The following is a 54,755-nucleotide window of genomic DNA, read 5'->3' as shown; positions in this document are numbered from 1 at the left end:
GCCGAAACCGAACGCGCCGTCCGCACCGCGATCCAGTCGGCGCAGAAACATGCCGGTCAGCGCGTCGATCACGTCATCGCCTGCTTTTCCGGCGCGCGCCCGGCCAGCTATGGCATTGCGGGCGACATCGATCTTCCGGGCGGCAAGGTGCGCGAGGCCGACGTGGGCCGGGTGCTGGCCGCCTGCGATCTGCCCGACATCGGACCGGGGCGCGAGGTTCTGCACGCCCAACCGGTGAACTTTGCGCTGGACAACCGCACCGGCCTGTCGGACCCGCGCGACCACGCCGGCAACCGGCTGGCGGTCGATATGCACCTGTTGACGGTGGATGCGGCGGTGATCGGCAACCTGATCTATTGCATCAAGCGCTGCGATCTTGAACTCGCGGGGCTGGCGTCCTCGGCCTATGTCTCGGGGATTGCGGCCTTGGTCGAGGATTACCGCAAGATGGGGGCCGCCTGTATCGACATGGGCGGTGGCACCACCGGCGTGTCGGTGTTCATCAAGAACCACATGATCTTTGCCGATGCGGTGCGTCTGGGCGGCGATCACGTCACCGCCGATGTGGCCGCCGGCCTGCGGCTGCCGCTGCCGGTCGCCGAGCGCATCAAGACGCTGAACGGCGGCGTTCTGGCCACCGGCAAGGACGACCGCGAGATGATCGAACTGGTGCCCGAAGGCGCGTCCGAGACCGACGATTGGGCCTATGACCGCCGCCGCGTCAGTCGCGCCGATCTGATCGGCATCATGCGCCCCCGGATCGAGGAAATCCTTGAGGAGGTGCGCGCCATCCTGGATGCGGCGGGCTTTGACGACATGCCCACCCAGCAGGTCGTGCTGACCGGTGGCGGCTGCCAGGTGCCGGGGCTGGACGGGCTGGCGGCGCGCATCCTGGGCCACAACGTCACGATGGGGCGCCCGCTGCGCATCCAGGGCCTGCCCTATGCGATGACCGGTCCCAGCTTTTCCGCCGCCGTCGGGCTGGCCTTGTTCGCCGCCCATCCGCAGGATGAATGCTGGGATTTCGAATTGCCCGCCGAACGCTATCCGGCCCGGTCGCTGCGCCGCGCGCTGCGGTGGTTCAAACAGAACTGGTAAGTCTGCCGCCGATTTCCCCCATATCCTGATCCTTGCGCAAAATGCCGCCGATAGCGGGCCGTTCCCATCCAGATTTTGTGGACATGGGGCGTTTTTCGCGTGACGGGCGAGTGGGAATCGGGCTAATTTGGGCCGGAAAAGGGGCAGGCGGCGGGCAGTCTTGGCTGGCGGCGTCTGGAAAAACAACAGGCGGACAGCATGACCTTGAACCTGACGATGAACGACACTGACGAGCTGAAGCCGCGGATCACCGTCTTCGGCGTCGGCGGTGCGGGCGGCAATGCCGTCAACAACATGATCGAGAAGAAGCTGGACGGGGTCGAGTTCGTCGTCGCCAATACCGACGCGCAGGCCCTGCAACAGTCGCGGTCGCGCGAGCGGGTTCAGATGGGTCTGAAAGTGACCGAGGGTCTGGGCGCGGGTGCCAAGCCCTCGATCGGGGCCAAGGCCGCTGAGGAATCGATCGAGGAAATCGTCGATCATCTGATGGGCGCGCATATGTGCTTCATCACCGCAGGCATGGGCGGCGGCACCGGCACCGGTGCCGCGCCGATCATCGCGCAGGCCGCGCGCGAGCTGGGCGTGCTGACCGTCGGCGTTGTGACCAAACCCTTCATGTTCGAGGGTGCCAAGCGGATGCGGCAGGCCGAGGAGGGTATCGAGGCCCTGCAAAAGGTCGTCGACACGCTGATCATCATTCCGAACCAGAACCTGTTCCGTCTGGCCAACGAAAAGACCACCTTCACCGAGGCGTTCTCGATGGCCGATGACGTGCTGTATCAGGGCGTCAAGGGCGTGACCGACCTGATGGTGCGCCCCGGCATCATCAACCTCGACTTCGCGGACGTCCGTTCGGTGATGGACGAGATGGGCAAGGCGATGATGGGCACCGGCGAGGCCCAGGGCGAGGATCGCGCCATCCAGGCCGCCGAAAAGGCGATCGCCAACCCGCTCTTGGACGAAATCAGCCTGCGCGGCGCCAAGGGCGTGCTGATCAACATCACCGGCGGCTTCGACCTGACCCTGTTCGAGCTGGACGAGGCTGCGAACCGCATCCGTGATGAGGTCGACCCGGACGCCAATATCATCGTCGGCTCGACCCTGGACCCCGAGATGGAGGGGGTGATGCGAGTGTCCGTCGTCGCCACCGGCATTGACGCGGTGGTCGAGGCTGCCGCCGTGCCGCCGCAGCGCCGCCCGATGTCGCAGCCGCTGCCGCATCAGCCGGCGATGCGCGAACCCGAGCCCGCGCCGCAGCCCGAACCCTCGCGCGCAGAACGTCAGGCCGCCGCCGCCGTCGCCGCCGTGCGCGCCGGTCGCGCCGAAGAACCGGCGCCGCAACCTGCGCCGCGCGTGGCCGAACGTCCGGTGGAGCGCCATGTCGACCGCCATGTCGACCGCGCGCCCGAGCGCCCGGTTGATCGCCACGATCGTCACGCCGCGCCCGATGAGGGCCTGTTCGCCAGCCGCCGCGCCGTCGACATCGACGATCTGGAGGGCGACGACATGCCGCCGCCCGCCTATAGCCCGCGCCACAGCGCCCCGGCGGCGCGCCCGGCGATGCGCGATCTGGATACCAACGGCGATCCGGGTGTCTTTACCGCGCCCAAGCGTCCGGCATCGTCGGGCGGGATGGCGGGCCGCGCTCTGCATGACGAACCGGCACCGCGCCGCAGTACCGCAGCCGCCGATCTGGCGCAATCCGCCGCCGACCGTGCCCGCAGCGGCCTGGGCGCGCTGCTGAGCAAGATGACGGGCCATGTCGAAGGTCAGGCGCCTGCCAGCCACCCCGCGCCGCAGCGTGATTCCCGCGCCGCGACCGCCGTGCGCCAGCAGCCGGTCTATGACGACGAGGATCTGATCGACCCCGAACAGGAACGGGTCGAGATCCCGGCCTTCCTGCGTCGCCAGGCCAACTGACGGTCACAACCCCGTCATCCAGCATTCTGAAAAAGACCGGGCCTTCCCGGTCTTTTTTGCTTTGAAACAACGGGTTGCAATGCCTCTTTCGCGGGTCGCGCAAAAACCCCCACGGACCGGCGGCGGATGTTTCAGCCGGTAACAACAAGTGAGTTGTCCGGGGCGGGGCCGGACCATAGCTGTCAGTCAGGGCAGAGGCCCAATGTGAACTTTGAACGACAGGACGATGGCTGTGCAGACGACGATTGCATCGCGGGTGACTTTCAGCGGCGTGGGGCTTCATTCCGGCGCCGCCGTGCGCATGACCATTGCCCCGGCGCCCGCCGGCCATGGCATCGTCTTTCACCGCACCGATCTGCCCGCCGGTCCTGCCGCCGAGATCCCGGCGCTTTGGGATCACGTCACCCCCTCGCGCCTGTGCACGGTGGTCGACAATGGTCAGGGGGCCAGCGTCTCGACCATCGAACATGTCATGGCAGCGCTGGCTGGCACCGGCATCACCAATGCGGTGATCGAGGTCGACGCGCCCGAAGTGCCGATCCTTGACGGCTCGGCCGCGCCCTTTGTTCAGGGCATCCTGGCCCAGGGCATCCGTCGCCAGGACGCGCCGATGCGGGTGCTGCGCATCCTGCGCCCGGTCGAGGTGCGCGAAGGCGATGCCGTGGCCCGGCTGGAACCGGCTGATCGCTTCGCCATGCAGTTCACCATCGACTTTGCCGATGCCGCCATCGGCCATCAGGAAAAGACCGTCGATCTGGCGAATGGCGCCTTTGTGCGCGAACTGATGGATAGCCGCACCTTTTGCCGCCAGTCCGATGTCGAGGCGATGCAAAAGAACGGCCTTGCCCTGGGTGGCACCTATGAAAACGCCGTGGTCTTTGACGGTGACCGGGTGCTGTCGCCGGGCGGCCTGCGCCACGCGGATGAGCCGGTGCGCCACAAGATGCTGGACGCGGTGGGCGATCTGGCCCTTGCCGGTGCGCCGATCCAGGGGCTTTACGCGGGCAACCGCGCCGGTCACGCGATGACCAACCGGCTGCTGCGCGCGGTCTTTGCCGATGCGCGCAACTGGCAATGGGTTGTGCTGGCGCCGTCGCAGGCGCAATCGCTGCTGGGCGCGGGGGTCTGCGTGCCCGTCCCGCCGCCGCGCGCCACCCAGCCGCGCCGCCCGCTGCCGCTGCCCGCCCGCCGCCAGCTTGCCGCTGGTGCGGCGGTCCCGGCCTGATCACGCTGTCGCGCGGGCGCGATGGCCGCTTTGCTTGCCCGATCCAGCTGTGCTAGGACGGCGATGCCCGGCGGGATTCCCTGCCGGGTTTGCGCAACCCCCCGCCGGATGGGGGGCCCCCGTCTGCCGGGGGACATGTCACGACGGAACGGGGTGCAGGCATGACGGATCGGGGTCCAGCGACGATGCGCGTGGCGGGCAGGCTGACCATGGCGGTGGCCCTGTCGGCCCTGCTGGCGGCCTGCGGCGGCGCGCGCGACGACAAGGTTCCGGCCAATCTGGAAAGTTTCACCGCCGAGGAAATCTACAAGCGCGGCGAGTATGAGCTGGAAAACAGCCGCAAGCCCGACAATGCCGTGCGCTATTTCTCGGAGGTCGAGCGGCTTTACCCCTATTCCGAATGGGCCAAGCGCGCGCTGATCATGCAGGCCTATGGCTATCACAAGGCGCGCGATTACGAATCCGCGCGCGGTGCCGCCCAGCGGTTCATCGACACCTATCCGGGCGATGAAGATGCCGCCTATGCGAAATACCTGCTGGCGCTTTCCTATTACGACCAGATCGATGAGATCGGCCGCGACCAGGGCCTGACCTTCCAGGCGCTTCAGGCCTTGCGCGCGGTGATCGAGGAATATCCCGACAGCGAATATGCGCGCTCGGCGATCTACAAGTTCGACCTGGCCTTTGACCATCTGGCCGCCAAGGAAATGGAAATCGGCCGCTTCTATCTGAAGCGCGGTCACCATACCGCCGCGATCAACCGCTTCCGCGTCGTGGTCGAGGATTACCAGACCACCACACAGACCCCCGAGGCGCTGATGCGTCTGGTCGAGGCCTATCTGTCGCTGGGCCTGACCGACGAGGCGCAGACGGCCGGCGCGATCCTGGGCCACAACTTCCAGTCCTCGCCCTTCTACGGCGATGCCTACAAGCTGCTGGCCAGACGCGGGCTGACGCCTGTGGCCAAGGGCGATAGCTGGCTGACCAAGATCTATCGCCAGGTCATCCAGGGCCGCTGGCTGTGACGGCCCACGGCTAAGCGGCGGGCCGCCATGCTGCGCGAAATCGACATTCGGGACATGCTGCTGATCGACCGGCTGGTGCTGCCGTTCGGTCCGGGGCTGAACGCGCTGACCGGGGAAACCGGGGCGGGCAAGTCGATCCTGCTGGATTGCCTGGGCTTTGTGCTGGGCTGGCGCGGCCCCGCCGATCTGGTGCGCGCGGGTGCGGCGCAGGGCGAGGTGACGGCGGTGTTCGACCTGCCGCCCGGCCATCCCGCCCGCGCCGCGCTGGAACAGGCGGGCCTGCCCGCCGGGGATGAGCTGATCCTGCGCCGGGTCAACGCCGCCGATGGCCGCAAGACCGGCTGGATCAACGACCGCCGCGTCTCGGGTGAGGTGCTGCGGGCGGTCTCGGATAGCTTGGTGGAACTGCACGGCCAGCATGACGACCGTGGCCTGCTGAACCCGCGCGGGCATCGCGCCATGCTGGATGCCTTTGCCGGGGCGGATGACGCCCTGGCGCAGGTGCGCGCCGCCTGGTCGGCATTGGCCGGGGCGCGCAAGGCCGAGGATCAGGCCCGCGCCGCGCTGGACCGCGCCCGCGCCGATGAGGAGTTCCTGCGCCATGCCGTCGCCGAACTGACGGATCTCTCCCCCGAACCCGGTGAGGATGCGGCGCTGGACGCCCGCCGCCGCCAGATGCAGGCCGCCGCCCGCATCCGCGAGGATGTGACCCGCGCCGCGCAGGCACTGGGCGATGACGGCGCCGGGGCCATGCTGCGCGACGCGACCCGCTGGCTTGAGGGGGCAGCCGACCGGGCCGAGGGCGCGCTGGATGCCGCCCTTGCGGCGCTGTCGCGGGCCAGCATCGAACTGGCCGAGGCCGCCGATGGCGTGGACCGTGCCGCGCAGGCGATGGATTTCGACCCGCGCGAACTGGACCGTGTGGAAGAACGGCTGTTCGCGCTGCGGGCCCTGGCGCGCAAGCATGGCGTGCTGCCCGACGATCTGGCGCAGACGGCGGCGGGGCTGGCGGACCGCCTGGCCGCGATCGACGGCGGGGCCGAGGGGCTGGCGGGCCACGCCGCTGCCGTGGCTACGGCCGCCGCCGCCTATGACGCCGCCGCCGCCCGCCTGTCGGCGCTGCGCGCCGATGCCGCAGGCCGCCTTGACGCCGCCGTCAGCGCCGAGCTGGCGCCGCTGAAGATGGAACGCGCGGTCTTTACCACCCAGATCACCCCCGCCGAACCCGGCCCGGATGGGGCGGAGACCGTGGCCTTCAGCGTGGCCACCAACCCCGGCGCGCCCGCCGGGCCGCTGGACAAGATCGCTTCGGGCGGGGAATTGTCGCGCTTCCTGCTGGCGCTGAAGGTCTGCCTGGCGCGCGGCAATGATGCGCTGGTGATGATCTTCGACGAGATCGACCGGGGCGTGGGCGGGGCAACCGCCGATGCCGTGGGGCGTCGCCTGAAGGCCCTGGCAGATACGGCGCAGGTGCTGGTCGTGACCCACAGCCCGCAGGTCGCAGCGCGGGCGGACCATCATTTCCGCGTGGAAAAAAGGGTGGTGGACGGGGTGACCGTCTCATCCGTGGCGCGGCTGGATGCCGATCAATCCACCGACGAACTGGCGCGGATGCTGGCTGGCGACACGGTGACCGATGCCGCCCGCGCCGCCGCCCGCGCCCTGCGCGAGGGCTAGAGGCCCGGATCCTTCAGCGCCGCACAGCGGGCTTCTTCTGTTCATAAATATTCGAATCCTAGCGCAGAAAGATCAGCGCCATCCCGGCCGCCGCGATCAATGCCCCGCCCCATGACGTCCCCGAAGGCCGCGCCCCGGTGATCGCCCACAGCACCGGCAGGATCAGCACCGGCGACAGCGCCGACAGCGTGGACACGATCCCCACCTTCCCGCCCTGCAGGGCAAACAGCAGCAAGGTCATGCCGACCGCCATGGCGATGAACCCCGAGGCGGCGATCTGCATCAGCAGCGCGGCGGTCGGGCGGCCCTGTATCCGTGCCACCGGCAGGCGGTGAAAGACGCCCATCAGCAGCGCCAGCCCGACGACCGCAATCGCGACCCGGATCAGCGATCCAAGCGCCGGGTCAAAGCCCGCGGCCATCACCGGCCGCGCGATCAGTGACCCCGCGGCCTGACCCGCCGCCGCCAAAAGGCCAAAGGCCACGCCCTGCCAGACCGGGCCCTGCATCGCCTCGAACCGGTGACTGCCCGACCGGCCAGGACGGCCTAGCACCGCCATGGCCACCCCCACCGCGCAGGCCGCGACGCCGATCACCGCCGCCGTCGACAGGCGTTCGTCCAGAAACGCCCAGCCCGCCAAGGCAGCGATCGGCGCGTTCAGCGCGAACATCGCCCCGGTGCGGCGCGGGCCCAGGCGGCGCAGCGCAAAGAACAGCATCGTATCGCCCGCCAGAATGCCGACCAGCCCGGACAGGATCAGCGGCCCGACCCCCGACCAGTCGGTGCCGACCCACGACCCGGTGGCCAGCACGAAAGCCCCCAGCATCACCGTGACCATGCTTTGCCGGATCAGGTTGAAGCCGAACGGTCCAAGCTGCGCCACCGGCGTGGCCGACATCAACCCGGTGATTGCCCAGCACAGGGCGGCGGCCAAAGCGGCGACTTCGTGGATCGGCAGGCCTGTCACCGCATGTCCCCCGCTGGCTCAGTGGCCCCCGTGATGCCCCGCGCCCGCAGGCTTGGCAAGCCCCGTGGTCAGGGGTTCGGCGCGGGCGGCCCCTCAAGCGGGCCTTCGATCAGGTCGGTCACGATGCCCTCAGGCGTGATGATCCGCGTCTTGGTGAAGCGCACGCGCAGATCGACGGGCATGGTATCCTTGCGCTTGGGGATCATCTTGGCCAAGGCCGCCACTTCGGAGATCGAGGGGTCGCGCGGGCCTTCGACATTGGCGCGCACCAGCAGCCGATCCTCAAGCGTCACCACCTCAAGCGAGTCCAGGCGGTTGCCCTCCATCGCGGCCATTTCCTCGCTCAGGATGTTGCGGACCTGGCGGCGATAGGTTTCCTCATCCAGCTTGCGCGTCAGATTGGCCGCCAGCACAAAGGCCAGCCCGGCCAGGATCAGCAGGCTGACGACGTGGCGGCGCAGAAAGCTGATCAGCTCGACATGGCCATCATCATCGCGGGCAAAGCCGTTGAACCACAGCACGATGGCGGCGGCGAATTGAATGGCGACGATGTTGGTGACGGCCAGCAGAAACGCCCCGCCTGCCGCGTCATATTCGCCGCGCGTGACCAGAATGGCGGATGCCGACAACGGCGGCACCAGTGCCGTGGCAATCGCCACGCCGACAAAGCCTGCGCCGACACGGGGCGAGGCCGTGGCATAGGCCCCCGCCGCGCCACCCGCCAGGGCAATTGCCAGGTCGAACAGGTTGGGCGCGGTGCGCGAGCGGATTTCATTCGTGATCGGGCTGTCCAGATGCACCCAGCCGATCGCCATGGCGACGCCGAACACCACCACGCCCCCCGCCAGAAGCGAGATTCCGGCCTTGCGCAACAGCTTCAGATCACCGTCCGAAATCGCAAGTGCCACCCCCATGATCGGCCCCAAGAGCAGCGCTACGATCATCGCGCCGATCACCACCGCCGGGCTGTCGGCCAGCAACCCGTATGAGGCGATGACCGCCGACAGCGCATTCATGAAAAGATAGCCGGGCGTCATCAGCGCGGCCGATCGCATGTCGACCCGCAGCCTGGACCGCAGGCCATGGCGGCGCTGGATCACCGCATCGGGCTGATCGGCATCGACCGCCGCGCGGTCGTCGCTGTCCTCATCACTCGTTACCTGCGCGTCACTCACACCATCATTTCCTTGGTTGCACTCAGCCGCAGGTCGGGATGATCGCGTTCGGCGCGGTCGATATCCCATTGCAGCCGGGTCAGATATACCGGGTCGCCGTCATGGTCATGGGCGATATGGCCCTTGTTGGCATTGACGAACGTGTCCAGCGCCTCGGCCGGGCCGCTGACCCAGCGGGCGCTGGTGAATTGCGACGGCTCGAACCGGACGGGCAGGCCGTATTCCTGTTCGATACGGCTGGCCAGCACCTCGAATTGCAGCGCGCCCACGACGCCGACGATGAAGCCCGAACCGATGGCGGGCTTGAACACCTTTGCCGCGCCTTCCTCGGCGAATTGCATCAGCGCCTTTTCCAGGTGCTTGGCCTTCATCGGGTCGCCCGCGCGCACGCCTTGCAGCAGTTCCGGTGCAAAGGACGGGATGCCGGTAAAGCGCAGCACCTCGCCCTCGGTCAGCGCGTCGCCGATGCGCAACTGGCCGTGGTTCGGGATGCCGATGATGTCGCCGGCCCAGGCTTCATCGGCCAGTTCGCGGTCGGCGGCCAGGAACAAAACCGGGTTCGACACCGCCATCGGCTTCTTGCTGCGCACATGCAACAGCTTCATGCCGCGCTGGAAATGCCCGCTTGCCAGCCGGACGAAGGCCACCCGGTCGCGGTGCTTGGGGTCCATGTTGGCCTGCACCTTGAACACGAAACCGGTGACCGGGGTCTCGGCGGCGTCGATCACCCGCTCGGCCGCCTTTTGCGGCTGAGGCTCGGGGCCGAACCGGCCCATGCCGTCCATCAGTTCTTTCACGCCGAAACTGTTGATGGCGCTGCCGAACCAGATCGGGGTCATGTGACCCTCAAGGAATGACTGGCGGTCAAAGGCGGGCAGCAATTCGCGCGCCATCGCCACTTCCTCGCGCAGTTGCGCCAGCAGGTCGGCGGGGATGTGATCGGCCAGCTTCGGGTCGTCCAGGCCGCTGATCTGCACCGATTCCGCCACCTTGTTGCGGTCGGCGCGGTCCATGATGTCCAGCCGGTCGTTCAACAGGTCATAGGCGCCGATGAAGTCGCGCCCCATGCCGATCGGCCAGGAGGCCGGGGCCACGTCGATGGCCAGGTTTTCCTGGATCTCGTCGATGATCTCGAATGTGTCGCGCGATTCGCGGTCCATCTTGTTGCAAAAGGTCAGGATCGGCAGATCGCGTAGTCGGCAGACCTCGAACAGCTTGCGGGTCTGGCTTTCCACACCCTTGGCCCCGTCGATCACCATGATCGCGGCGTCCACGGCGGTCAGCGTGCGATAGGTATCCTCGGAAAAATCGCTGTGGCCGGGGGTGTCGACCAGGTTGAAGCGATAGTGGCGGAAATCGAACGACATCGCCGAGGCGCTGACCGAGATGCCGCGATCCTGTTCCATCTTCATGAAGTCCGACCGGGTGCGCCGCGCCTCGCCCTTGGCGCGCACCTGTCCGGCCATCTGGATGGCGCCCCCGAACAGCAGGAACTTTTCGGTCAGCGTGGTCTTGCCCGCGTCGGGATGCGAGATGATCGCAAAGGTCCGGCGGCGGGAAATCTCGGCGGGAAGGGCGGGGTTCTGGGTCATGGATCGGGCTTTACCTGACGCTGCATCGCCCCGCAATCGGCGCCGCGCGGGTGGCGATTGCGGATGAGTATTTTGGCAAAGAGGAAATGGGCTTCCGCTTTGCCCAAATACTCACCTTGCTGCCCTTGCAGCCCGCGCGCCGCTGGCCCAATCTTGCCCGACATGCCGGAGGCCCCATGCTGCAAGATTTCACCCTGTCCGCCCGTCCCGAAAACGGCCCGCCGCGTCTGGCGGCGTTGCGGGGGCAAATGGCCCAGGCGGGGCTGGATGGCTGGTTGCAGCCGCGTGCCGATGCCCATCAGGGCGAATATGTGGCGGCTTGCGATGACCGGCTGGCCTGGCTGACCGGTTTCACCGGATCGGCGGGCGGGGCCTATGTGACGCGGGACCGGGCGGCGGTCGCATCGGATGGGCGCTATCGTTTGCAGGCGCGTGACCAATGCGCGCCCGAGATTGAGGTGCTGATCGAGCCGGGCGACAAGCCTGCCGACTGGTTGCGCGCGGCTTTGCCACAGGGCGGGCGTTTGGGGTTTGACCCCTGGCTGCACACGCCCGCACAGATCGCCGGGCTGGAGAAGGCCCTGGCGGGCAGCGGCATCGAATTGGTCGCGCATGACAATCTGGTCGCCCGGATCTGGGCCGATCGCCCCGCCGCACCCGCAGCCCCCGCGCGCCTTCACCCCGGCCAATGGGCGGGCGAGGCGGCAGCCGACAAGCGCGCCCGCATGGCCGCCGCGCTGAAGCGCGACGGGCAGCGCGCAGTGGTGCTGACGCTGCCCGATTCGATTGCCTGGCTGACCAACCTGCGCGGCGCCGACATTCCGCGCAATCCGGTGATGCAGGCCTTTGCCATCCTGACCGATGAGGCGCAGCTGACGATCTTCACCGAGCCCTCCAAGCTGGCGGGGCTGGATCTGGACGCCGCGACCCGCATCCGCCCGCAGGCGGCCTTGGCGCCCGCGTTGCGGATGCTGACCGGCCCGGTGCGGCTTGACCCCGCCACCGCGCCGCTGGCCGTGCGGCAGGAACTTGACGATGCCGGGGTGTCCGTGTCCGAGGGCGCGGACCCTGTGATTCTGGCCAAAGCCGTCAAGAACCGTGCCGAGATCGCCGGAATGCAGGCCGCCCATCACCGCGACGCGTTGGCAATGGTGCGGTTCCTGGCCTGGCTGGACGCCGCCATCTCCGCCGGTCAGCCGCTGACCGAAATCGCCGTGGTGCGCCAGCTTGAGGCGTTCCGCGCTGACACCGGCGAGCTGATCGACCTGTCGTTTGAAACCATCTGCGGCTCTGGCCCGCATGGCGCGATCGTGCATTACCGCGTGACCGAGGATAGCGACCGCGCGATCCGCCCCGGCGATGTGCTGCTGATCGATTCCGGGGCCCAGTATGCCGATGGCACCACCGACATCACCCGCACGCTGCCGGTCGGGGATGCGGGCGACCCCGCCTTTGACGCGGTGCGCGGCCCCTATACGCGGGTGCTGCAAGGCATGATCGCCATCTCGCGCCTGCGGTTTCCCACGGGGCTGGCGGGCCGCGATATTGACGCGGTGGCGCGCGCGCCACTGTGGATGGCGGGGCAGGATTACGACCACGGCACCGGGCATGGCGTCGGCGCGGCGCTGTCGGTGCATGAAGGCCCGGCCCGCATCTCGCGCATGTCGGATGTAGCGCTGCAAGCCGGCATGATCCTGTCGAACGAGCCGGGCTATTACCGCGCCGGAGCCTTTGGCATCCGTATCGAAAACCTGATCGTCGTGGCCGAGGCCGAGGCCGAACTAGGCCGCGCGATGCTGGGCTTCGACACCCTGACGCTGGTGCCGATCGACACCCGCCTGATCGACCGCAGCCTCATGGCGCGCGCCGAGATCGACTGGCTGAACGCCTATCACGCCCGCGTCCGCGACGCCCTTTCCCCGCATCTGACCGGCGACGACCTGCGCTGGCTGACCCAGGCAACCGAGGCCCTATGACTGCGTTCGATCAGCTTTCCGCCCTGCTGGGCACCCGTTTCACCACCGCCCAGGCCGAACGCGACCTTCATGGCGCGTCCGAGGCCTTTTACCCGCCGATGCCGCCCGACGCCGTGGCCTTTCCCGAAACCACGGATGAGGTCAGTGCCATTCTGGCGATCTGCCACGCCAGCGGCACCCCGGTGACGGCCTGGGGGGCCGGCACCTCGCTTGAGGGGCACGCCCTGGCGGCGCGCGGCGGCATCGTGCTGGACACCCGCCGCATGAACCGGCTGGTCGAGGTTCGCCCCGAAGACATGCTGGCGGTGGTGCAGCCGGGCCTGACCCGGATCGCGCTGAACACCGAATTGCGCGCCACCGGGCTGTTCTTCCCGGTCGACCCGGGGGCGGACGCCAGCTTGGGCGGGATGGCGGCGACGCGGGCCTCGGGGACGACGACGGTGCGCTATGGATCAATGCGCGACAATGTGCGGGCGATGCAGGTGGTGCTGGCGGATGGCACGGTGATCCGCACCGGAACGGCCGCGGCCAAGACGGCGGCGGGTTATGACCTGACCGCGCTGATGCTGGGGTCGGAGGGCACGCTGGGCATCATCACCGAACTGACCCTGCGCCTGCACGGCCAACCCGAGGAGGTCGCCGCCGGGGTCTGCGCCTTCCCGAGCATCGAACAGGCGGTCGAAACGGTGATCCTGACCATCCAGTCCGGCATCGACGTCGCGCGGGTCGAGTTCGTGGATGCCGCCACCGTCCGCGCCTTCAACGCCACCGGCGAAAGCTGGCCCGAGACCCCGCATCTGATGGTCGAGTTCCACGGCACCCCCGCAAGTGTCGCCGAACAGGCGGCGCGCTTTGGCGATCTGGTGGCCGATGCCGGGGGCCGCTTCGACTGGGCCACCGATCCGGCGCGGCGCAACGCGCTTTGGGCCATGCGCCACGGCGCCTATCCGGCGATCCTGCGCACCCGACCCGGCGCCAGTGCGGTGGTGACGGACGTCTGCGTGCCGATCTCGCGCCTGGCCGAGGCGGTGGCGATGGCGCAGGGGGTGATTGCCGAGGCGGGGATCGAAGGCCCGATCCTGGGCCATGTCGGCGACGGCAATTTCCACGCGATCCTGATGGTCGACAAGTCGGACGCGGCGGATGTGAAACGCGCCAAGGCGGTGGCCGAGAAGCTGGCCGAAGGCGCATTGGCGCTTGGCGGCACGATCAGCGGCGAACATGGCATCGGCATCGGCAAACGCGCGATGATGGCCGCCGAACACGGGCCGGGCTGGGCGGTGATGGGCGCGATCAAACAGGCGTTTGACCCGTGCGGCATCCTGAACCCCGGCAAGCTGGTGCCGTAGGAAGGTGAGTATTTGGGCAAAGAGGAATGCAGCTTCCCCTTTGTTCAAATACTCAAGCCACACAGCCGCTCGCACTCGGCCTGGGCAAAGCGGTCGGTCATTCCGGCAACATAATCCAGCACGATGCGGGCGCGCTGCGTGTCGTCGGCGCCCAGGGCTTCGGCTTGCCAATCAGCCGGCATGAGGTCGGGGCGGGCCAGCAGCAGCGGGAACAGCGCGTCCAGCATCGCCGTGGCGCGGGTGCGTTCGACCACCACATCGGGCGCGCGATACATGCGGGTGAACAGGAAGCCCTTGATCGCCTTGAGGTTCTGGTAAAGCGGCTTGGAGAAGCGGATCACAGGCCCGTCCATGGCGCGGATATCGTCGGCGCTGCGCGGGGCCAGTGCGGCCAGCCGGTTCTGGGCGACGGCGATCACATCCTCGACCATGATGCCGAAGATGCGGCGCAGCGCCTCGTGACGGCGGCGCATCGGGTCAAGGCCGGGATAGGTGGCGTCGACCTCGGCAAAGGCGGGGCCGATGACGGGCAGGTCCATCAGGTCGGCCTCGGTGAACAGACCGGCGCGCAGGCCGTCATGCAGGTCGTGGTGGTTATAGGCGATGTCATCGGCCACGGCGGCGACCTGGGCTTCGGCACTCGCGTGGGTGGAGAGGTCAAGATCCCAGGCGGCGTTCACCTCGGCCAGGGCATAGGGCAGGGGGGCGAGGACAGGGCCATTATGCTTGGCGATGCCCTCCAGTGCTTCCCAGGTCAGGTTCAGCCCGTCAAAGCGCGCGTAATGGCGTTCCAGCCGGGTGACGATGCGCAAGGCCTGGGCGTTGTGGTCAAAGCCGCCATAGGGTTCCATCAGCCGCGCCAAGGCGTCCTCGCCGGTATGGCCAAAGGGCGGGTGGCCAAGGTCATGGGCAAGGGCCACCGTCTCGGCCAGGTCGGTATCAAGGTTCAGCGCGCCCGCGATGGTGCGGGCAACCTGGGCCACCTCGATCGTATGGGTCAGCCGCGTGCGGAAATAGTCACCGCGATAATCGGCGCCCTCCTGTTCGACGAACACCTGGGTCTTGTGCTTCAGCCGCCGGAAGGCGCTGGAATGAATGATGCGGTCGCGGTCGCGCTGCCAGGGGCTGCGAAAGGTCGACATGTCCTCGGGGTAAAGTCGGCCGCGGCTGTCGCCGGGCTGGCTGGCATAGGGGGCTGTCATCTTTGGCCTTCTTGTTCCTGTCCCGCTGCCAGCCTACATTGGCAGGCAAAGGGGAACAACAACATGAACCTGCCGCCGAATGTCACCGCCCGCGCCTTTGCCCGCCTGGCCGCCATCAACGCGGGCAAGGCCCCGCAGGCGCTGCGCGTCGCGGTGGAAGGCGGCGGCTGTTCGGGGTTTCAATACGACATCCGCCTGGACCAGCCCGCCGCCGATGATCTGGTGATCGAGGGCGAGGGGCAGAAGGTGCTGATCGACCCGGTGTCGCTGCCCTTCCTGTCGGGCGCGACGATCGATTTCACGGATGAGCTGATCGGGGCGCGCTTCGTGGTCGAAAACCCGAATGCCAGCAGCTCCTGTGGCTGCGGCGTGTCCTTTGCCATGTGATAGCGCCGTTGGCGCCGCCCGCGTGCGTATTTGGACAAGGAAGATTGCAGCTTCTTTCTTGCCCAAATACGCAAGCAACGCTTAGACCGGTCGGCCCCAGAGGTCATACTCGCTGGCTTCCTCGACCTCGACAGTCAGAAGATCGCCGGGGGCCAGCCCCTCGAACCCTTCGTCGATGAACAGATTGCCGTCGATTTCGGGCGCATCGGCCATGGTGCGGCAGGTCGCGCCCTCGGCATCGACCGCATCGACGATCACCTGCTGGGTGCTGCCGACCTTGGCCGCCAGCTTGGCCGCGCTGATCGCCTGGGCCTTTTCCATGAAGCGGTGCCAGCGGTCTTCCTTGACCTCATCCGGCACATGGTCGGGCAGGGCGTTCGACCGCGCCCCGGCGACGTTTTCATATTGGAAACAGCCGACGCGATCCAGTTGCGCCTCGTCCAGCCAGTCCAGCAGGGTCTGGAACTCGGCCTCGGTCTCGCCCGGGTAGCCGACGATAAAGGTGGACCGCAGCGTAAGGTCGGGGCAGATCGCGCGCCAGGCGGCAATCTCATCCAGGGTTTTGGCAGCGGCGGCGGGGCGGGCCATGCGTTTCAGCGTATCGGGATGGGCGTGCTGAAAGGGGATGTCCAGATAGGGCAGCACCAGGCCGCCTGTTTCAGAATGGGCAGCCATCAGCGGGATCAGGTCGCGTACATGCGGATAGGGATAGACATAGTGCAGCCGCACCCAGGCCCCCAGGCTGCCCAGGTCGCGCGCCAGATCGGTGATATGGGCGCGGTGGCCGTTGGTCGTGGCGTGCCGCAGGTCCAGCCCATAGGCGCTGGTGTCCTGACTGATGACCAACAGCTCGCGCACGCCATTGGCTACCAGCTTTTCCGCCTCGCGCAGCACGGCATGGGCGGGTCGGCTGACCAGCTTGCCGCGCATGTCGGGGATGATGCAGAACTTGCAGGCGTGGTTGCAGCCCTCGGAGATCTTCAGATAGCTGTAATGGCGCGGCGTCAGCTTGACGCCGGTCGCGGGCAGCAGGTCGACAAAGGGGTCGGGGTCAGGCGGCAGCGCGGTGTGAACGGCGTCCAGCACCTGTTCATATTGCTGCGGCCCGGTGACGGCCAGCACCTTGGGGTGAACGCCGGTGATGTATTCCGGCTCGGCCCCCAGACAGCCGGTGACGATCACCCGGCCATTCTCGGCCAGGGCCTCGCCGATGGCGTCCAAGCTTTCGGCCTTGGCGCTGTCCAGAAATCCGCAGGTGTTGACGATCACCGCGCCGGCGCCCTTGTAATCGGCGCTGATCGCATAACCCTCGGCCCGCAGGCGGGTCAGGATGCGTTCGCTATCGACCAGGGCCTTGGGGCAGCCAAGGCTGACCATACCGATGACGGGCTGGCCGGGGCGGGCGACCTCGGTGATCCGGGCGCGGGCAAGATCGGGGCGAAGATCGGGCGGGTTCTGGCTCATGGCGGGCGTATACAGCCCCGCCCCGCGCCTCGAAAGCCCTTTCTTCTTGGCCGAAATATCCTGGGGGTGAGGCCGCAGGCCAAGGGGGCAAGGCAGCCTTATCCCTCAGAGCGCCCCAGCAGCGCCACCCCCTTCGCTTTGCCGGGCCGCGTCGGCGTTACCGCCGCCGATCCCGGCCTCGCCCGTTTTGCCGGTCCGCCGCCTAGCGGCGCCGATCCCGGCTTCTTCCGTTTTGCCGGTCCGCCGCCTAGCGGCGGCGATCCCGGCGGGCGCTCATCGGTTGGAAGGCGACGCCGACATGGGCCTCGCAATAGGGTTTGCCGGGCTGGCAGGGCAGGCCGCAGAACCAGAACTGTTCCGTCGCCGGATCACCGATCGGCCATTTGCAGGTGCGCTCGGTCAGTTCCATCAGCTTCAGCTTGCGGGCCTTGCGCTCGACCTCGCGGACCGAGGCCAGGGCCTCGGGGCTGATCTCATTGGCGGATGGCTGCGGCGGCAGCGGCTGCCCCGCGGCCAGTTGCGCGCGGCGCAGCGCGGCGGGCATCGGCCCGGTCGAGGCCGCAAGCCCGGCCTCCATCGCCGCCGCCGAACCCGAGGGCGGCGGGGCCTCGTCGGCCTCGTCCTGATCCGCCGCAGGCTCGGTCACGGGCTTTTCGGCGCGCGGGCGGGCGGGTTTGTCCGCAGCCTTTTCGGCGGGCTTGTCGGCCGGACGGCCGCGGTCGGCCTTGTCCGACGCTGGCTCGGCAGCCTTGACGGGCGCTTCGGCAGCCTTTTCGACCGACTTCTCGACGGGCTTTTCCGCCACCGGCTCGGCTTCCGGCTCGGCGCCGGTGGTGCGGTTCGACAGGCCCAGCCGGTGAACCTTGCCGATCACCGCGTTGCGCGTGACCGATCCAAGCTCCTTGGCGATCTGGCTGGCCGATTGGCCCTCGGCCCACATCTTCTTCAGCAGTTCGACACGTTCATCGGTCCAGGACATGACAGCCTTTCCATCCCGGCGACGGGGCCGGGGACATTCTTGCAAGCCCCTATTCTATTCGGGGGACGGGTTGAGATACAAGTCAAGGGCGTCACAGGCAAGGACCAAGCGATGAACAGCCAGATCCCCGCGACCAATCGCCCGATGGGCAGTCGCCGTTTCGGTGCCGTCAACTGGCTGGGGCTGCGCACGCTGGCCTGGCGCGAAACCCGTCGCTTTCTGTCGGTCTGGCAACAGACGGTGCTGGCCCCGCTGATGACGGCGGCGCTGTTCCTGGCGGTCTTTGCCCTGGCCCTGGGGCAGGGTCGGGGCGAGGTGATGGGCGTGCCCTTCCTGGCCTTCCTGGCGCCCGGCATCCTGATGATGACGGTGATCCAGAACGCCTTCGCCAATACCTCATCCTCGCTGGTGATCGCCAAGGTCCAGGGCAATATCGTCGACACGCTGATGCCGCCGCTGTCGGCGGGCGAACTGGTGGCGGGCTATCTGGCGGGCGCCTGCGCGCGGGCGATGATCGTCGCCCTGGTGATCGGCATCGGCATGTCGTTCCTGCTGGGCCAGACGCCCGCGCATCCGGTCTGGGCGCTGTGCTTCGTGGTCCTGGGATCAGTGCTGATGGGCGGGCTGGGACTGATCGCCGGGGTCTATGCCAACAAGTTCGACCAGATGGCGGCGATCACCAATTTCATCATCACGCCGCTGTCGTTCCTGTCGGGCACCTTCTATTCGGTGCAGGCGCTGCCGCCCACCTTTCAGACGCTGACCCATGCCAACCCGGTCTTCTACCTGATCGACGGGGCGCGTTACGGCTTTGTCGGCGTGTCGGATGCCTCGCCCTGGCTTGGCCTTGCTGTCTGCACGGCGGCGGCGCTGATCGTTAACCTGATCGCCTGGCGGTGGCTGGACAGCGGCTGGCGGATGAAGCCCTGAGCCGCGCGAAGCCCTTTACAGAACCACAGCCGCGTCGTATGGCGGCTGCATGATCGCATCGTTCGCCCTGACCGCCGACACCCGACGCCGATAATCGGCGCGCGATCCCGTATGTCCGGCGTTAACGGACGCATCCCTCATTGACGCAACGCCCGGCCTTTGGCACCGATGGGCTTTCCGTATCGGAGACCGCAGATGTCCCACGTCCTGCCCACCTATAACCGCGCCCCCCTGACCTTCGTTTCGGGGCAGGGAAGCTGGCTGACCGACGATCAGGGCCGACGCTTTCTGGATCTGGGCGCGGGCATTGCGGTCAATGCGCTTGGCCATGCGAACCCCGACCTGGTGGCTGCGCTGACCGAACAGGCCGGGCGGCTGTGGCATGTCTCGAACCTTTACCGGATCGAGGAACAGGAAAAGCTGGCCAACGCGCTGACCGACAGCAGCTTTGCCGATCTGGTGTTCTTCACCAATTCCGGCACCGAGGCGGCGGAACTGGCGATCAAGATGGCGCGCAAATACTGGGCCGATCACGACCAGCCGCGCAGCCGCATCGTCGCCTTCGAGGGGGCCTTCCACGGCCGGTCCACCGGCGCCATTGCGGCGGCGGGGTCTGAAAAGATGACCAAGGGCTTTGGCCCGCTGATGCCTGGCTTCGTGCAGGTGCCCTGGGGCGACCCCGAGGCCCTGCACGCCGCCATCACCCCCGACACGGCCGCCGTGATGGTCGAGCCGATCCAGGGCGAAGGTGGCATCCGCCCGATGCCCGATGACCAGCTTCGCGCGCTGCGCGACCTCTGCGATGCCACCGGTGCGCTGCTGATCATGGATGAGGTGCAATGCGGCATGGGCCGCACCGGGCGGCTGTGGGCACATCAATGGTCGGGCGTCACCCCCGACATCATGATGGTCGCCAAGGGCATCGGCGGCGGCTTCCCCCTGGGCGCCGTGCTGGCCACCCGCCGCGCCGCCAGCGGCATGACGGCAGGCACGCATGGCTCGACCTATGGCGGCAACCCGCTGGCCTGCGCGGTCGGCGCGCGGGTGATGCAGATCGTGGCCGATCCCGCCTTCCTGGCCGAGGTCAACCGCAAGGGCGCGCTGTTCCGCCAGGGGCTTGAGGGCCTTGTCGCCAGCCACCCCGACGTCTTTGAATCCGTGCGCGGCCAGGGGCTTATGCTGGGGCTGAAATGCAAGGTCGCACCCGGCGAAGTCGTCGCGGCTGGCTATGATCAGGGCGTCCTGACGGTCGGCGCGGCGGACAACACCCTGCGCCTGTTGCCGGCGCTGAACATCGACGATGCCGACCTGGCCGAGGCGCTGCGACGCCTTGACGCCGCTGCCGGCCAACTGACCCGCTGATTTCCTCTTGGTGCAAACATCCTCGGGGTCCGGGGCAGACAGCCCCCGGCGACCCCCAGAAAGACCGGACGATGACCCATTTTCTTGACATCCACACGACACCCGCCACCGAACTGCGCGCCATCCTGGACAGCGCCCGCGCCATGAAATCCGCGCGCCAGGGCCGCCCCAAGGGCACGCCCGATGACGAACAGCCGCTGGCGGGCCGCATGGTGGCCTTGATCTTCGAAAAGCCCTCGACCCGCACCCGTGTCAGCTTCGACGTCGGGGTGCGCCAGCTGGGCGGGCAGACCATGGTTCTGTCGGGCAAGGAAATGCAGCTTGGCCATGGCGAGACCATCGCCGACACCGCCCGCGTGCTGTCGCGCTATGTCGACCTGATCATGATCCGCACCTTCGAGGAAGCGACGCTTCAGGAAATGGCCGAACATGCCAGCGTGCCGGTGATCAACGGCCTGACCAACCGCACCCATCCCTGTCAGATCATGGCGGATGTGATGACCTATGAGGAACATCGCGGCCCGATCGCCGGGCGCAAGGTGGTTTGGTCGGGCGATGGCAACAATGTCTGCGGCAGCTTCCTTCATGCCGCGGGGCAACTGGGCTTCGACTTCACCTTTACCGGCCCGCAACCGCTGGACCCCGAACATGAATGGATCGACTTCGCGCGCGGCAAAGGGGTCAAGGTCAGCATCGAACGCGACCCGTTCAAGGCGGTCGATGGCGCCGATCTGGTGGTGACGGATACTTGGGTGTCGATGCACGACCCGGAATCGGCCAAGGAACGCCGCCACAACCAGCTTCGCCCCTATCAGGTGAACGAGGCGCTGATGGCCGCCGCCAAGCCCGACGCGCTGTTCATGCACTGCCTGCCCGCGCATCGCAACGACGAGGCGACAAGCGCGGTCATGGACGGCCCGCATTCGGTGATCTTCGACGAGGCCGAGAACCGCTTGCACGCCCAAAAGGCGGTCATGCGCTGGTGCCTGGGCCTGTGATCTGCCGCCACGTCGGGCTTGTGCCCAAGGCCCGGCCTTGCGCTGATGCCTGAGCGGGCCGGGGGCGCTGCCTCCGGACCCCGGGGATATTTCGGCCAAGAAGAAAGGGCAGGGCATGGCACGGGTTCAGGTGACGGTCGATCAGGGAGTGGCGCAGGTCACGCTGAACCGGCCTGACAAGATCAATGCGGTCGATCAGGCGATGATCGACGGGGTGCTGGCGGCAGCGCAGGATCTGGCGGCGCGCGACGATCTGCGGGTGGTGGTGATCCACGGCGCGGGGCGCGGCTTCTGCTCGGGTCTGGATGTGGTCAGTTTCGCCGCCCTGGCGGCGGGCGATCCCGTTGCCCTGATCCATCCGCGCAGCCACGGCGATGCCAATGCCTTTCAGGCCTGGTCACTGGCCTGGCGCGACCTGCCGGTGCCGGTGATCGCGGCGCTGCATGGCCCCTGTTTCGGGGCCGGTCTGCAACTGGCGCTTGGCGCTGACATCCGCATCGCCGCGCCCGATACGCGGCTGGCGGTGATGGAAATGAAATGGGGCCTGATCCCCGACATGGGCGGCATGGTGACGCTGCCGGGGCTGGTGCGCGATGACTGGCTGCGGCGGCTGACCTATACCGCGCGGCCAGTGGATGCCCAGACCGGGCGCGACATTGGGCTGGTGACGGAACTGGCCGATGATCCGCTGTCCGCCGCACTGGAATTGGCGCATGAGATCGCGGCGAAAAGCCCATCGGCGATCCGCGCCGCCAAGCGGTTGGCGGGGCAGGCGCGCCATCTGCCGCGGGCCGAGATGCTGATGGCGGAATCGCGCGAACAGGCGGCGCTGATCGGCCAGCCCGATCAGATGGCCGCGATCGCAGCCAATCTGTCGTCCAAGCCATAGCCCAAGCGAAAGGGGCAGCGCGCGACCGGCTGCCCCTTCTTTCTTGTTCAAATACGCATCGGCACCCGCAACCGGGGGCGGCGTCGGTCAGGCGAGTTCGGCCAGCCGCGCGATGGCGGCGGCGATGCGGGCGGCCTCATCCGTGCCACGGGCCAGGTTCTCACGCGCTTCCTCGACAACTTCGGGATCGGCACTGGCGATGAAGCGCGGATTGTCCAGCCGGGCGCGCAGGCCCGACATGTCCTTGTCGAGCTTGGCCAATGCCTTTTCCAGCCGTGCCTTTTCCGCGCCCGCGTCGATCACACCGGCCAGCGGGATGGCGTAATCAGCCCCCGGCACGGCGATGGCGATGGCGCCTTTCGGGGCGGCGGCCTCGGTCAGGCTGTCGATCCGGGCAAGGCGCTGGATCATCGGCTGGTTGCGGGTCCAGGCGGTGCGCGCGGTGTCGTCGGCAGTGACCTGCACCATCGGCAGTTTCAGCCCCACCGGCACGCCCATCTGGGCGCGGGCGCTGCGGATCGTCTCGATCAGGTTGATGACCCAGTTCATTTCGGCATCCGCCACAGGGTCGATCAGATCGGCGCCGTAGGTCGGCCAGTCGCCATGCACCAGCATCCTGGCGCGGTTGCCGGTCAGCGCCCACAGCTCTTCGGTGATGAAGGGCATGATCGGGTGCAGCAGGGTGAAGCACTGATCCAGCACCCACCGCATCGTCGCGCGGGTTTCATCGGCTGCCTCGCCATCGAACAGAGGCTTGGCGAACTCGACATACCAATCGCAGACCTTGCCCCAGACAAAGCCGTAAAGCCCCGCCGCCGCATCGTTGAAGCGATAGCTGGCCAGAGCCTCATCCAGCGCCAGACGGGCGCGGGCGACCTCGCCGATGATCCAGCGGTTCACGGTATGGGTGGCCTCGGGCACGCCCGTGACCGGGGCGCCGGCAAAGACGCCGTTCATTTCGGCAAAGCGGGTGGCGTTCCAGATCTTCGTGCCGAAGTTGCGGTTCGCCTCGACATGTTTCGGCCCCAGTTTCGGGTCGCGGCCCATGGCGGCCATGCTGGTCAGGGTAAAGCGCAAGGCATCCGCGCCGAAATCGTCGATCAGCGTCAGCGGGTCGATGACATTGCCTTTCGACTTGGACATCTTGGCGCCCTTTTCGTCGCGCACCAGCCCATGCACATAGACGGTGTGGAACGGCGCCTGACCGGTCACCGCCAGTTGCATCATCATCATCCGGGCGACCCAGAAGAAGATGATGTCAAAGCCGGTGACCAGAACGTCGGTCGGAAAATACTTCTGCATTTCCGGCGTAGCGTCGGGCCAGCCCATCGTGCCGATGGGCCACAGGCCGCTGCTGAACCAGGTGTCCAGCACATCGGGGTCGCGCCAGATCGGATAGACCAGCCGCGTCGGATCCTGCGACAGGTTGTAATCGGCCAAGGCGGTGGCGAACGTGTGCTGGGCCTCGGCGCGGCTGCCAACCTCGACCACGCGGGCGATGTTCAGCGGATGCGGCAGGCCGGCCAGATGATCGCGGAACTTGTCGGTCACCGCCCCCAGATCGGCGGCTGCATGATGGAAGGCATCGGCAGAGGGGGCATTGTCCGCCAGCAGACGGAAAAGCTCGACCTCATCCAGCGCATCATCGCCTTCGTCATCCACAAAGCCGCGCGGTTCCAGATCAAGCCCATACCACACCGGGATCTGGTGCCCCCACCACAACTGGCGCGAGATCGTCCACGGCTCGATATTCTCAAGCCAGTGGAAATAAACCTTTTCATGCTGCTCGGGCAGGATGCGCGTCCGCCCCTCGCGCACCGCGTCAATCGCGGGCTGCACGATCCTGGCGGTGTCGACGAACCATTGATCGGTCAGCATCGGCTCGATCACCACGCCCGAGCGGTCGCCAAAGGGCTGCATGATCTTCTTGGCCTCGACCAGCGGGTTGCCCTCGGCATCGGTCACGGCCAGGCCTTCGGCGTTGATCTGCTCGATCACCGCCTTGCGCGCCTCCAGCCGGTCAAGGCCGCGCAGGTGGTCGGGCACCAGGTTGACGGCGCTGACATCGCCCACATCCTCGCCCTTGGCCGCACGGCTGGCGATCGCGGCACTTTCGGCATAGGACAGGCCATCCGCCCGCATCGCGCCCTTGGTATCCATCAGCGCATAAAGCGGGATGCCATTGCGGGTGGCCACGCCGTAATCGTTGAAATCATGCGCCCCGGTGATCTTGACCGCACCCGAGCCGAAGGTCGGATCGGGGTATTCGTCGGTGATGATCGGGATCAGGCGGCGGTGTTCCTTGGGTCCGACCGGGATTTCGCACAGCATCCCGACGATCGGCGCATAGCGCGCATCACCCGGATGCACCGCCACCGCGCCGTCGCCCAGCATGGTTTCGGGGCGCGTTGTCGCAATGCTGATATAGTCGCGCGTCTCGCGCAGGGTCACGTTGCCGTCGGCATCGCGTTCGACATATTCATAGCTCGCCCCGCCCGCCAGCGGATATTTGAAGTGCCACATGTGGCCCGCGACCTCGCGGCTTTCCACCTCAAGGTCGGAAATCGCGGTCTCGAAATGCGGATCCCAGTTCACCAGCCGCTTGCCGCGATAGATCAGGCCCTTGTCATACATGTCGACAAAGACCCGGATCACCGCGTCATGGAAATTGCCATCCTCGCCCGCGGGGGCACCGGGCGCGCCCGACATGGTGAATGCGTTGCGCGACCAATCGCAGGACGCCCCCAGCCGCTTGAGCTGGTGAATGATCGTGTCGCCGGATTCCGCCTTCCACTGCCAGACCTTTTGCAGGAAAGCCTCGCGCCCGATCTCGCGCCGGGGCGGTTCGCCCTTGGCGGCCATCTGGCGTTCCACCACCATCTGCGTGGCGATGCCCGCATGATCCTGGCCCGGCTGCCACAGCACATCAAATCCGCGCATCCGGTGCCAGCGAACCAGAATGTCCTGAAGCGTGTTGTTCAGCGCATGGCCGATATGCAGGCTGCCGGTGACGTTGGGCGGGGGGATGACGACGCTGAACGTGTCGTCGCGGCTGGCATTCGCCCCGGCGCGGAACGCCCCGGTCGTTTCCCATGCGCGCGCGATCCGCGCCTCGGCCTCGGCGGCGTCAAAGGTCTTGTCCATGCTCATCGGTTCGATCCTTTCAGGCTTGCCCGCTTCCTAGCGCGCAAGCCGTCCAAGGGAAAGCCCGTCGCCCCCGATCAGGCAGGCTCGAGCGGTCCGACGATGGCGAACCAGGCGCCCTGCGGGTCTTGGGCGATGGCGACATGGGCGGGGCCGGGCACCTCCACCGGGCCGACATGGACGCGCCCGCCCGCGGCCTTGATGGCCTCGATCGTCGCGTTCACGCCGTTTGAGCCGAAATAGGGCAGCCAATTGGGAACCGGCGCGTCGCCCAGCCCCATCATGCCGCCGATATCGGCGCCGTCATGTTTGAACAGCTGGTATGTGCCCATCTCGCCCATGTCCATCGCGTCGCCCTTGGTCCAACCGAACAGAGCGGCATAAAAGGCGAAGCCAGCGACCGGGTCAGTGGACATCAATTCAAGCCAATTGCCATGACCCTGCGCCCGCTGGTTGAAGGCCGCGCCACCCTGTCCGGCGGTGGCCGGATCGGGTTGCAGCACGCCGAACGCGGCGCCCTGCGGGTCGGCCAGCACGGCAAAGCGGCCGACGCCGGGCGCCGTCTCGGGGGCTTTCCAAACCTTGCCGCCCGCGGCCTCGGTCGCAGCGACGGCGGCATCGGCATCTTGGGCGCCGAAATAGATCAGCCAGTGCGGCGGCACACCCGGCGGCAGCGCCGACATCAGCCCGCCCGCCCCCACGCCATCGGTGGCCTGGGCGATGCGATAGTCGAAATCAATCATCTGGCTGTCGGCGACAGCCCAACCGAACACCGCAGCATAAAAGGTCGCGGCGGCGTCCAGATCGCTGGTGTTCAATTCGAACCAGCTTGGAAAACCGTGGAGGGTCATGGATCAGTCCTTGGTGCTGTTGCAGATACCAGTGAGCTCGACCCGCATCATCCGTCAAAGGCCATCAAGCCCAAGTCGGCGATCGCAGCTTGCGCGATCGGGGCCATTTCATCGGGGGCATGATAACGGGTTCCACGCTGCCGCCCAGCGTTTTGTCGATCCGTTCGCCCTGCCGTCAGACGGCACGGTCCAGCTTGGTCGACAGATGGATCAGGCTTTCCGACGATTTCACCCCCGGCATGTCGCCGATCTGATCCAGCACCGTATCAATCTGCGCGGTCGACGCTGCGGCCAGTTGCAGCAGCAGATCGACCCGGCCGCTGGTGGTGTGGATGCGCTCGATCTCGGGGATGGTTTTCAGCCGTGTCAGGATCGGCACCTGGGCGCGCGGCTCGATCGTCAGAAGCACGGTGGCGCGGATCCGGGCCTGGCGCGCCAGTTCGCCCAGCCGCAGCGTATACCCCGCGATCACCCCCGAGGTTTCAAGCCGCTCAAGCCGCGCCTGCACGGTCGACCGCGCCACCTTCAGCCGCCGCGCCAGCACCGCGACCGACATCCGCGCGTCGTTCCCCAGCAGGCCCAGAATGCTGCGATCCAATTCATCCATCACCGTGACCCTGCAATTTGACCGACCATCGCGGCAGATTAACGCCGACGTGATGCGATTCAACTCTTTTGTCCGGTGAAAATGTGCCCCATATCGCGCAGACTTCGTTTTCAGGAAAAGGGCGGCCCCAGGGGGCTTGCACCTGGCCTGGTTGGTTGACACGCGCAAGCGTCTCCCGACCCGTCAAGCCGGGGCAAGAGGTGGCTGCATCATGGGCAGGGAGATTTGCCATGGGACTTTCGAAAACGATCTGGGCGTCGCCCGCCGAAATCATTCGCACCCGCCAGCCGGAAAATCCGGTGATGGTGTTCGCGCCGACCGTGCTGCAAGCGACCGCACGGCGGTTCATCGCGGGCTTTCCGGGGCTGGTCACCTATGCCGTCAAGTCGAACCCTGATGAGATGGTGATCCAGAACCTGATCGCCGCCGGGATCAAGGGTTTCGACGTCGCCAGCCCCGCCGAGATCGACCTGATCGGCCGCCTGGCGCCGGGTGCCGCACGCCATTATCACAACCCGGTGCGTGCGGGTTTTGAAATCGCCCATGCCGTCGCTGCAGGCATCAAGGCCTGGTCAGTCGATTCGCATTCCGAACTGGACAAGCTGCTCGCGCAGGTGCCGGCCGAAGGCTGCGAAATCTCGCCGCGCTTCAAGCTGCCGGTGACGGGGGCGGCCTATGATTTCGGCGCAAAGTTCGGCGCCACGCCGGACCGCGCGGCGGAACTGCTGTCGCGGGTGGCGAAGGCGGGCTTCATCCCCTCGCTGACCTTCCATCCGGGCACCCAATGCACCGATCCCGCAGCATGGGAGGCCTATATCCGCACTGCTGCTGAGATTGCCCAGATGGCCGATGTGCGCATCGCCCGGCTGAACGTGGGCGGCGGGTTCCCCTCGCACCGAGTCAACGCCATCACCCCCGAGCTTGAGGCGATCTTCGACCTGATCGGCAGCGTCGCCGCCGAGGTCTTTGGCGACAACGGCCCGCAACTGGTCTGCGAGCCGGGCCGCGGTCTGGTCGCCGACAGCTTCGCCTTGGTCACCCGCGTCAAGGCCCTGCGCGACGACAACCATGTGTTCCTGAACGATGGCGTCTATGGCGGGCTGATGGAATTGCCGATGATCGGCAATATCGACCGGATCCAGGTGCTGTCGCCCGAGGGCACCCCGCGCGATGCCGAAATCGTGCCGCGCATCGTCTTTGGCCCGACTTGCGACAGCGTTGACCGCCTGCCCGGCGAACTGGCGCTGCCGGGCGATCTGGCCGAGGGTGATTATATCCTGTTCCACGGTGCCGGGGCCTATTCCAACGCCACCAACACGCGCTTCAACGGCTTTGGCGATCTGGCCTTTGCCACGGTGATGTCGCTGGGGCTGGAATGACACCCCGACCCTGACGCCGTTCAGCCTTTGTCAGGGATTTGCGCCGATACTGGCCGCGAATCGCTGACAAGGGCGGATGGCAGTGGGTCACGATGATCAGCATGACAGGATGACGACCGCCTTGGGGCGGTCGCGCGGCTTGGCGCGGCGGGGTGGCTCATGCCTTGCGGATATGCCTGTCGATATAGCTGCGCAGATCGTCATTCTCGGCGCGCAGGTCGCGCAATGTCTCCATCGCGGCGCGCATTTCGGCCTCGGACTGGCTCAGCCGATGGGTCAGTTCCTGTTCACGCTCTTCAAAAAAGCTCAGCGCCTCATCGCGGGTTTCCTCGGCCTCATGCAGGGATTGGGCCATGCGCTCCAACTCGCCCATGTCGGCGCGGGTAACGCGCGACAGCCTGTGCAGCAGCCAGGAAGCGAACCAGCCCAGCAGGAAGGCCACGAACAGGATGATGGCCGTAGCGATGATGAATTGGTCGCGATTCATGGATGGGTCCGATGCAGGCGGGAACAGGATAAAGCGGGCATGTCAGCGATCCGGGCGGGGCGCGGGCCGCCGCGTGTCGTCGGTGACCGGCAGGATTGGAACAGTCACGCCGTCGGCGGTGAAGCTGTCGGCATCGCTTGCAGGCGTGCTGCCGGGCGCGGCCTGGATCGCGGGCGGCGGCGTGATCGCGCCATCGCTGCCCTGCGCAGGCGCCAGCGGCTGCGGCGTGCCATTCGCCACGGCGGGCGGGACGGTGGTTGCGGCGGCGGGTTGATCGGTCGTGGCGCTGTCATCCTGCGGCAGGTCGTCGGTGCCATCAGCCGTGCCAGCCGCCGTGCCACCAGCCGTGCCGCCGTCCATGCCACCTTCCGCTGCCGGACCCTCCGACTGATCCGCGGGCGCCGCCGATTGGGCGTTGGTGCTGCCGGACGGGGTGGGCGCTGCAATGTCTGCCCCGTCTGCCGCACCTTCGGCGGTGTCACCTGCGCCACCCTGGGCGGCATCCTCTGCGGGCCGGTCTGCGGGCGTCTCTGCGGGCGCCTCCGCCGTCGTGCCGGTCACCACCTCGACCGGGGCGGCGGCCTCGGTTCCACGGTCGATGGGGGCGTCGTCCAGCAGGCGGAACTCGATCCGGCGGTTGGTATCGCGGCCCTCCTCGGTGTCGTTGCTGGCAATCGGCTGGCTTTCGCCATAGCCGCGCGCGGTCAGATGGGCGGTCGGGATATTGGCCTCGGCCAGGGCTGTCAGAACCGACTTGGCGCGACCCTCGGACAGGGTCTGGTTAAAGCCCTCGCTGCCTTGCGAATCGGTATGGCCGCCGATCTCCATACGGAAGTCGGCGCAATCGGCCATGCGCTGCCCGATTGCGGCAATGGTCGGCGCCGGGTCGCCATCCAGCGCGGTCTTGTTCGGGGCGAAACTGAACTCGGACCGGCCAAGGATGTTGTTCAGATCATCCACGCATTCATCGCCCGAGGGCAACCCCAGCGTGGGATCCAGCCGCCGGTCATAGGCGATGCGCAATTCATAGGGGGCACCGGGCGCCAGCCGGTCCGACAGCAGCCCGGCGACGGTGTCGCTGGCCTTGGCGTCGCCCGATTCCCCCGTGACGCGCAGCAAATCAGGCGTCACCTCGACCTGGCCATCGCTCAGCGTTCCAAGCGCCTCAAGCGCGGCGATGACCCGGATCGCCCAACCCTGCGGCAGATCGGCATCGGATTTCAGCGCCAGATCCACCTTTTCGCTGCCGAACCGGGCGCGGGCATAGGCCTCGATCGCGTCACGCTGGCGGTCATCGACCACCTGACCGGACAGGGCGATCCCGCCCTCCGGGGTCAGCCGGGCGCTGAACAGGCGCGGGGCCTGATCGGCGCCTTCGGCCGGTTTCAACCGCTCGGCCGTCAGCGAAAAGCCGCGCGGCAGGTTCGATTCAAGCTGGCCCACGGCCGCGTCGAAATCGGCCGCAGCGACCGTCTCGGCGGCGATCAACGCGACATCGCCATCCGAAAACGTCACCGAACCGCTGCCCAGCTTGGACAGGGCGGCGATGGCGAGGGTGACGGCCTGACCCCATTCGGCACTGGGCGCGCCCAGACCAACGGTGCATCCGGGGGTGCCCTTGACCCCGGCCTCGGCCGCGGCTTGCAGGATACGGTCGCGGGCGGCCTCGGTATCGGCGGCGCAGGCATCGAAATGCGGGCCTTGCTCGTCAATCAGGAACCGCATCGTAAAGGGCGCGATGACGGGTCGCGGCGCGGAAATGTCGGTGACCAGGCTGATCGCATCGGGCTTGCGCCGTGCAAGATCGGTTTCAAGCTGGGCCTTTTCGCTGGCACTGTCGGTGATGGCGGTGATCGCCACCTGGTCGGCGCGGATCGTCACCTTGGCGCGCGGCATCGCCTGAAGCGAGGTCATGGCAAAACCCACCGCGCGATCCCAATGGTCGGGCGCGGGGTAATCGGCGCTCTCCAGAAGATCGGTCACGGCCCGCCCGCCCGCTGCCGCGCGGGCCTGCTCGACAAGGGCGGCGCGGTCGGTGCTGGCCGGGATCAGGCCGATCAACTGGATCCCGCCGTCGTTTCGCAGCACCTCGATGGAAAAGACCGGGGCCTCGATCTGCGCGCTTTGGGCGACCTCCATCTGATCGACCAGACGCCCGGCATCGACCACGCCCCCCGCCACGGTCAGCGCCTTGACGCGCTGCGCCTCGGATGGGGCGGTCCCCGAGAGCTGGACCTGCAAACCATCGGTCCCGACACTTGCCCAGTCGTAGCCCGCCAGCCGCAACGCATCGGCCACCGCGTCCTGCGATCGCGCCTCGACCTGATGCGCGGCCAGCATCGCCCCACCCCAGGACAGGCCGGCGGCCAGTGCCAAGGTCGCGGCGCGCGCCAGCAGCAGGCTGCGCGGGGCGGCGCGGCTGGCTTTGGGTGTCGCGGGGGTGCTGCCCATGTCGCGGCCTCCTGTGATGGGTCTTGCCTGATTAGCCCTGGGCGGGGCGGGGTTCAATCAAGCCAGGGCGGCGGCGGCAAGAAACAGCGCAACGATCAGCCCCGCGTCACGATTGGTGCGAAACAGTCGCAGGCAGACGCCCGGATCGTCGATGTTCAGCCGCCGGATCTGCCAGACCAGATGCGCCGTCAGGGCGACCGGGGCGGCAAGCGCCAGCAGCCGTGCGCCGGGGCTGGCCGCCTGCGGCAGAGCGATCAGCACCGCCAGCGACAGCAGCAGCGTCGCGGTCAGGGCAAAGCCCCACAGCCACCGCCCGGTCGCCGCGCCAAACAGGCGCGCGGTGGATTTCACGCCGATCAGGGCGTCATCCTCTTTATCCTGGTGGGCATAGATCGTGTCATAAAACAGCGTCCAGGCGATGCCCGCCGCATAAAGCGCGATGGCGGGGGCCTCCAACCGGCCGCGACTGGCGGTAAAGGCCAGCAGCGCGCCCCAGTTGAAGGCGATGCCCAGAAAGGCCTGCGGCCACCAGGTGAAGCGTTTGGCAAAGGGATAGACCGCGACCGGGATCAGCGCCGCGATACCAAGCGCGATGGCGGCGGCGGGGAAGGTCAACAGGATCGCCGCGCCGATGGCCAGTTGCAGCACCAGCCAGATCGCTGCGCCGCGCGGGCTGACCTGGCCCGAGGGGATCGGCCGGGACCGGGTGCGCGCCACGGCGGCGTCGAAATCGCGGTCGGTGATGTCGTTCCAGGTGCAGCCCGCGCCGCGCATCACTGCCGAGCCGATGATGCAGGCCAGTGCGACCCAAGCATCGCCGGGCTGAAACCCGCCACGGCTGATCGCCGCAAGGGCTATCCCCCACCAGCACGGCAGCAGCAACAGCCACGTCCCGATCGGCCGGTCGGCGCGCGACAGCCGCAGCCAGGGCCGCGTCACGGCGGGCGCGAAACGGTCGACCCAATTTCCGGCGGGGGCGTCGATCACCACGCCCGGCTCTGGCATCGGCGGCGTCATGGGGTTAACTTTCGGTTCATGGCACGTATCAGGCTTTCTGTAGATCACCCGCTGGCCCAGGGGCAAGCACTGCCCCTGACCGGCGATCAGGCGCATTATCTGTTTTCGGTCATGCGCCAAGGGCCAGGGGCCGAGGTGCGGGTGTTCAACAGCCGCGATGGAGAATGGTCGGCGCGCGTCGATCAGGTGGGCAAGCGCGCCGGCGTCCTGAGCGTGCAGGCGCAGACCGCGCCGCAGCAGAACCCGCCCGATCTGTGGCTGATCTTTGCCCCGATCAAAAAGGCGCGCACCGACTTTATCGTTGAAAAGGCGGCAGAAATGGGCGCGGCGCGGATTGTGCCGGTGCAGACCGATTTCACCAATGCCGAACGCATCCGCCAGGACCGGCTGCAAGCCCATGCGGTTGAGGCCGCCGAGCAATGCGGCGGCACCTTTGTGCCAGAGGTCGCCGAGCTGGTGCCGCTGCCGCGCCTGCTGGACCGCTGGGACACCGGGCGCCGCATCCTGTGGGCCGACGAATCGCGTGTCGGGCCGGCCAGCACGCTGGCGGGGCAGGCGCGTGGCCCTTGGGCGATCCTGATCGGACCCGAGGGCGGCTTTTCCCCGGCCGAACGCGGCCGCATCGGTGCGATGCCCTGGGTGACGCCCGTCAGCCTTGGGCCGCGCATCCTGCGCGCCGACACGGCCGCCGTCGCAGCCCTGGCCTTGTGGCAGGCGGCGCTTGGGGATTGGGGATGAAGCCCGCGCCGCGCCCGCCCGTAGTGCCGTGGCGGCGTGCGCGTAACGCCGACAAGGCGTTGGTCGAACGCATCCTGCTGGCCGACCGCGCCACATCGATGCTGGCGCTGGACAACCTGCGCGAACACGGGCTGGACGGCCTTGCGCCGCGCGCCTTGCACGTCTGGCTGAACCCGGATGAGACCGGGCTGGTCGCGCTGACCAACAACGGCACGCTGCTGCCGCAATGCCCCCGTCTGCGCCCGGGCGATGGCCTTGGCCTGCGGCTGGCGCTTGCGGGCAGCGTGATCCGCGCCGTGATCGGCCCGGATGCGCAGTTGCGCGGCATGATCAAGGCGCTTGGGCTGGATCACGCCGTGCTGCACAGCTATCGCCGCCAGCCGGGCTTTGCGCTGCCGCTTGCGGCGCTGAAAATGCCTGACACCGCCGGGCTGGAGCTGCGGCGCACGCATGTGAATGACCGCCCGCTGATGCGCGGCTGGCGCGCCGCCTATCTGGTCGAGGTGCGCGGCCTGCCTCTGCGCGCCGCCACCGATCAGGCGGCGGGCGATGTCGACGGCTTTCTGGCCAGCCGCCAGTTTCGCATCCTGATGCAGGGCGCGCGGGCGGTGGCGATGACCGGCTTGACCGCGCGCCATGGCGACACGGTGCAGGTCGGCGGCGTGTTCACCCCGCCCGAGTGCCGCCGTCGCGGGCTGGCGCGCGCCGCCGTCGCGCTGCATCTGGCCGAGGCGCGGGACCAGGGCGTGACCCAGGCGGTGCTGTTCGCGGCCTCGGAACCCGCCGCGCGCGCCTATCGCGCGCTTGGCTTTCGCCCAGCCAGCGCGATGGGGCTGGCGTTTTTCCGCGCCGATCAGACCGTCGATCCCCCGCCCGAGGACCACCCGAGATGAGCCTGATCCGCCCCGAATTGCGCGAAGCCGCCCATCGCTGGATCGAGACGCTGTGCGCGGTGGCGGCCATGGCCTTTGGCCTGTGGGTCGCGTTGCGCGGCGGTTGGGTGCTGGCCGTGCTGGGCGCCATCCTGCTGTTTCTGGCCGCGCAATGGGCCTGGATGGCCTGGCGGCGCGCCCGCTTTGCCCAGGCGCCCGCGACCCCCGGCCTGGTCGAGGTCGATGAGGGCGCGATCCGCTATCTGGCACCGCGCGGCGCGGTGCTGGGCGGCACCATCGCGCTGCGCGATCTGGTGCAGATCCGGCTGATCACCGTCGCCGCCGGTCGGTTGTGGCAGTTGAAGCAGGCCGATGGCCAGATGCTGCTGATCCCCGTCGACGCGCAGGGCGCCGACAGCCTGTTCGACGCCTTCGCCAGCCTGCCCGGCATCGACATGGGCGCGGTTCTGGCGGCGCTGAACGCGCCGCGCGCACCCGGTCTGCGGCCACTTTGGCAGCGGCGCTGATCCGACTTTTGTCGCAGGGCCGCGCCGGGCGGCCTTGACTAAATCCCGCACCACCGCCAACTGGGTGACATTGTAACGCGAGGCCACCATGTCCATTCCACAGCAGGGCGGCGGCCCGATCGAAGACCTGTCGCAACTGGCGGCGCATCTGGAAAGCGGCTGCAAGCCGAAGGCGGATTGGCGCATCGGCACCGAGCACGAAAAGTTCGGCTATCTGACCGACAGCCTGCTGCCGATCCCCTATGACGGCCCGCGCGGCATCAACGCGATGCTTGAGGGGCTGCGTGATCGCTTCGGCTGGACCGAGGTGCGCGAAGGCGGCCATCTGATCGGCCTGCAACGCAACGGCGCGAATGTCAGCCTCGAGCCGGGCGGCCAGCTGGAACTGTCCGGCGCACCGCTGGAGACGATCCACCAGACCTGCGATGAGGTTCATGACCACCTGGCCGAGGTCAAGGCCGTCGCCGATGACCTGGGGCAGGCCTATATCGGGTTGGGGGCTGCGCCCATCTGGCGGCAGGATCAGATGCCGATGATGCCCAAGGGCCGTTATCGGCTGATGACCCCCTATATGCAGACGGTCGGCACGCTGGGCACCCAGATGATGTATCGCACCTGCACGGTGCAGGTGAATCTGGATTTCGCATCCGAAGCCGACATGGTGAAAAAGCTGCGCGTCAGCCTGGCTTTGCAGCCGGTGGCGACGGCGCTGTTTGCCAACTCGCCGTTCCTGGACGGCAAGCCGAACGGCATGAAATCATGGCGCGCGCATATCTGGCAGAACCTGGATGCCTCGCGCACCGGGATGCTGCCCTTTGTCTTTGAAGACGGCATGGGCTTTCAGCGTTATGTGGATTATGCCCTTGATGTGCCGATGTATTTTGTCTACCGCGATGGGCAGTACATCAATGCGCTTGGGCAATCCTTCCGCGACTTCCTGAAGGGAGAGCTGCCCGCGCTGCCGGGCGAAAAGCCCACCCTGTCGGATTGGGCGGACCATCTGACGACCATCTTCCCCGAGGCGCGGCTGAAGAAATATCTGGAAATGCGCGGGGCCGATGGCGGGCCGTGGCGACGGCTGTGCGCGCTGCCGGCGCTTTGGGTGGGCCTGCTTTATGACGGGTCGGCGCTGGATGCGGCCTGGGATCTGGTGAAGCACTGGGATCACGACACCCGCGAGGGGCTACGCCGCGCCGCCGCCCGCGACGGGCTGGCGGGCGAATATGGCGGCGTTCGCCTGCATGATCTGGCGGCGCGCGTGCTGGACATTGCCGAGGCAGGGCTGGCTGCCCGCGCCCGCCCCGGCGCGAACGGTCTGATCCCCGATGAGGTGCATTTCCTGAACGCGCTGAAGGACAGCGTGCAATCGGGGCAGGTGCCTGCCGATGAGCTGCTTGAGAAATACCACGGCCCTTGGGCCGGGGATTTGTCGCGGATTTACGGCGAATATTCCTATTGATCCGGTTGGCCGCGCCCTGACGCGGCCACCCTCAATCCCGGTTGGGACGGAAGAAATCCATCACGCTGCCTTCGCCCAGGCGCAGATCGGCCCAACTGTCGATCTGGAAATCGACGACCAGCGTGGCCGCTGTCGGGTAGCGACGGAAATCGGCGGTCAGCGGCGGGCGCGCGGGCAGCATCGCGGCCAGCTCGGCAATGCCGGGATTGTGGCCCAGCATCATCACCACATGGCCGGTCGCGGCCTTCAGCCGGGTCAGCATCGCCGCCGGGCTGGCGTGATACAGATCGCCATCCAGATGCAGGTCAGGCCGGGTCTCGAACACCGCCTGCGACACCAGATCCCAGGTTTCGCGGGTGCGGGTCGCGGTCGAGCACAGCACTTCCTCGGGGTCGTGCCCGCGTGAAGCCAGCCAGTCGCCCAGTTCACGCGCCGCAGCCCGGCCCCGCGCGTTCAGCGGCCGGTCGTGATCGGCCATGGTCGGGTCGTCCCAGGCCGATTTGGCGTGGCGGGTCAGGATCAGGCGGCGGTGCCCTGCGGGAATCATGGATGAAAATGCCTCATGTGCCAGGCGGATTGTTCAGGCAGCCTGCCATAGCCATGACCCAGGGGGCAAGAGGTGCGGACCGCGCAACCTGTCAAAAGACATGCGGCGCCAGCAGGTTGATCCAGATGTGCGTGGCAGGCGGCCAGATCGTAACCGGCCTCGGTCAGCGCCTGGGCGGGGCAGGCGGTGCGGCAGGGCTGTCCCGTGCAGGTCGCGCACGGGGCGGGGCGTGGCGTCCCGGGCGCGGCATCAAGGGGCAATGCGATGGCACCGCGAAAGCTGGCCCAAAGGCCCATCCGGTCGTGCACCATCAGCCGCACGGGCGATGGCCAGGCGCGGCCCGACCGCAGCGCCCAGGCATAAAACGGCTGATGCGGCAGGCCAAAGGGATAGGCCGCGACACCGCCCAGATCGGCGGCGAGGCCGTCGATGACCCGTCGCGACCAGCGATCCATCGGGTCGGGCCTGCCGTCCGACCATTCCGGGCTGGCGGTGATCGCGGCCCAGAACGCCGCGCCTTGCGGGGCCAGCAGCCAAAGGCTGCGCATCGCCGGATCGAAGCAATCTGAGGGCCGCAGCGCCAGACTGCCTGCGACAAAAAGCCCGTGCCGCGCCGCCGCCGGGGTCACCGCAGGCGCGGCTTCACGCGCGGCTCGGTCGAGCGGATCAGGCTGCCCGCGCCATGTTCGGTGAACAGTTCCAGCAGCGCCGCATTCGGCACCCGGCCATCGACGATGACCACGGCGCGCACGCCATCCTCGACCGCCTTCAGCGCGGTTTCGGTTTTCGGGATCATGCCGCCCGCGATCGTGCCATCGGCGATCATCGCGCGCACATCCGCCGGGGTCATCTCGGTCACGACCTCACCGGCCTTGTTCTTGACGCCCGCGACATCGGTCAGCAGCAGCAGCCGGTCGGCCTTCAGCGCCCCGGCAATCGCCCCGGCGGCGGTGTCGCCATTGACGTTGAACGTCTCATTATCGGCCATGCCGGTGGCGACCGGCGCGATCACCGGGATCAGCCCGGCCAGATAGAGGTCGCGGATGATCTGCACGTTCATCTCGACCGGGCGTCCGACGAAACCCAGTTCGGGGTCGTCGGCCTCGCACACCATCATGTCGTCATCCTTGCCGGAAATCCCGACCGCGCGCCCGCCCTGATCGTTGATCGCCTGCACGATGCGCTTGTTCACAAGGCCCGAGAGGACCATCTCGACCACCTCGACCGTGGCCTTGTCGGTCACGCGCTTGCCGCGCACGAAGTGGCTTTCGATGCCCAGCTTGCCCAGCAGATCGTTGATCATCGGGCCGCCGCCATGCACCACGACGGGATGGATGCCGACCTGTTTCATCAACACGATGTCGCGGGCGAAATCGGCCATCGCCTCGTCGTCGCCCATGGCGTTGCCGCCGAACTTGACCACGACGACCGCGCCGTTGAAGCGTTGCAAATAGGGAAGCGCCTCGGACAGGGTGCGGGCGGTGGCGATCCAGTCACGGTTCATGTTTTGCGGTCTCATCGGCTGCCATCCTTGGGGTCGGTGTCAGGATTGGACCAAGGGGCGGATCATTGCAACCCGGCGATGATGGCGCGCAGGGTTTCCACGCCGTCGCCCTTTTCCGATGAGGTGACGACGATTTCGGGATAGGCGGCGGGATGGCGGGCCAAGGCAGCGCGCACCTGGGCCAAGGTGGCGTCCTGATCGGCGCGGCTGACCTTGTCGGCCTTGGTCATCACCGCCTGAAAGGTGACGGCGCTGCGGTCCAGCAGGGTCAGGATTTCCTCGTCCACATCCTTGACGCCGTGGCGCATGTCGATCAGCACGAAGGCGCGGCGCAGGTTCACCCGGCCCGCCAGATAGGCCTTGAGCAGCGCCTGCCATTTGGCGACGACCGGCAGCGGCGCCTTGGCGAAACCATAGCCGGGCAGGTCGACAAGATAGTGGCTGTCGGCGGCGGTGAAAAAGTTGATCTCTTGCGTGCGGCCCGGCGTGTTCGAGGCGCGCGCGAGGTTCCGCCGCCCGGTCAGCGCATTGATCAGGCTGGACTTTCCGACGTTCGAGCGGCCGGCAAAGCAGACCTCGATCCGGTCGGCGGGCGGCATCCCCGACATCGCGACGACGCCTTTCAGGAACTCGACCTGGCTGGTCAGCAGCAGGCGGCCTTCCTCGCGCAGGGTGTCGTCGGGGGCGGGGGCCAGCGGAAAGGCGGGGGTCATGTCGTCACCTTGTCGTTCAGGGCGATGGGGCCGGGGGCGATGACTTCGGCGAAGATGCCGAAGTCGGGGCCGCCGCAGAAAACGGTCAGGTCCGCCAGCATGTCGCCGTCACGTTGGCCGGTGTCGGTGCTGACCTCGACCGCGGGGCAGCGTTCGATCGGTTTGACCACCCGCAGCACCGCCCCGCCGATGCGCAGGTCTTGGCCGATCAGATCGCGCTCGGCCAGCACCGGCCAGCCGTCGATCCACAGATTGCCGCGCCAGCGTTCGATGCCGATGGGCTGGCCAAGCCGATCCTCAAGCGCCGCAAGGCTGGACAGCGACAGGATCGAAAGGCGGGGGTGTCGGCTGTCGGTCAGCGGCTGCGGGCCGCGCACCAGCCGGGCCGGAGGGGCCTTGGGGGCGGGCCACAGTGGCGCCAGCCACGCGATCAGTCGGTCGCCATCGCGGTCGGGATCGATGCTCAGGTCGGGGCGGTCGGGATGGGCGAACCACAGCCGGTCGCCGTCCCAACCGCTGCGCACTGCTTGCAGGGCAGGGGCGGCGGCACCGCGCAGAAAGGCAGATTTCGGCAACCAGCGGGTTAGCGCGCCGCCATCCAGATGGCGAAGGGCGTCGTCATGCAGCACGCCGAAGGCGCGGTCGCCGGGCAGCGCCGCGCCTTGGATCAGGTCGGTGGCGGCCAGATCCTCGCCGCCCAGGGTCTTGACCGGGTGGCGGCGGATCCGCGCCAGCCGCCCCCCGTTCGCCGTCATTTCTTGCCTGCCTTGCCGGGCCTTTCGGCCGGCTTCTGCGCCGGTTTGTCGGCCGGCTTCGCCACGGCGGCCGCCTTTTTCCCGCCCAGTCCGGCGGTGATATTGCCGAACAGGTCCGGCGGGTGGCCGTGCATCCGCATGATCACGTATTGCTGGAAGAAGGTGATGGTGTTGTTCGTGATCCAGTACAGCACCAGACCCGAGGCAAAGCCGCCCAGCATGAACATGAACACCCAGGGCATCCAGGCGAAGATCATCTTTTGCGCCGGATCGGTCGGGGTCGGGTTGAGCTTTTGCTGGAACCACATGGAAATGCCCAGCAGGATCGGCAGGATTCCCAGCGACAGGATGTGCAGGATGCTGTCCGGCCCGGGCGGGGTAAAGGGCAGCAGCCCGAACAGGTTCAGGATCGAGCTGGGATCGGGCGCCGACAGGTCGCGGATCCAGCCCAGCCAGGGGGCGTGCCGCAGTTCGATGGTGACGAAGATCACCTTGTACAGCGCGAAGAAGATCGGGATCTGCACAAGGATCGGCAGGCAGCCCGCGGCGGGGTTCACCTTTTCCTTCTTGTACAGCTCCATCATTCCCTTCTGGAAGGCCATCTTGTCGTCGCCGGTGCGTTCCTTCAGCTTTTCCATCTCGGGCTGAAGTTCCTTCATCTTCGCCATCGAGACATAGGATTTGCGCGCCAGCGGGAACACCAGGGCCTTGATGACAAAGGTCAGCGCGATGATCGCCCAGCCCATGTTGCCGATCATCGCGTGCAGCCAGTGCAGCAGGCGAAACATCGGCTTGGTCAGGAAATAGAACCAGCCCCAGTCGATCGAATCGATGAACTTCTGGATGCCGACGTCGTTCTGATAGGCTTCGATGACCTCGAACTCTTTGGCGCCGGCGAACAGGTGGGTGGCGACCTGAGCGGTGGCGCCGGGGGCGACGTCCATCACCGGAAGGCGGGTTTCGGCCTGATAGATGTCGCCCTGCGGCGCATAGCGCACGACCGAGGTGAAGGCCTGCCCGGCGGCGGGGGCCATCGTCGTCATCCAGTATTTGTCGGTAAAGCCGACCCAGCCATCGGTGGCGACCTCGGTCAGGCGGGCCTGGCCCTCGCGCGGTTGGGCGTCCAGTTTGGCGATGTCCTTGTAGCTGATTTCGTTCAGCTTTCCGTCCGACATCGAGACGACACCTTCGTGCAGGACGTAATAGCCCTGGGTATGGGGTCGGCCATGGCGGGCGACGATCCCATAGGGGGCCAGACGAACGGCGGCGCCGCTGCGGTTTTCGACCGATTGGGTGACGGTGAACAGATAATTGGCGTCAACCGCGATCTCGCGGTGGAAGACCAGACCCGCGCCATTGTCCCAGACCAGCTTGATCGGCTGGCCGGGGGCCAGGGTGGTGCCTGATTCCAGCGACCACAGGGTTGTCGCGCCCGGCAGCAGCGCCGCGTCCATCTGACCGGCGGGCAGCCAGCCATAGACGGCGTAATAGGGCTGTTCCGGCCCGGTCCCGCCGACCGGCGACAGCAGCCGCACCAGCGGCGATCCGGCGGCCAGGGTTTCGTTATAATCCTTCAGCCGCAGGTCATCGACCCGCCCCCCCAAAAGCGAGATCGAGCCGACCAGCTTGGGCGTATCCACCGCGACGCGCGGCGCGCTGGCGATGGCGGCGGCGACGCTGTCGGGCGCAGGCTGGGCCGGTTGCACGGCGGCGGTGCCATCGGGCAGCACCGGCGCGGCGGTGGTCTGGCCATCCGCCGTCTGGGTCACTGTCGCGGGCAGCGGCGCGACCGGTTCGGGCGGCGCGAACAGGGTGTACCAGAGCACCACCACCAGGAACGACAGCACCGTCGCCAGAATAAGGTTCTTGTTGTCGTCCATGCCAGTCCTGCCTGTCGCCTTGACGGGTTGAGTCCGGGGCCGGTTCAACAGAAGGGGCAGGCAAAGGTCAAGCGGAATCCCGTCAAGGCGCGGGATGGGGCGATTGTGGCGATCCCTTCGCAGCCGGGTCGGCGGCTGGGTTGACGGTCAAGCACGGCGCTGGACCGGCGGGGATCTGGGCTGCGACCGCGCGCTGATGCCGAACAGGCTTCCTGCGTATCTTCATGCACTGGGCGACCCGTAAAGTGTCGCGTCGGTCGATGAGGACCGGCGGCTGATGCCGTCTTATGCGGGGCGTCGCGCGCTTGGCGTGGTGGCGACGATCAGGCGGTTCTGGCGCTCGATGAACAACGTGGTTTCCCGCAGCGTCATCGGGCGGGCGATGGCATAACCCTGGACGTGATCGCAGCCCAGTTGCGCCAGCATCCCGTGTTCGGCAGCGCTTTCGACACCCTCGCCCACGGTTTGCAGGTGCAACCGCTCGGCCATCGAGAGGACCGCCGACAGCATCCGGCGCTGATCGGGGTCGTGGTCGCAGCGGGTCACGAAGCTGCGGTCGATCTTGATGCGATGCACCGGGAAGTCGCGCAGGCATTCCAGCGCGCCCGGGGCCATGCCGAAATCGTCAAGGTCCAGCCGACATCCAATCGCGGCGGCGGCGCGCAGGTTCTGGACGATCTGGCCCCGTGCGGGATCGGCCGCCACGGTCTCCAGCACCTCGATGACAAGCCGGTGAGGGGCCAGTTCATAGCGGTCCAGGTTCCAGGCCAACCGCGTGGCGAAAAGCGGGTCGCGCAGTTCCTCATGCGTGACGTTGATCGATACCGCAGGGACGTCATAGCCTGCCCGCGACCAGATGCGCATGGCGTCGATGGCCTGTGTCAGCATCACCTCGCCCATGCGGCGCAACAGGCCCGCGCGTTCGATGCCCGGCAGAAAGGTGGCCGGACGCAGCAGGCCAAGATCGGGGTGATGCCAGCGGGCCAGAGCCTCGAACCCGGTGATCTCCCCGGTGTCGGCGGACAACTGCGGCTGGAAATGCGCGCGGATCTGCCCCGATTCCAGCGCCGCCGCCAGCCGTGCGGGATCGTTGACCATGCCCGCTTGCCCGCCCTGCGGGGCGGCGATGACGGTGGGCTGGGATCGGTGCTGATCGGGATGCACATCGGTTCTTGGCTGCTCGCCGGACAGGCCGTCGATCCGGTGCGGTGCGGCTGCGGCGGGGCGGCCGACACGGGGTTGCGCCAGCAGATGCAGCCCCGGCGCGGCATCGGCCTGGGCCTGGGCCAGTGTCTCGGCCAGCAGCGCGACGATCTGACCCGCCGCCATGCCGTTGTCGGCCGCCAGCGATAGCGCGGCCAGACAAGCCGCCTGCGACTGCGGCAGGCGATCCTCGACGGTGGCGGCGTGCAGGCGGCGGGCGAGGCGCAGGGCCGCCCCCTCATCCCCCGGACGTGACAGGTTCGAGAGGATCAACAGACGGCCCGCCCCCGCGGTTGCCACCAGATCGCTGGATCGCAGCGCGGCGCGCAGGCGAATGCGTAAGCGCCGAGAATCGGCACCGGGATCCACCGCGACGGCAAGGCAGGCCAGGCAATCCTGTCCGGCGGCACGCGCCTGATCCAGAGCCTCGGCAAAATCCTCAACCGCTTCGGCGGTCAGGGGAGGGACCGCTTGTGGTTCGGGGTGCTGATCGGGCTGCGGTTCGGGCTGCACGGCCAGAGCCGCCGGCACCAGCCCAAGCCAGGCGCCAAGCCCCGCCAGCCGGTCGCGCCAGCCGCCCTTGCCCCATTCGCCCCGCCGGTTCTGAAGATGTGCCGTCATCATGCCCTCTGCCGCTTGTTCACGGGAAGGCTAGGCGCAAATCATCGCCAGACGGTTAATCGCTTTGGGGTCTCAGGCGCGGTATTTCATTAAAATCAGAACGATCCGCGAACGCGCCCTGTGTCAACCCGGCGAAATCGAATATCCCGGGATCGGCCAGATGCGAGGGGCGGACATTCATCAGCGCCCGGAACATCACCTGCCGCCGCCCCGGACTGCGCCGTTCCCATTCATCCAGAATGCCCTTAACCTGTTGACGTTGCAGGCCCTCTTGGCTGCCGCACAGGTCGCAGGGGATGATCGGATAGTTCATGGCACGGGCGAAACGGTCGCAATCGGCCTCGGCCACGAAGGCCAGAGGGCGGGCGACGAACAGGTCGCCTTCCTCGTTCAGAAGGCGCGGCGGCATCGTGGCCAGCCGCCCGCCATGGAACAGATTCATGAAGAAGGTTTCCAGCATGTCGTCGCGGTGATGGCCCAGAACGACGGTCGAACACCCCTCCTCGCGGGCAATCCGGTAAAGATTGCCGCGCCGCAGCCGCGAACACAGCGAACACATCGTCCCGCCGGGCGCGATCTTGTCGACGACGACCGAATAGGTGTCCTGGTATTCGATCCGGTGCGGCACGCCCATGCGCGTCAGGAACTGGGGCAGCACAGTGGCCGGAAAGCCGGGCTGGCCTTGATCCAGATTGCAGGCCAGCAGATCGACCGGCAGCACGCCGCGCCATTGCAATTCATGCAGGATCGCCAGCAGGGTATAGCTGTCCTTGCCGCCCGACAGGCAGATCAGCCAGCGATCGCCGCGCCGCGCCATGCCATAGGTGTCGATCGCCTCGCGCACCTGGCGGACCAGACGTTTGCGCAGCTTGCGGAACTCGGTCGAGGTTGGCGCGCCGGCAAACAGCGGGTGGATTTCGGCCCCTTCGGTGGGCAGGTCGTCTGTGGGCAGGTCGGGCAGGATGTCGGTCATCAGGGCAGGGTCACGGGCTGGCGGTCGGTGATGTCGAAGGTGGCGGGGTTCAGGCGCAGGGTCTCGAACCCGCCGGCGGTAGGGATCAGAAAGGCCAGGTCGGCCGTGCTGGGCAGCACCTGCGGCGCGGCGGTCAGGCCGGTGGCCAGCTCGGTGCGGCCACTGCCGTCCGGGCGGGTCAGGGCCAGGGTCAGGCCATCCTCGGGCGTCAGGCGGCCATCGGCGTTGCTGTCGGTGCTGACCAGCACCAGCATCAGCGCGACCTCATGCGGGGTGTCGCGGTCGCGGCTTGGGGGCAGGGCGTCGGGGCTGAGTGTGCCGGGGGCGAAGATGTCCTGGCCGGGCCGGATCGGCGCCAGCAGATCGCCGCGCAGGGACAGCGGTTCGGCGGCCACAATCAGCGGGCCGCCCTGGCGGGGAAACAGCCAGCGGGCGGGTTGGCCGGGTTCAAGAAAGCCGATGTTCATCAGCCCGCCGCCGGTCGTGGCGCCACCTACGCGCAGCTCGATCCGAACCAACGGGCCGTCGCCCACCAGCACCGGCCGGGTCAGCGTCGGCGCGGCGGCGGGCGTGCTGGCGGGGGCGTCGAAGATGCCGCCGATGCGGTCGGAGGGCGTGGCCAAGGCGCTGCCAAGCGCGATCATCGCGGCAAGGCCAAGGGTCGTCGTCAGGGCGGTGTTCATGGCTGATCCTGCGGGGCGGTCTGATCGTGGTCATCCGGGCGTGACCCCGGTACCGGGTCGAACCCATGCCCACCCCAAGGATGACAGCGCAGGATGCGCCGCGCCGCAAGCCACGATCCCTTGACCGCGCCGTGACGCTCCAACGCCTCAAGCGCATAGGCCGAACAGGTGGGCTGGAACCGGCAGCCATGGCCGACCCAGGGCGACAAAAGCAGCCGATAGGCGCGCACCGGCAGCGCCGCCAGATGGGCCAGCGGCGTCATGCGCCGGTGCCATGGATGCGGCGCAGGGCGCGGTCGAGGTCGGCCAGCAGGTCGGCAAAGGGGCGGGCGATGGTGGCCTGAGGTCGGCCGACCAGGACGTAATCCCAGCCGGGGCGGGCAAGACCGGGCATCACGGCGCGCGCCACCTCGCGCAGGCGGCGGCGGGCGCGGTTGCGGGCGACGGCATTGCCGATCTTCTTGGAGCAGGTGAAACCGACGCGCACCGCGCCGTCCGGCGCGGACTCGGCCGGGTCGCGGCGCCGCGCCTGGACCATGAAACCCGGCGTGCCCTGACGCATAGCCTTGGCGGCGCGCAGGAAATCGGGCCGGTGGCGCAGCACGCAAAAGGAAACCGCCGGACCCGTCGCGCCATCGTCACCAGGACGCGGGGCGGGGGTTTCCGGCGGTGTCATGTCTTTACCGGTTGGGCCGGTCCGCGGCAATTACGCCGACAGACGCTTGCGGCCCTTGGCGCGACGACGATTCAGCACCAGCTGGCCGCCCTTGGTGGCCATGCGGGCGCGGAAGCCGTGACGGCGCGCGCGAACCAGGTTCGACGGCTGAAAAGTGCGCTTCATCGCTTCTACTCCGTTACTGGCAACCCGAATACATCCCACAAAGCGCGGGAATCAAGCGCCGTTCCGATTGAAGCCCGTCCTATACGGGCCGCGCCGGGCGAAGTCAATCGAACATGGCGCAGGCGGGCAGCAGAAAAGACGGTACCGCAACGGCGCTTGCCAGCGGCGGCATCTTGCCGAAAATGCGCGGCATTGAACAGGTTTTTCGCCCACCAACCCTGTTGGCGGGATCAAAGCCATGTTATGCCCTGATTTCAACGGATCACGGCTGCGTGACATGCGGGAAATCGGGCCGCGGTCAGGGGCCGGTTGCCCGGCAGATTTGACCCATGATGCGATTCAACACCCTTTCCGGCCGCTTTCTTGCACTGACATCGCTGTTCGTGCTGCTGGCCGAGGTGTTGATCTTGGTCCCCGCCGTCGCCAATTTCCGCGTCGATTTCCTGGGTGCGCGGCTGGAACGGGCGCAGATTGCCTCACTCGCGCTGCTGGCCACGGATGAGGTGATCGAACCCACGCTTGAGGCCGAGCTGCTGGCCAATGCCGGTGTCTATAACGTCGTGCTGCGTCGTGATGAGATGCGGCAGCTGATCCTGGCCTCGCCCTTGCCCGGTCCGGTCGCCGCCACCTATGACCTGCGCGAACCCAATCTGGCCACCCGCGTGCGCGACGCCTTCTGGACGCTGATGGACGACGAAGATCGGGTGATCCGGGTGATCGGCGCGCCGGTCAAACAGGCCGGGCAACTGATCGAGGTGACCACCAATACCGCGCCGCTGCGCGGTGCGATGATTGAATACGGGCTGCGGATCCTGGCGCTGTCGGCGCTTGTCTCGGTCATCACGGCGATCCTGCTGTTCCTGCTGGTGCGCGGCCTGCTGGTCAGCCCGATCAAGGATCTGGTCGGCAAGATGTCGTCCTGGGCCGAAGCGCCCGAAGATGCGCGCGGTATCATCGACCCGTCAGCCCGCATCGCCGAGCTGCGCGAGGCCGAGGAGGCCCTGGCGGGGATGCAGACGCAGCTTGCGACCTCGTTGCGGCAAAAGGAGCGGCTGGCGCAACTGGGTGAGGCGGTCGCGAAGATCAGCCACGATCTGCGCAACGTCCTGACCACCGCGCAATTGTTCACCGACCGGCTGGAGACCAGCCAAGACCCGGCGGTGCGGCGCACGGCGCCCAAGCTGGTCGCCTCGATCAGCCGGGCCGTCAATCTGTGCGAAACCACGCTGGCCTTCGGTCGCGCGGAAGAGCCGCGGCCCAGCCTGTCGCGATTCCGCCTGCGCGACCTGGCCGAGGAGATCGTCGAATCCGAATCGCTTCTGGCCACGCCAGCCGGGGTCGATTTCGTGCTGGACATGCCCCAGGCCCTGACCATCCGCGCCGACCGCGAGCAGATGTTCCGGGTGCTGTCGAACCTGGTCCGCAACGCCCGCCAGGCGATCGAGGGCACCGGTGCCCCCGGCACGATCGAGATTGCCGCAGGCGAGGACGAATCCGACTGGTGGATCCGCGTTGGCGACACCGGCCCCGGCCTGCCCGAGCGGACCCGCGAGAATCTGTTCCGCGCGTTCCAGGGCGGGTCGCGCAAGGGCGGCACCGGCCTTGGCCTGGCGATTTCGGCGGAACTGGTGCGCGGCCACGGGGGCCGGCTTGAGCTGGTCAGGACCGACGAAACCGGCACCGAGTTTCGCATCTGCCTGCCGCGTGGCGCGGTCAAGCTGGCCACCGTCTAAGGGGGCGCAAAGAAATGCGCGCGCCGCCGATTATTTTCGCCGAAGCCCTTGCGCTTGGTCGCGGGCAGGGCTAAACGGCCCCCCACAGCGGACCCGTAGCTCAGCTGGATAGAGCACTAGACTACGAATCTAGGGGTCAGGAGTTCGAATCTCTTCGGGTCCGCCATTTCCCACCATCTGCGAAAAGATGCGCCTTCGGGCGCAGCGCGATGCGTGCGCGCCTGTGCGGCGTCAGAACCCCACCTTGACGCCCGGCAGGTTCAGCGCCGTGATCAGTTCACGCAACTCCTGACGCGCGGCGATGTTCGACATCGACAGGTTGTCCACCCCGATGTCGCGCAGGTCCAGCAGCGTCAGGCCGCGCGGGAACAATTCGCGAAAGATCACCCGTTCGGAAAAACCGGGCGCGACGCGAAAGCCGATGCGGCGCGACAGTTGTTCCAGCGCGGTGCCGACCTTGCGCTTGTTGTGCATCTGCTGAGTGCCAAGGCGGTTGCGCAGCACGATCCAGTCGATCGGCTTCAGCCCGGCGCGCGCCCGCAGCTGCCGCGCGTTCCACACCATTTCAGCATAGATCGACGGCCCGATGACCTTGCCGGTATCTGGGTCGGTGCGCGCCAGCAGGTCGAAGTCGATGAAACTGTCGTTCAGCGGCGTGATCAGCGTGTCGGCCAGCGAATGCGCCACCTGGCTTAGCCGGGTGTGGCTGCCGGGGCAGTCGATGACCAGAAAGTCGTGCTCTGCCTCAAGCGCTTGCACGGCGGCGGACAGGCGGAAATCCTGCGGGTTGTCATGCGGACCAAGGGCGGATTCGTCGATTGCCTCGGGCAAGGCGCCCAGGGTGGGGGTGGGCATGGTCAGCCCCTCGCGGCGCAAAAAGGCCATGCGGTTTTCGACATAGCGGCCAAAGCTGCGTTGCCGCACGTCAAGATCCAACGCGGCGACCCGGTGGCCATTGCGCGCCAAGGCGGTGGCGACGTGCATGGCGGTGGTCGATTTGCCCGACCCGCCCTTTTCATTGCCCGTGACGATGATATGCGCCATGGCGGCCCCCCTGTCGATCACGCGGGCTTTACCGCGCGGGCGCGCGCGCGGCAACCTTTCGCCGCCGCGTCCTTTTGTGCCACCGGGGGGCGTTGCAAAGCCGCCGCGACGACATATCCTGAAAATTGGATGTGACATGAGGCCATGATGACCACCCCCGTTTCCCCCCGCCCGCAGGTGCGCGCCTTTTTCGACCGCCCGACCGGCAGCCTGCAATATGTCGTGCATGACCCGGCGACGATGCGCGGTGCGATCATCGACCCCGTGTGGAACTTTGATCCGGCCTCGGGTCGGGTCTGGACAGACAGCGCGCAAGAGATTCTGGACTATGTGACCGAGGCGGGCATCGGCATCGACTGGCTGCTGGACACCCATCCCCATGCCGATCACTTCAGCGCGGCGCCCTGGCTCGCCGCGCGTCTGCCGGGCGCGAAAACCGGGATCGGGGCGCGGGTCGTGCAGGTGCAAAAGCTGTGGGCTGACCTGTATGGCGATGCCGATCTACCCTGCGATGGCCGGCAATGGGACCGGCTGTTTCAGGATGGGGACAGATTTTCCATCGGTGATCTTCAGGCGCGGGTGATGCTGTCGCCGGGGCATACGCTGGCCTCGGTCACTTATGTCATCGGTGATGCGGCCTTTGTGCATGACACGCTGATGATGCCCGCCTCGGGCAGCAGCCGGGCGGATTTTCCCGGCGGCTCGGCGGCGGATCTGTGGGATGCGATCCGCGTCCTTCTGGACCTGCCCGGCGCGACCCGCCTGTATGTCGGCCATGACTACCCGGATGAGGGGCGCCAGCCCGACTATATGGCCACCGTCGCCGAACATCGGCTGACCAACATCCATGTCAAGGATGGCATCAGCCGGGAGGAGTTCATCACCCGGCGTCAGGCGCGCGACCGGACGCTTCCCCTGCCGGCGCGGATGCTGCATGCCTTGCAGGTGAACATACGCGGCGGGCGGCTGCCCGAACGCGGCGGGCAGCCGTTCCTGACGATCCCGGTGAACCGCTTCCGCCGCGCTGATTAGGGCGCGCGCTCCAGTCGGACCAGCGTGACCGAGGCGGCGACGATCATCGCCGCCCCGATCCACAGGCTGCCGGGCGGCACAAATCCGAAAGCGGCGATGCCAAGCGCGACGTTCAGCGGCAGCTTCAGATAGTCGAACGGTTGCAGATAGCCCGCGTCGTGGCGGGCATAGGCGCGCGCCAGCAGATATTGCGCCAATGCGGTCAGCACACCCGCCGCGGCCACCGCTGGCAGCGCAAGGCCCGGACCGGCGGGCACCACCCCAAAGGGCAGCGCCAACACCGCATTCGCAGGCACCAGCAGCGCCAGCAGCCACAGGGTCAGGGTCTCGGGCGGCTCGTCCCGGCTCAGGTATTTGGTCATCAGCGACGTCCCCGCCCACATCGCCGCCGCGCCGACCGGCAGCAGGGCGAAGGCGGTGAACGCTTCCGACCACGGCGCCAACACCACCATGCCACCCGCAAATCCGACGATCAGCGCCAGCAGTCGGAGCAAGCTGACCCGTTCGCCCAGCAGCGCGACCGCGCCCAGGGTCACGAACATCGGCGACAGCATGATCAGCGCGATGGCCTGCCAGATCGGCACCTGCGCCAGCCCCGCCGTCCACAGTTGCACCCCGCCCACGGCCAGGGCCACGCGCGACAGGTGCGCCAGCGGGCGGCGGGTGCGCAGGCTGCCCTGCGGACGCAGGATCAGCCAGGGCAGGGTGCAGATCAGCGCCACCCCATATTGCCACAGGGTGACGCTGGCGCTGTTCAGCCCGGCGCGCATCGTCACCCATTGCAGCAACGTATTCACCACCGCAAACAGCGCGCCCGCCGCCACCATCAGCGCGGCCCCCTGCGCCGGCCCCGACACTGCGGCGCGGCTTGATTGTTCGGAATAGGTCAAGCGGGTTCCTTTCACATGCCTGACCCAAGGCAGAAAAGAACCGCGCCGGTCAGCCCGGCCGATCCCGTTCTCTTTCATCCGGACTTTCACCGTCGGCCCCGGAGTTTCACCGGATCTGCTGACCCTGCCTGTGGCAGGCGCTCGCGGGCTGTGACCGCCGGTGGGGAATCGCACCCCGCCCTGAGAACGCGGCCCCCTTGGCCGCCGCGTGAAGCTAGGGGCAGGTCGCGCGCCGCGCAAGGGGGTGCGCGGGTCAGGTGGTCGTCACCAAGGCGCGGGCGGCGGCGGTGCGCACCGCCTGGGTCAGGCCCGCAAGGGCCGGTGCCGCCAGCCGGTTCACCTGCCAGAACAAGGGCTTGTCCAGCACCGCGCCGGGGATCAGTTCAACCAGCCGGCCCGTTGCCAGATGCTCCGCCACCAGCATCGCCGGGTTCATCCCCCAGCCGATGCCCGCCAGTGCGGCATCGACAAAGGCTTGCGTCGCCGGGATCACATGCGCGGGGCGGGGGATGTCGTGGCCCAGATGCAGGCCCAGCCAGTCCGATTGCAGCCGGTCCTTGGCGTTGAACATCATCGAGGGCGCCGCCGCCACAGCCGCTTCCGTCATCCCGCCCGCGAAGTGACGCGCGACAAAGCCGGGGCTGGCGGTCGCGTGATAACGCAGCGACCCCAGCGGATGCACGATGCAGCCCGCGACCGGCCGCGCCTCGGCGGTGACGGCGGCCAGCACACGGCCCCGCGCCAGCCAGTCGGCGGTGTGATCCTCATCATCAAGGGCGATGTCGAACAGATGATCGCGGCCCGCGCCGAAATCGGCCAAAGCGGTCAGGAACCAGGTGCCCAGGCTGTCGGCATTGGCCGCAATCGCCAGCGTGACCTGCGCGGCGCCGCGCGGCGGGCCGGGAAGCTGGTCCATTAGTTGTGCCTCAAGCAGCGCCACATGATCGACATGACGGCAGAGCCAGGCCCCGGCAGGTGTCGCTGTGCAGGGGCTGCCCCGGTCGATCAGCGCGACGCCCAGACGGTCCTCCAGCCCGCGCACCCGTTGCGACACCGCCGAGGGCGTGACATGCAGCCGCTCGGCCGCCCGTTCAAAGCTGCCGGTCTGCACCACCAGTGCCACGGCGCGGGCTGCCGGATAGTCGATGTTCATGAAGCCACGCTAATCCATGCAAAGCTTATTTAATTTGCCTAACGCGATGTGGCGCCCTAGGTCCAGCGCAGATGGCGAGGGTGGCGATGGATACGGGCGTTTTTCTGACCGGAATGATGATGGGGCTGGGGCTGATCGTGGCGATTGGCGCGCAGAATGCCTTTGTGCTGCGCCAGGGCCTGCGGGGCGAACATGTGTTTGCCGTGGCGCTGACCTGCGCGCTGTCAGATGCGGTGCTGATCGCGCTGGGCGTGACCAGCTTCGGCAGGATCGCGGCCTGGCTGCCCTGGGTCGAACCGGCGATGCGTTACGGCGGGGCGGCCTTCCTGATCTGGTATGGCCTGCGCAGCCTGGCCCGCGCGCTGCGCGCCAGTGACGCGCTGACGGTTCAGGCGGCGGGTCGCCAAAGCCTGACCTCGGTGCTGGCCACCTGCCTGGCGCTGACGTGGCTGAACCCGCATGTCTATCTGGACACGGTGGTGCTGCTGGGCACGATCTCGACCCGGTTTCCGGGCCAGCAGGCGGCCTTTGCCCTGGGGGCGATGGCGGGGTCGTTCCTGTTCTTCTTTGCACTCGCCTATGGCGCGCGCCTGCTGCGGCCGATCTTCGCCAGCCCCCGCGCCTGGCGCCTGCTGGAGGGGGCCATCGCCATCGTCATGTGGACCATCGCCGCGCGGCTGCTGATCGGGGGGTAGCGGCGCGGTCAGCCGCCATGCCAAGGGTGCGAGGATGTTGCCGCAAGGGAGAGGCGCGAACATGATCCTGACCGACACTCTGCGTCATGACCTGCGCGACGCGGTTCTGTGCTGGGTTGCCACCGCCGATGCGACAGGCCAGCCGAATGTCAGCCCCAAGGAAATCTTCGCTCTGACGGCGGATGACCGGCTGGTGATCGCTGATATCGCGTCACCGGTGACGGTCAGTAACCTGCGGCAAAATCCGCGCCTGTGTGTCAGCCTGATTGACGTGTTCCGGCAAAAGGGCTGGAAGCTGACCGGCAGCGCGACACTGATCGACCGTGACGCGCCGGGCTTTGGCGAAACCGGCGCCGAGGTTCTGGCACTGGCGGGGCGCGATTTCCCGGTGCGTCGGCTGATCGCGATGACGCCAGACCGCGCGGTGCCGATTCTGGCGCCCAGCTACCGCGTCTTTCCCGACCGGACCGAGGCCAATCAGATCGCCCGCGCCCATGCGCGCTATGGCGTGCGGCCCGCCTGACGGCAACCGGCAATGAAAAACGGCCCCCAAGGGGGCCGCCTTTGCCGTCACGCGGTGGGCAATCAGAAGCCCAGGCCGGCGTATTTGTTCTTGAACTTCGACACGCGGCCGCCGGTGTCCATCAGCTTGGCCGAACCGCCGGTCCAGGCGGGGTGGGCCAGCGGGTCGATGTCCAGCGCCATCTGGTCGCCGTCCTTGCCCCAGACCGAACGGGTCTGGAACACGGTGCCGTCGGTCATCTTGACCTCGATCATGTGATAGTCGGGATGGATGTCTTTTTTCATGATCGGATTCCTCAGGCTTCGGCCTTGGCGGCCTTGGGCTTGTAGTTCGACTGTTCGGCGATACGGGCCGACTTGCCGCGACGGTCGCGCAGGTAATACAGCTTGGCGCGGCGCACGCGGCCACGACGGACGACCTCGATCGAGTCGATGTTGGTCGAATACAGCGGGAAGGTCCGCTCGACGCCTTCGCCGAACGAGATCTTGCGCACGGTGAACGAGGCGGCGATCGTCGCCCCGCCCTTGCGCGAGATGCAGACGCCTTCATAGTTCTGCACGCGCGACCGGGTGCCTTCGGTCACTTTGAAGCCGACGCGAACGGTGTCGCCGGCCTTGAAATCGGGAATGGTCTTGCCAAGCGCGGCAATCTGTTCAGCTTCAAGCTGCGCGATCAGGTTCATCGCGTGATCCTTTCATTTGCCTGTGGTTGCCCCACAGAGGTGTGTCGCGGCCTCAGAGCTCTTGGTCTTCTTCCGGGTCCGTATCGCGATACGCCCGCCAGAGATCAGGTCGCCGTTCCTTGGTCAGCCTTTCGGCCATGTCCCGTCGCCAGTCGGCAATCTTCGCGTGATGACCGGACAGAAGAACATCCGGGATCGCACGACCTTTCCAGACGGCGGGTTTCGTGTATTGAGGATGCTCAAGAAGCCCGCTCGAAAAGGATTCCTCTTCGACGGACGCCTGATTCCCCAAGACCTGCGGTATAAGTCGGACGGTCGCGTCGATCAAGGCCTGCGCCGCGATCTCGCCGCCGGTCATGACGAAATCCCCCAGCGAGACCTCCTCAAGCCCGTAATGATCCAGCGCCCGCTGGTCGTAACCCTCGAACCGGCCGCAAAGGATAGTCATCCCCTCGGCCCGCGACCAGGCCCGCGCCATGGCCTGCGTAAAGGGCTTGCCGCGTGGCGACAGGGCGATGCGTGGCCAACGCGCCGGGTCGGTGGGGCTACCCGCCAGGGCGTCATCCAGCGCGCGGGCCAGCACGTCGGGACGCAAGACCATGCCTGCACCGCCACCGGCAGGCGTGTCATCGACATTGCGATGCCGCCCCTCGCCAAAGCTGCGCAGGTCGATGGTTTCCAGTGCCCACAGGCCTTCGATCAGCGCCTTGCCGGTCAGCGAAAGGCCCAGCGTGCCGGGAAACGCCTCGGGAAACAGGGTGATGATGCGCGCGCACCAGGCGCCCTTGACCTGCGGCGGCCCGGCCATCAGATCGCGCGGCCGCAGGGTCGGGCGGATGGCGATGCGGCCATGCGATTTCGGTGTCTTGTCCATGACCGCCCCCGGATGCCGCGCGCTACTCGGCCTCGCCCGGCGGGTCGATCACAACCCGACGGGCGACCAGATCGACCGTCGGCACGACCGCCAGCGTAAAGGGATAAAGCACCGCCGAGGCCCCGCGCGCGCGCACCTCAAGAATGTCACCGGCGCCGTGATTATGCACCGCCGCGACCCGGCCCAGAATGACGCCGCCGGTGTCGACCGCCTCAAGCCCGATCAGATCGGCATGATAAAACTCATCGTCGGGCAGATGCGGCAGCCGGTCACGGCTGACCCACAGGGTGACACCCTTCAGCGCATCCGCCTGCTCCTTGGTGTCGACGCCCGACAGGCGCGCACCCAGCCCGCCTGTCACCGGCCGCGTGGGCCGGGCCTCAAACGATCGTTTGCCGTCCTCGCTGAACAGCGGCCCGTAATCGAAGATCGCTTCGGGATCGGCGCAGAAACTTTTCAGCCGCACCTCGCCCCGGACCCCGAAGGCCCCGGCAATGGCACCGACGCAAACGCGCTCGCTCATGCGATCCCCCTTCTTCTTGGCGAAAATATCCTGCGGGGGTGTGGGGGCGCAAAGCCCCCGCCTCCGCCAGATTATTCCGAAGCCTCGTCGGCCGGGGACGCGTTGTGGGCGGCTTTTTTTGCGGCGAGTTCCTTGGCTT

At 67.5% G+C, this 54,755-nt stretch carries 53 protein-coding genes, 1 tRNA gene and 1 riboswitch (1 of these 55 running past the window's edge); of the genes, 22 read left to right on the top strand and 32 right to left on the bottom strand.

Annotation, left to right across the window (positions count from 1 at the left end; translation table 11 throughout):
* From ftsA to recN, 5 genes are all read left to right on the top strand, one after another.
* On the top strand, positions 1 to 1,098 hold the 3' portion of the coding sequence (gene ftsA, locus ACEYYA_RS13455) for a cell division protein FtsA (RefSeq protein ID WP_374801426.1). It extends 246 nt beyond the left edge of the window; only the last 1,098 of its 1,344 coding nucleotides appear in the window; the start codon falls outside the window, past its left edge; its stop codon occupies positions 1,096 to 1,098.
* Positions 1,099 to 1,296: 198 nt separating this feature from the next.
* Entirely contained in the window at positions 1,297 to 3,018 is a 1,722-nt protein-coding gene (gene ftsZ, locus ACEYYA_RS13450) for a cell division protein FtsZ (protein WP_374801425.1), read from the top strand.
* A 232-nt stretch (positions 3,019 to 3,250) separates the two neighbouring features.
* Positions 3,251 to 4,243 (top strand): UDP-3-O-acyl-N-acetylglucosamine deacetylase, encoded by a 993-nt coding sequence (lpxC, locus tag ACEYYA_RS13445; RefSeq protein WP_374801439.1) that lies wholly within the window; start codon positions 3,251 to 3,253, stop codon positions 4,241 to 4,243.
* 185 nt (positions 4,244 to 4,428) lie between these two features.
* Positions 4,429 to 5,268, top strand: a complete 840-nt coding sequence (locus tag ACEYYA_RS13440; RefSeq protein ID WP_374801438.1) for an outer membrane protein assembly factor BamD — start codon at positions 4,429 to 4,431, stop codon at positions 5,266 to 5,268.
* A 27-nt stretch (positions 5,269 to 5,295) separates the two neighbouring features.
* Entirely contained in the window at positions 5,296 to 6,945 is a 1,650-nt protein-coding gene (gene recN, locus ACEYYA_RS13435) for a DNA repair protein RecN (RefSeq protein ID WP_374801423.1), read from the top strand.
* 58 nt (positions 6,946 to 7,003) lie between these two features.
* Here the strand turns inward: recN and ACEYYA_RS13430 are convergent, their stop codons facing one another.
* From ACEYYA_RS13430 to ACEYYA_RS13415, 4 genes are all read right to left on the bottom strand, one after another.
* Positions 7,004 to 7,912, bottom strand: coding sequence for a DMT family transporter (locus tag ACEYYA_RS13430; RefSeq protein ID WP_374801422.1), 909 nt, complete (start codon positions 7,910 to 7,912; stop codon positions 7,004 to 7,006).
* Positions 7,913 to 7,980: 68 nt separating this feature from the next.
* The gene (locus tag ACEYYA_RS13425) at positions 7,981 to 9,087 is read right to left on the bottom strand and encodes a DUF389 domain-containing protein (protein ID WP_374801420.1); all 1,107 of its coding nucleotides are present in this window, start codon (positions 9,085 to 9,087) and stop codon (positions 7,981 to 7,983) included.
* Positions 9,084 to 10,679, bottom strand: coding sequence for a peptide chain release factor 3 (locus ACEYYA_RS13420; RefSeq protein ID WP_374801419.1), 1,596 nt, complete (start codon positions 10,677 to 10,679; stop codon positions 9,084 to 9,086). Before ACEYYA_RS13420 ends, ACEYYA_RS13425 begins: the two co-directional genes overlap by 4 nt.
* Positions 10,676 to 10,843: a hypothetical protein gene (locus ACEYYA_RS13415; protein ID WP_374801418.1), complete on the bottom strand. Its 168-nt coding sequence runs from the start codon at positions 10,841 to 10,843 to the stop codon at positions 10,676 to 10,678. Before ACEYYA_RS13415 ends, ACEYYA_RS13420 begins: the two co-directional genes overlap by 4 nt.
* Positions 10,844 to 10,855: 12 nt before the next feature.
* Between ACEYYA_RS13415 and ACEYYA_RS13410 the strand changes: the two genes are divergently transcribed.
* Together ACEYYA_RS13410 and ACEYYA_RS13405 are read left to right on the top strand one after the other, a co-directional pair.
* Positions 10,856 to 12,655, top strand: a complete 1,800-nt coding sequence (locus tag ACEYYA_RS13410; protein ID WP_374801416.1) for an aminopeptidase P family protein — start codon at positions 10,856 to 10,858, stop codon at positions 12,653 to 12,655.
* Positions 12,652 to 14,004: an FAD-binding oxidoreductase gene (locus ACEYYA_RS13405; protein WP_374801415.1), complete on the top strand. Its 1,353-nt coding sequence runs from the start codon at positions 12,652 to 12,654 to the stop codon at positions 14,002 to 14,004. Before ACEYYA_RS13410 ends, ACEYYA_RS13405 begins: the two co-directional genes overlap by 4 nt.
* Before the next feature lie 44 nt (positions 14,005 to 14,048).
* Here ACEYYA_RS13405 and ACEYYA_RS13400 read toward each other — a convergent pair whose 3' ends face one another.
* Complete coding sequence (locus ACEYYA_RS13400) at positions 14,049 to 15,206, bottom strand: deoxyguanosinetriphosphate triphosphohydrolase (protein ID WP_374801414.1); 1,158 nt, start codon at positions 15,204 to 15,206, stop codon at positions 14,049 to 14,051.
* 63 nt (positions 15,207 to 15,269) lie between these two features.
* On the opposite strand from ACEYYA_RS13400, the gene ACEYYA_RS13395 reads away from it, so the two are divergent.
* Complete coding sequence (locus tag ACEYYA_RS13395) at positions 15,270 to 15,593, top strand: HesB/IscA family protein (RefSeq protein ID WP_374801413.1); 324 nt, start codon at positions 15,270 to 15,272, stop codon at positions 15,591 to 15,593.
* Positions 15,594 to 15,674: 81 nt separating this feature from the next.
* Here the strand turns inward: ACEYYA_RS13395 and rimO are convergent, their stop codons facing one another.
* Together rimO and ACEYYA_RS13385 are read right to left on the bottom strand one after the other, a co-directional pair.
* On the bottom strand, positions 15,675 to 17,057 hold the full coding sequence (gene rimO, locus ACEYYA_RS13390) for a 30S ribosomal protein S12 methylthiotransferase RimO (protein ID WP_374801412.1): 1,383 nt from the start codon (positions 17,055 to 17,057) through the stop codon (positions 15,675 to 15,677).
* A gap of 247 nt (positions 17,058 to 17,304) precedes the next feature.
* Entirely contained in the window at positions 17,305 to 18,036 is a 732-nt protein-coding gene (locus ACEYYA_RS13385) for a GcrA family cell cycle regulator (RefSeq protein WP_374801411.1), read from the bottom strand.
* Between the two features lie 111 nt (positions 18,037 to 18,147).
* On the opposite strand from ACEYYA_RS13385, the gene ACEYYA_RS13380 reads away from it, so the two are divergent.
* The 4 genes from ACEYYA_RS13380 (at position 18,148) to ACEYYA_RS13365 (ending at position 22,215) form a co-directional block, all read left to right on the top strand.
* Entirely contained in the window at positions 18,148 to 18,966 is an 819-nt protein-coding gene (locus ACEYYA_RS13380) for an ABC transporter permease (protein ID WP_374801410.1), read from the top strand.
* A 195-nt stretch (positions 18,967 to 19,161) separates the two neighbouring features.
* Complete coding sequence (locus ACEYYA_RS13375) at positions 19,162 to 20,328, top strand: aspartate aminotransferase family protein (protein WP_374801409.1); 1,167 nt, start codon at positions 19,162 to 19,164, stop codon at positions 20,326 to 20,328.
* 71 nt (positions 20,329 to 20,399) lie between these two features.
* Positions 20,400 to 21,326 carry an ornithine carbamoyltransferase gene (argF, locus tag ACEYYA_RS13370; RefSeq protein ID WP_374801408.1) on the top strand — a complete coding sequence of 309 codons (927 nt, stop codon included), beginning with the start codon at positions 20,400 to 20,402 and terminating at the stop codon, positions 21,324 to 21,326.
* A 115-nt stretch (positions 21,327 to 21,441) separates the two neighbouring features.
* Positions 21,442 to 22,215, top strand: coding sequence for a crotonase/enoyl-CoA hydratase family protein (locus tag ACEYYA_RS13365; protein ID WP_374801406.1), 774 nt, complete (start codon positions 21,442 to 21,444; stop codon positions 22,213 to 22,215).
* A gap of 87 nt (positions 22,216 to 22,302) precedes the next feature.
* On the opposite strand, the gene ACEYYA_RS13360 is transcribed toward ACEYYA_RS13365, so the two are convergent.
* From ACEYYA_RS13360 to ACEYYA_RS13350, 3 genes are all read right to left on the bottom strand, one after another.
* Positions 22,303 to 25,365, bottom strand: a complete 3,063-nt coding sequence (locus ACEYYA_RS13360) for a valine--tRNA ligase (protein WP_374801404.1) — start codon at positions 25,363 to 25,365, stop codon at positions 22,303 to 22,305.
* 71 nt (positions 25,366 to 25,436) lie between these two features.
* Positions 25,437 to 26,210 carry a VOC family protein gene (locus tag ACEYYA_RS13355; protein WP_374801403.1) on the bottom strand — a complete coding sequence of 258 codons (774 nt, stop codon included), beginning with the start codon at positions 26,208 to 26,210 and terminating at the stop codon, positions 25,437 to 25,439.
* A 175-nt stretch (positions 26,211 to 26,385) separates the two neighbouring features.
* Positions 26,386 to 26,817, bottom strand: coding sequence for an Lrp/AsnC family transcriptional regulator (locus ACEYYA_RS13350; RefSeq protein ID WP_374801402.1), 432 nt, complete (start codon positions 26,815 to 26,817; stop codon positions 26,386 to 26,388).
* Positions 26,818 to 27,047: 230 nt separating this feature from the next.
* On the opposite strand from ACEYYA_RS13350, the gene ACEYYA_RS13345 reads away from it, so the two are divergent.
* A complete protein-coding gene (locus ACEYYA_RS13345) occupies positions 27,048 to 28,196 on the top strand; it encodes a type III PLP-dependent enzyme (protein WP_374801400.1) in 1,149 nt (382 codons plus the stop codon).
* A gap of 157 nt (positions 28,197 to 28,353) precedes the next feature.
* On the opposite strand, the gene ACEYYA_RS13340 is transcribed toward ACEYYA_RS13345, so the two are convergent.
* Genes ACEYYA_RS13340 through ubiA form a run of 3 tightly spaced genes read right to left on the bottom strand, consistent with a single transcriptional unit; the run spans position 28,354 to position 32,151 of the window.
* Positions 28,354 to 28,683, bottom strand: coding sequence for a hypothetical protein (locus ACEYYA_RS13340; RefSeq protein WP_374801398.1), 330 nt, complete (start codon positions 28,681 to 28,683; stop codon positions 28,354 to 28,356).
* Between the two features lie 42 nt (positions 28,684 to 28,725).
* Positions 28,726 to 31,134: an OmpA family protein gene (locus tag ACEYYA_RS13335; protein WP_374801397.1), complete on the bottom strand. Its 2,409-nt coding sequence runs from the start codon at positions 31,132 to 31,134 to the stop codon at positions 28,726 to 28,728.
* Positions 31,135 to 31,191: 57 nt separating this feature from the next.
* The gene (gene ubiA / locus ACEYYA_RS13330) at positions 31,192 to 32,151 is read right to left on the bottom strand and encodes a 4-hydroxybenzoate octaprenyltransferase (protein ID WP_374801395.1); all 960 of its coding nucleotides are present in this window, start codon (positions 32,149 to 32,151) and stop codon (positions 31,192 to 31,194) included.
* Positions 32,152 to 32,169: 18 nt separating this feature from the next.
* Between ubiA and ACEYYA_RS13325 the strand changes: the two genes are divergently transcribed.
* From ACEYYA_RS13325 to ACEYYA_RS13310, 4 genes are all read left to right on the top strand, one after another.
* The gene (locus tag ACEYYA_RS13325; protein ID WP_374801393.1) at positions 32,170 to 32,889 is read left to right on the top strand and encodes a 16S rRNA (uracil(1498)-N(3))-methyltransferase; all 720 of its coding nucleotides are present in this window, start codon (positions 32,170 to 32,172) and stop codon (positions 32,887 to 32,889) included.
* Entirely contained in the window at positions 32,886 to 33,782 is an 897-nt protein-coding gene (locus ACEYYA_RS13320; protein ID WP_374801391.1) for a GNAT family N-acetyltransferase, read from the top strand. Before ACEYYA_RS13325 ends, ACEYYA_RS13320 begins: the two co-directional genes overlap by 4 nt.
* Entirely contained in the window at positions 33,779 to 34,288 is a 510-nt protein-coding gene (locus tag ACEYYA_RS13315) for a hypothetical protein (protein ID WP_374801390.1), read from the top strand. The genes ACEYYA_RS13320 and ACEYYA_RS13315 overlap by 4 nt, the downstream gene beginning before the upstream one ends.
* A gap of 88 nt (positions 34,289 to 34,376) precedes the next feature.
* Positions 34,377 to 35,747, top strand: a complete 1,371-nt coding sequence (locus tag ACEYYA_RS13310) for a glutamate--cysteine ligase (protein ID WP_374801389.1) — start codon at positions 34,377 to 34,379, stop codon at positions 35,745 to 35,747.
* Between the two features lie 31 nt (positions 35,748 to 35,778).
* Here ACEYYA_RS13310 and ACEYYA_RS13305 read toward each other — a convergent pair whose 3' ends face one another.
* The 12 genes from ACEYYA_RS13305 to rpmH all read right to left on the bottom strand — a co-directional run bounded on the left by ACEYYA_RS13305 (position 35,779) and on the right by rpmH (position 45,467).
* On the bottom strand, positions 35,779 to 36,294 hold the full coding sequence (locus ACEYYA_RS13305) for a SixA phosphatase family protein (protein WP_374801388.1): 516 nt from the start codon (positions 36,292 to 36,294) through the stop codon (positions 35,779 to 35,781).
* Positions 36,291 to 36,842, bottom strand: a complete 552-nt coding sequence (locus ACEYYA_RS13300; RefSeq protein WP_374801387.1) for a ferredoxin — start codon at positions 36,840 to 36,842, stop codon at positions 36,291 to 36,293. The genes ACEYYA_RS13305 and ACEYYA_RS13300 overlap by 4 nt, the downstream gene beginning before the upstream one ends.
* 77 nt (positions 36,843 to 36,919) lie before the next feature.
* The gene (gene argB / locus ACEYYA_RS13295; RefSeq protein ID WP_374801437.1) at positions 36,920 to 37,798 is read right to left on the bottom strand and encodes an acetylglutamate kinase; all 879 of its coding nucleotides are present in this window, start codon (positions 37,796 to 37,798) and stop codon (positions 36,920 to 36,922) included.
* Positions 37,799 to 37,860: 62 nt separating this feature from the next.
* Positions 37,861 to 38,511, bottom strand: coding sequence for a ribosome biogenesis GTP-binding protein YihA/YsxC (yihA, locus tag ACEYYA_RS13290; RefSeq protein ID WP_374801386.1), 651 nt, complete (start codon positions 38,509 to 38,511; stop codon positions 37,861 to 37,863).
* Positions 38,508 to 39,266 carry an MOSC domain-containing protein gene (locus tag ACEYYA_RS13285; protein ID WP_374801385.1) on the bottom strand — a complete coding sequence of 253 codons (759 nt, stop codon included), beginning with the start codon at positions 39,264 to 39,266 and terminating at the stop codon, positions 38,508 to 38,510. Before ACEYYA_RS13285 ends, yihA begins: the two co-directional genes overlap by 4 nt.
* Positions 39,263 to 41,146, bottom strand: a complete 1,884-nt coding sequence (gene yidC / locus ACEYYA_RS13280) for a membrane protein insertase YidC (RefSeq protein ID WP_374801384.1) — start codon at positions 41,144 to 41,146, stop codon at positions 39,263 to 39,265. The genes ACEYYA_RS13285 and yidC overlap by 4 nt, the downstream gene beginning before the upstream one ends.
* Positions 41,147 to 41,431: 285 nt before the next feature.
* The gene (locus tag ACEYYA_RS13275) at positions 41,432 to 42,970 is read right to left on the bottom strand and encodes an EAL domain-containing protein (RefSeq protein WP_374801383.1); all 1,539 of its coding nucleotides are present in this window, start codon (positions 42,968 to 42,970) and stop codon (positions 41,432 to 41,434) included.
* 55 nt (positions 42,971 to 43,025) lie between these two features.
* Entirely contained in the window at positions 43,026 to 43,943 is a 918-nt protein-coding gene (gene ttcA / locus ACEYYA_RS13270) for a tRNA 2-thiocytidine(32) synthetase TtcA (RefSeq protein WP_374801382.1), read from the bottom strand.
* Positions 43,943 to 44,626 carry a hypothetical protein gene (locus ACEYYA_RS13265; RefSeq protein ID WP_374801381.1) on the bottom strand — a complete coding sequence of 228 codons (684 nt, stop codon included), beginning with the start codon at positions 44,624 to 44,626 and terminating at the stop codon, positions 43,943 to 43,945. Before ACEYYA_RS13265 ends, ttcA begins: the two co-directional genes overlap by 1 nt.
* A complete protein-coding gene (yidD, locus tag ACEYYA_RS13260) occupies positions 44,623 to 44,889 on the bottom strand; it encodes a membrane protein insertion efficiency factor YidD (protein ID WP_374801380.1) in 267 nt (88 codons plus the stop codon). The genes ACEYYA_RS13265 and yidD overlap by 4 nt, the downstream gene beginning before the upstream one ends.
* Positions 44,886 to 45,302, bottom strand: a complete 417-nt coding sequence (gene rnpA, locus ACEYYA_RS13255) for a ribonuclease P protein component (RefSeq protein WP_374801379.1) — start codon at positions 45,300 to 45,302, stop codon at positions 44,886 to 44,888. Before rnpA ends, yidD begins: the two co-directional genes overlap by 4 nt.
* A 30-nt stretch (positions 45,303 to 45,332) precedes the next feature.
* Positions 45,333 to 45,467, bottom strand: coding sequence for a 50S ribosomal protein L34 (gene rpmH / locus ACEYYA_RS13250; RefSeq protein WP_089386361.1), 135 nt, complete (start codon positions 45,465 to 45,467; stop codon positions 45,333 to 45,335).
* Between the two features lie 329 nt (positions 45,468 to 45,796).
* On the opposite strand from rpmH, the gene ACEYYA_RS13245 reads away from it, so the two are divergent.
* Positions 45,797 to 47,200, top strand: a complete 1,404-nt coding sequence (locus ACEYYA_RS13245; RefSeq protein WP_374801378.1) for a sensor histidine kinase — start codon at positions 45,797 to 45,799, stop codon at positions 47,198 to 47,200.
* Between the two features lie 89 nt (positions 47,201 to 47,289).
* Positions 47,290 to 47,366, top strand: a tRNA-Arg gene (locus ACEYYA_RS13240).
* Between the two features lie 65 nt (positions 47,367 to 47,431).
* Here ACEYYA_RS13240 and ACEYYA_RS13235 read toward each other — a convergent pair.
* Entirely contained in the window at positions 47,432 to 48,244 is an 813-nt protein-coding gene (locus ACEYYA_RS13235; RefSeq protein ID WP_374801377.1) for a division plane positioning ATPase MipZ, read from the bottom strand.
* A 147-nt stretch (positions 48,245 to 48,391) separates the two neighbouring features.
* Here ACEYYA_RS13235 and ACEYYA_RS13230 point away from each other — a divergent pair, with 147 nt between their 5' ends.
* A complete protein-coding gene (locus ACEYYA_RS13230; protein WP_374801376.1) occupies positions 48,392 to 49,276 on the top strand; it encodes an MBL fold metallo-hydrolase in 885 nt (294 codons plus the stop codon).
* Here ACEYYA_RS13230 and ACEYYA_RS13225 read toward each other — a convergent pair.
* Positions 49,273 to 50,166, bottom strand: coding sequence for a DMT family transporter (locus tag ACEYYA_RS13225; RefSeq protein WP_374801375.1), 894 nt, complete (start codon positions 50,164 to 50,166; stop codon positions 49,273 to 49,275). The genes ACEYYA_RS13230 and ACEYYA_RS13225 overlap by 4 nt on opposite strands.
* 62 nt (positions 50,167 to 50,228) lie before the next feature.
* A riboswitch (FMN riboswitch) is annotated at positions 50,229 to 50,358 on the bottom strand.
* 61 nt (positions 50,359 to 50,419) lie between these two features.
* A complete protein-coding gene (locus ACEYYA_RS13220; protein WP_374801374.1) occupies positions 50,420 to 51,319 on the bottom strand; it encodes a LysR family transcriptional regulator ArgP in 900 nt (299 codons plus the stop codon).
* A gap of 86 nt (positions 51,320 to 51,405) precedes the next feature.
* On the opposite strand from ACEYYA_RS13220, the gene ACEYYA_RS13215 reads away from it, so the two are divergent.
* The gene (locus tag ACEYYA_RS13215) at positions 51,406 to 52,014 is read left to right on the top strand and encodes a LysE/ArgO family amino acid transporter (RefSeq protein ID WP_374801373.1); all 609 of its coding nucleotides are present in this window, start codon (positions 51,406 to 51,408) and stop codon (positions 52,012 to 52,014) included.
* 61 nt (positions 52,015 to 52,075) lie between these two features.
* Complete coding sequence (locus ACEYYA_RS13210; protein ID WP_374801372.1) at positions 52,076 to 52,537, top strand: pyridoxamine 5'-phosphate oxidase family protein; 462 nt, start codon at positions 52,076 to 52,078, stop codon at positions 52,535 to 52,537.
* 62 nt (positions 52,538 to 52,599) lie between these two features.
* On the opposite strand, the gene rpmE is transcribed toward ACEYYA_RS13210, so the two are convergent.
* The 4 genes from rpmE to rimM are packed head-to-tail and all read right to left on the bottom strand — an operon-like array spanning position 52,600 to position 54,616.
* Positions 52,600 to 52,821 (bottom strand): 50S ribosomal protein L31, encoded by a 222-nt coding sequence (gene rpmE / locus ACEYYA_RS13205; protein WP_374801371.1) that lies wholly within the window; start codon positions 52,819 to 52,821, stop codon positions 52,600 to 52,602.
* Positions 52,822 to 52,832: 11 nt separating this feature from the next.
* Entirely contained in the window at positions 52,833 to 53,219 is a 387-nt protein-coding gene (gene rplS / locus ACEYYA_RS13200; RefSeq protein WP_374801370.1) for a 50S ribosomal protein L19, read from the bottom strand.
* Positions 53,220 to 53,271: 52 nt separating this feature from the next.
* Positions 53,272 to 54,093 (bottom strand): tRNA (guanosine(37)-N1)-methyltransferase TrmD, encoded by an 822-nt coding sequence (trmD, locus tag ACEYYA_RS13195; RefSeq protein ID WP_374801369.1) that lies wholly within the window; start codon positions 54,091 to 54,093, stop codon positions 53,272 to 53,274.
* A 22-nt stretch (positions 54,094 to 54,115) separates the two neighbouring features.
* A complete protein-coding gene (gene rimM / locus ACEYYA_RS13190; RefSeq protein WP_374801368.1) occupies positions 54,116 to 54,616 on the bottom strand; it encodes a ribosome maturation factor RimM in 501 nt (166 codons plus the stop codon).
* Positions 54,617 to 54,755 lie beyond the last annotated feature (139 nt).

Source organism: Paracoccus zhouxuedongae (assembly GCF_041927815.1).
Classification (GTDB): Bacteria; Pseudomonadota; Alphaproteobacteria; order Rhodobacterales; family Rhodobacteraceae; genus Paracoccus.
Note: the sequence above shows the minus strand (reverse complement) of the source record. Positions and strands in the feature narration are given on the sequence as shown.

What these genes read in the sequence shown, in the direction of transcription:
- yidD (WP_374801380.1), bottom strand. Translation starts at nt 44,889, where the DNA reads ATGACGCCGCTGGCCCATCTGGCGGCGCTGCCGGTGCGCGCCTATCGG.
- ACEYYA_RS13440 (WP_374801438.1), top strand. Translation starts at nt 4,429, where the DNA reads ATGCGCGTGGCGGGCAGGCTGACCATGGCGGTGGCCCTGTCGGCCCTG.
- rplS (WP_374801370.1), bottom strand. Translation starts at nt 53,219, where the DNA reads ATGAACCTGATCGCGCAGCTTGAAGCTGAACAGATTGCCGCGCTTGGC.
- ACEYYA_RS13245 (WP_374801378.1), top strand. Translation starts at nt 45,797, where the DNA reads ATGATGCGATTCAACACCCTTTCCGGCCGCTTTCTTGCACTGACATCG.
- ACEYYA_RS13375 (WP_374801409.1), top strand. Translation starts at nt 19,162, where the DNA reads ATGTCCCACGTCCTGCCCACCTATAACCGCGCCCCCCTGACCTTCGTT.
- ACEYYA_RS13415 (WP_374801418.1), bottom strand. Translation starts at nt 10,843, where the DNA reads ATGTCGGGCAAGATTGGGCCAGCGGCGCGCGGGCTGCAAGGGCAGCAA.
- ACEYYA_RS13405 (WP_374801415.1), top strand. Translation starts at nt 12,652, where the DNA reads ATGACTGCGTTCGATCAGCTTTCCGCCCTGCTGGGCACCCGTTTCACC.
- ACEYYA_RS13360 (WP_374801404.1), bottom strand. Translation starts at nt 25,365, where the DNA reads ATGAGCATGGACAAGACCTTTGACGCCGCCGAGGCCGAGGCGCGGATC.
- trmD (WP_374801369.1), bottom strand. Translation starts at nt 54,093, where the DNA reads ATGGACAAGACACCGAAATCGCATGGCCGCATCGCCATCCGCCCGACC.
- ACEYYA_RS13335 (WP_374801397.1), bottom strand. Translation starts at nt 31,134, where the DNA reads ATGGGCAGCACCCCCGCGACACCCAAAGCCAGCCGCGCCGCCCCGCGC.
- argF (WP_374801408.1), top strand. Translation starts at nt 20,400, where the DNA reads ATGACCCATTTTCTTGACATCCACACGACACCCGCCACCGAACTGCGC.
- ttcA (WP_374801382.1), bottom strand. Translation starts at nt 43,943, where the DNA reads ATGACCGACATCCTGCCCGACCTGCCCACAGACGACCTGCCCACCGAA.
- ACEYYA_RS13300 (WP_374801387.1), bottom strand. Translation starts at nt 36,842, where the DNA reads ATGCGCAGCCTTTGGCTGCTGGCCCCGCAAGGCGCGGCGTTCTGGGCC.
- ACEYYA_RS13310 (WP_374801389.1), top strand. Translation starts at nt 34,377, where the DNA reads ATGTCCATTCCACAGCAGGGCGGCGGCCCGATCGAAGACCTGTCGCAA.
- rpmE (WP_374801371.1), bottom strand. Translation starts at nt 52,821, where the DNA reads ATGAAAAAAGACATCCATCCCGACTATCACATGATCGAGGTCAAGATG.
- ACEYYA_RS13385 (WP_374801411.1), bottom strand. Translation starts at nt 18,036, where the DNA reads ATGTCCTGGACCGATGAACGTGTCGAACTGCTGAAGAAGATGTGGGCC.
- yidC (WP_374801384.1), bottom strand. Translation starts at nt 41,146, where the DNA reads ATGGACGACAACAAGAACCTTATTCTGGCGACGGTGCTGTCGTTCCTG.
- ACEYYA_RS13340 (WP_374801398.1), bottom strand. Translation starts at nt 28,683, where the DNA reads ATGAATCGCGACCAATTCATCATCGCTACGGCCATCATCCTGTTCGTG.
- ACEYYA_RS13215 (WP_374801373.1), top strand. Translation starts at nt 51,406, where the DNA reads ATGGATACGGGCGTTTTTCTGACCGGAATGATGATGGGGCTGGGGCTG.
- recN (WP_374801423.1), top strand. Translation starts at nt 5,296, where the DNA reads ATGCTGCGCGAAATCGACATTCGGGACATGCTGCTGATCGACCGGCTG.
- ACEYYA_RS13235 (WP_374801377.1), bottom strand. Translation starts at nt 48,244, where the DNA reads ATGGCGCATATCATCGTCACGGGCAATGAAAAGGGCGGGTCGGGCAAA.
- ACEYYA_RS13395 (WP_374801413.1), top strand. Translation starts at nt 15,270, where the DNA reads ATGAACCTGCCGCCGAATGTCACCGCCCGCGCCTTTGCCCGCCTGGCC.
- rimM (WP_374801368.1), bottom strand. Translation starts at nt 54,616, where the DNA reads ATGAGCGAGCGCGTTTGCGTCGGTGCCATTGCCGGGGCCTTCGGGGTC.
- ACEYYA_RS13230 (WP_374801376.1), top strand. Translation starts at nt 48,392, where the DNA reads ATGACCACCCCCGTTTCCCCCCGCCCGCAGGTGCGCGCCTTTTTCGAC.
- ACEYYA_RS13420 (WP_374801419.1), bottom strand. Translation starts at nt 10,679, where the DNA reads ATGACCCAGAACCCCGCCCTTCCCGCCGAGATTTCCCGCCGCCGGACC.
- ACEYYA_RS13380 (WP_374801410.1), top strand. Translation starts at nt 18,148, where the DNA reads ATGAACAGCCAGATCCCCGCGACCAATCGCCCGATGGGCAGTCGCCGT.
- ACEYYA_RS13265 (WP_374801381.1), bottom strand. Translation starts at nt 44,626, where the DNA reads ATGAACACCGCCCTGACGACGACCCTTGGCCTTGCCGCGATGATCGCG.
- ACEYYA_RS13220 (WP_374801374.1), bottom strand. Translation starts at nt 51,319, where the DNA reads ATGAACATCGACTATCCGGCAGCCCGCGCCGTGGCACTGGTGGTGCAG.
- ftsZ (WP_374801425.1), top strand. Translation starts at nt 1,297, where the DNA reads ATGACCTTGAACCTGACGATGAACGACACTGACGAGCTGAAGCCGCGG.
- rnpA (WP_374801379.1), bottom strand. Translation starts at nt 45,302, where the DNA reads ATGACACCGCCGGAAACCCCCGCCCCGCGTCCTGGTGACGATGGCGCG.
- ACEYYA_RS13325 (WP_374801393.1), top strand. Translation starts at nt 32,170, where the DNA reads ATGGCACGTATCAGGCTTTCTGTAGATCACCCGCTGGCCCAGGGGCAA.
- ACEYYA_RS13275 (WP_374801383.1), bottom strand. Translation starts at nt 42,970, where the DNA reads ATGACGGCACATCTTCAGAACCGGCGGGGCGAATGGGGCAAGGGCGGC.
- ACEYYA_RS13365 (WP_374801406.1), top strand. Translation starts at nt 21,442, where the DNA reads ATGGCACGGGTTCAGGTGACGGTCGATCAGGGAGTGGCGCAGGTCACG.
- ubiA (WP_374801395.1), bottom strand. Translation starts at nt 32,151, where the DNA reads ATGACGCCGCCGATGCCAGAGCCGGGCGTGGTGATCGACGCCCCCGCC.
- ACEYYA_RS13345 (WP_374801400.1), top strand. Translation starts at nt 27,048, where the DNA reads ATGGGACTTTCGAAAACGATCTGGGCGTCGCCCGCCGAAATCATTCGC.
- ACEYYA_RS13320 (WP_374801391.1), top strand. Translation starts at nt 32,886, where the DNA reads ATGAAGCCCGCGCCGCGCCCGCCCGTAGTGCCGTGGCGGCGTGCGCGT.
- argB (WP_374801437.1), bottom strand. Translation starts at nt 37,798, where the DNA reads ATGAACCGTGACTGGATCGCCACCGCCCGCACCCTGTCCGAGGCGCTT.
- yihA (WP_374801386.1), bottom strand. Translation starts at nt 38,511, where the DNA reads ATGACCCCCGCCTTTCCGCTGGCCCCCGCCCCCGACGACACCCTGCGC.
- rimO (WP_374801412.1), bottom strand. Translation starts at nt 17,057, where the DNA reads ATGAGCCAGAACCCGCCCGATCTTCGCCCCGATCTTGCCCGCGCCCGG.
- ACEYYA_RS13315 (WP_374801390.1), top strand. Translation starts at nt 33,779, where the DNA reads ATGAGCCTGATCCGCCCCGAATTGCGCGAAGCCGCCCATCGCTGGATC.
- ACEYYA_RS13305 (WP_374801388.1), bottom strand. Translation starts at nt 36,294, where the DNA reads ATGATTCCCGCAGGGCACCGCCGCCTGATCCTGACCCGCCACGCCAAA.
- ACEYYA_RS13400 (WP_374801414.1), bottom strand. Translation starts at nt 15,206, where the DNA reads ATGACAGCCCCCTATGCCAGCCAGCCCGGCGACAGCCGCGGCCGACTT.
- ACEYYA_RS13410 (WP_374801416.1), top strand. Translation starts at nt 10,856, where the DNA reads ATGCTGCAAGATTTCACCCTGTCCGCCCGTCCCGAAAACGGCCCGCCG.
- ACEYYA_RS13350 (WP_374801402.1), bottom strand. Translation starts at nt 26,817, where the DNA reads ATGGATGAATTGGATCGCAGCATTCTGGGCCTGCTGGGGAACGACGCG.
- rpmH (WP_089386361.1), bottom strand. Translation starts at nt 45,467, where the DNA reads ATGAAGCGCACTTTTCAGCCGTCGAACCTGGTTCGCGCGCGCCGTCAC.
- ACEYYA_RS13355 (WP_374801403.1), bottom strand. Translation starts at nt 26,210, where the DNA reads ATGACCCTCCACGGTTTTCCAAGCTGGTTCGAATTGAACACCAGCGAT.
- ACEYYA_RS13210 (WP_374801372.1), top strand. Translation starts at nt 52,076, where the DNA reads ATGATCCTGACCGACACTCTGCGTCATGACCTGCGCGACGCGGTTCTG.
- ACEYYA_RS13285 (WP_374801385.1), bottom strand. Translation starts at nt 39,266, where the DNA reads ATGACGGCGAACGGGGGGCGGCTGGCGCGGATCCGCCGCCACCCGGTC.